Source organism: Amycolatopsis sp. MJM2582 (assembly GCF_000754115.1).
GTDB lineage: Bacteria > Actinomycetota > Actinomycetes > Mycobacteriales > Pseudonocardiaceae > Amycolatopsis > Amycolatopsis japonica.
Genome location: NZ_JPLW01000001.1, coordinates 1,502,655 through 1,559,211, shown reverse-complemented (window position 1 = coordinate 1,559,211; position 56,557 = coordinate 1,502,655). Strand labels below are relative to the sequence as shown.

Annotated in this window: 54 protein-coding genes (2 of these 54 only partly in view); 31 read left to right on the top strand and 23 right to left on the bottom strand. The window is 68.5% G+C overall.

The features are described 5' to 3' along the window. Positions 1 to 435, bottom strand: the 5' end (the start) of a protein-coding gene (locus tag ED92_RS07640) for an adenylosuccinate synthase (RefSeq protein ID WP_037334603.1). 852 nt of this gene lie to the left of the window's left edge; 435 of the gene's 1,287 nt are visible here — the first part of the coding sequence; it begins with the start codon at positions 433 to 435; its stop codon lies off the left edge, out of view. A 54-nt stretch (positions 436 to 489) separates the two neighbouring features. Between ED92_RS07640 and ED92_RS07635 the strand changes: the two genes are divergently transcribed. The 8 genes from ED92_RS07635 (at position 490) to ED92_RS07600 (ending at position 9,288) form a co-directional block, all read left to right on the top strand. After that, positions 490 to 1,170 carry a hypothetical protein gene (locus ED92_RS07635; RefSeq protein WP_369797380.1) on the top strand — a complete coding sequence of 227 codons (681 nt, stop codon included), beginning with the start codon at positions 490 to 492 and terminating at the stop codon, positions 1,168 to 1,170. 185 nt (positions 1,171 to 1,355) lie between these two features. Continuing rightward, entirely contained in the window at positions 1,356 to 1,994 is a 639-nt protein-coding gene (locus ED92_RS07630) for a DUF1524 domain-containing protein (RefSeq protein WP_037334601.1), read from the top strand. Positions 1,995 to 2,200: 206 nt separating this feature from the next. Beyond that, positions 2,201 to 3,808: an ABC transporter substrate-binding protein gene (locus ED92_RS07625; RefSeq protein ID WP_037334600.1), complete on the top strand. Its 1,608-nt coding sequence runs from the start codon at positions 2,201 to 2,203 to the stop codon at positions 3,806 to 3,808. Further along, a complete protein-coding gene (locus ED92_RS07620) occupies positions 3,805 to 4,755 on the top strand; it encodes an ABC transporter permease (protein WP_016338083.1) in 951 nt (316 codons plus the stop codon). Before ED92_RS07625 ends, ED92_RS07620 begins: the two co-directional genes overlap by 4 nt. Continuing rightward, a complete protein-coding gene (locus ED92_RS07615; RefSeq protein ID WP_037334599.1) occupies positions 4,748 to 5,563 on the top strand; it encodes an ABC transporter permease in 816 nt (271 codons plus the stop codon). Before ED92_RS07620 ends, ED92_RS07615 begins: the two co-directional genes overlap by 8 nt. Further along, a complete protein-coding gene (locus tag ED92_RS07610) occupies positions 5,560 to 7,137 on the top strand; it encodes an ABC transporter ATP-binding protein (RefSeq protein WP_037334598.1) in 1,578 nt (525 codons plus the stop codon). Before ED92_RS07615 ends, ED92_RS07610 begins: the two co-directional genes overlap by 4 nt. Further along, positions 7,134 to 8,171 carry an LLM class flavin-dependent oxidoreductase gene (locus ED92_RS07605; protein ID WP_037334597.1) on the top strand — a complete coding sequence of 346 codons (1,038 nt, stop codon included), beginning with the start codon at positions 7,134 to 7,136 and terminating at the stop codon, positions 8,169 to 8,171. Before ED92_RS07610 ends, ED92_RS07605 begins: the two co-directional genes overlap by 4 nt. A gap of 13 nt (positions 8,172 to 8,184) precedes the next feature. Beyond that, positions 8,185 to 9,288: a glycosyltransferase gene (locus ED92_RS07600; RefSeq protein ID WP_037334596.1), complete on the top strand. Its 1,104-nt coding sequence runs from the start codon at positions 8,185 to 8,187 to the stop codon at positions 9,286 to 9,288. On the opposite strand, the gene ED92_RS07595 is transcribed toward ED92_RS07600, so the two are convergent. Beyond that, positions 9,285 to 11,177: an FAD/NAD(P)-binding domain-containing protein gene (locus ED92_RS07595; RefSeq protein ID WP_037334595.1), complete on the bottom strand. Its 1,893-nt coding sequence runs from the start codon at positions 11,175 to 11,177 to the stop codon at positions 9,285 to 9,287. The genes ED92_RS07600 and ED92_RS07595 overlap by 4 nt on opposite strands. A 123-nt stretch (positions 11,178 to 11,300) precedes the next feature. Between ED92_RS07595 and ED92_RS07590 the strand changes: the two genes are divergently transcribed. From ED92_RS07590 to ED92_RS07580, 3 genes are all read left to right on the top strand, one after another. Beyond that, entirely contained in the window at positions 11,301 to 12,431 is a 1,131-nt protein-coding gene (locus ED92_RS07590) for an LLM class flavin-dependent oxidoreductase (RefSeq protein WP_037334594.1), read from the top strand. Between the two features lie 439 nt (positions 12,432 to 12,870). Continuing rightward, entirely contained in the window at positions 12,871 to 14,124 is a 1,254-nt protein-coding gene (locus ED92_RS07585) for an MFS transporter (RefSeq protein WP_037334593.1), read from the top strand. 202 nt (positions 14,125 to 14,326) lie between these two features. Beyond that, positions 14,327 to 15,637, top strand: a complete 1,311-nt coding sequence (locus tag ED92_RS07580; protein WP_037334592.1) for a GGDEF domain-containing protein — start codon at positions 14,327 to 14,329, stop codon at positions 15,635 to 15,637. Here the strand turns inward: ED92_RS07580 and ED92_RS07575 are convergent. Continuing rightward, complete coding sequence (locus tag ED92_RS07575; protein WP_081975716.1) at positions 15,634 to 16,215, bottom strand: TetR/AcrR family transcriptional regulator; 582 nt, start codon at positions 16,213 to 16,215, stop codon at positions 15,634 to 15,636. The genes ED92_RS07580 and ED92_RS07575 overlap by 4 nt on opposite strands. Positions 16,216 to 16,349: 134 nt before the next feature. On the opposite strand from ED92_RS07575, the gene ED92_RS07570 reads away from it, so the two are divergent. Next, a complete protein-coding gene (locus ED92_RS07570) occupies positions 16,350 to 17,576 on the top strand; it encodes a lipase family protein (protein ID WP_037334588.1) in 1,227 nt (408 codons plus the stop codon). Between the two features lie 179 nt (positions 17,577 to 17,755). Here ED92_RS07570 and ED92_RS07565 read toward each other — a convergent pair whose 3' ends face one another. Next, positions 17,756 to 18,163 carry a DUF3151 domain-containing protein gene (locus ED92_RS07565; protein ID WP_037334586.1) on the bottom strand — a complete coding sequence of 136 codons (408 nt, stop codon included), beginning with the start codon at positions 18,161 to 18,163 and terminating at the stop codon, positions 17,756 to 17,758. Positions 18,164 to 18,558: 395 nt separating this feature from the next. Here ED92_RS07565 and ED92_RS07560 point away from each other — a divergent pair, with 395 nt between their 5' ends. Then, on the top strand, positions 18,559 to 19,764 hold the full coding sequence (locus ED92_RS07560; protein ID WP_037334584.1) for a hypothetical protein: 1,206 nt from the start codon (positions 18,559 to 18,561) through the stop codon (positions 19,762 to 19,764). A 3-nt stretch (positions 19,765 to 19,767) separates the two neighbouring features. Here ED92_RS07560 and ED92_RS07555 read toward each other — a convergent pair whose 3' ends face one another. From ED92_RS07555 to ED92_RS07545, 3 genes are all read right to left on the bottom strand, one after another. Further along, a complete protein-coding gene (locus tag ED92_RS07555) occupies positions 19,768 to 21,045 on the bottom strand; it encodes an ATP-binding protein (protein WP_052120310.1) in 1,278 nt (425 codons plus the stop codon). Positions 21,046 to 21,270: 225 nt separating this feature from the next. Beyond that, positions 21,271 to 22,299: a class II fructose-bisphosphate aldolase gene (fbaA, locus tag ED92_RS07550; RefSeq protein WP_037334580.1), complete on the bottom strand. Its 1,029-nt coding sequence runs from the start codon at positions 22,297 to 22,299 to the stop codon at positions 21,271 to 21,273. 83 nt (positions 22,300 to 22,382) lie between these two features. Beyond that, positions 22,383 to 23,204: an LLM class F420-dependent oxidoreductase gene (locus ED92_RS07545; protein ID WP_037334577.1), complete on the bottom strand. Its 822-nt coding sequence runs from the start codon at positions 23,202 to 23,204 to the stop codon at positions 22,383 to 22,385. A 50-nt stretch (positions 23,205 to 23,254) separates the two neighbouring features. Here ED92_RS07545 and ED92_RS07540 point away from each other — a divergent pair, with 50 nt between their 5' ends. The 6 genes from ED92_RS07540 to ED92_RS07515 all read left to right on the top strand — a co-directional run bounded on the left by ED92_RS07540 (position 23,255) and on the right by ED92_RS07515 (position 29,096). Next, positions 23,255 to 24,166 carry an aldo/keto reductase gene (locus ED92_RS07540; RefSeq protein ID WP_037334575.1) on the top strand — a complete coding sequence of 304 codons (912 nt, stop codon included), beginning with the start codon at positions 23,255 to 23,257 and terminating at the stop codon, positions 24,164 to 24,166. Between the two features lie 149 nt (positions 24,167 to 24,315). Continuing rightward, entirely contained in the window at positions 24,316 to 25,206 is an 891-nt protein-coding gene (locus tag ED92_RS07535; protein WP_037334573.1) for an SDR family oxidoreductase, read from the top strand. A 3-nt stretch (positions 25,207 to 25,209) separates the two neighbouring features. Continuing rightward, the gene (locus ED92_RS07530; protein ID WP_037334571.1) at positions 25,210 to 25,683 is read left to right on the top strand and encodes a pyridoxamine 5'-phosphate oxidase family protein; all 474 of its coding nucleotides are present in this window, start codon (positions 25,210 to 25,212) and stop codon (positions 25,681 to 25,683) included. 79 nt (positions 25,684 to 25,762) lie between these two features. Next, entirely contained in the window at positions 25,763 to 27,232 is a 1,470-nt protein-coding gene (locus ED92_RS07525; protein WP_037334569.1) for an NAD(P)/FAD-dependent oxidoreductase, read from the top strand. Further along, a complete protein-coding gene (locus tag ED92_RS07520) occupies positions 27,229 to 28,095 on the top strand; it encodes a metal-dependent hydrolase (RefSeq protein WP_037334567.1) in 867 nt (288 codons plus the stop codon). The genes ED92_RS07525 and ED92_RS07520 overlap by 4 nt, the downstream gene beginning before the upstream one ends. Next, positions 28,095 to 29,096: an oxidoreductase gene (locus ED92_RS07515; protein ID WP_037334565.1), complete on the top strand. Its 1,002-nt coding sequence runs from the start codon at positions 28,095 to 28,097 to the stop codon at positions 29,094 to 29,096. The genes ED92_RS07520 and ED92_RS07515 overlap by 1 nt, the downstream gene beginning before the upstream one ends. Positions 29,097 to 29,100: 4 nt before the next feature. Here ED92_RS07515 and ED92_RS07510 read toward each other — a convergent pair whose 3' ends face one another. Next, positions 29,101 to 29,385 carry a YciI family protein gene (locus ED92_RS07510; protein ID WP_037336197.1) on the bottom strand — a complete coding sequence of 95 codons (285 nt, stop codon included), beginning with the start codon at positions 29,383 to 29,385 and terminating at the stop codon, positions 29,101 to 29,103. A gap of 141 nt (positions 29,386 to 29,526) precedes the next feature. On the opposite strand from ED92_RS07510, the gene ED92_RS07505 reads away from it, so the two are divergent. The 4 genes from ED92_RS07505 (at position 29,527) to ED92_RS07490 (ending at position 32,553) form a co-directional block, all read left to right on the top strand. Then, a complete protein-coding gene (locus tag ED92_RS07505) occupies positions 29,527 to 30,102 on the top strand; it encodes a SigE family RNA polymerase sigma factor (protein ID WP_007032484.1) in 576 nt (191 codons plus the stop codon). A 91-nt stretch (positions 30,103 to 30,193) separates the two neighbouring features. Beyond that, positions 30,194 to 31,378, top strand: a complete 1,185-nt coding sequence (nagA, locus tag ED92_RS07500) for an N-acetylglucosamine-6-phosphate deacetylase (protein ID WP_037334563.1) — start codon at positions 30,194 to 30,196, stop codon at positions 31,376 to 31,378. 18 nt (positions 31,379 to 31,396) lie between these two features. Continuing rightward, complete coding sequence (locus ED92_RS07495; protein WP_037334561.1) at positions 31,397 to 31,777, top strand: hypothetical protein; 381 nt, start codon at positions 31,397 to 31,399, stop codon at positions 31,775 to 31,777. A gap of 53 nt (positions 31,778 to 31,830) precedes the next feature. Next, entirely contained in the window at positions 31,831 to 32,553 is a 723-nt protein-coding gene (locus ED92_RS07490; RefSeq protein ID WP_037334559.1) for a DedA family protein, read from the top strand. 66 nt (positions 32,554 to 32,619) lie between these two features. On the opposite strand, the gene ED92_RS07485 is transcribed toward ED92_RS07490, so the two are convergent. Both ED92_RS07485 and ED92_RS07480 read right to left on the bottom strand, forming a co-directional pair. Further along, positions 32,620 to 34,008 (bottom strand): FAD-binding oxidoreductase, encoded by a 1,389-nt coding sequence (locus tag ED92_RS07485; protein ID WP_037334557.1) that lies wholly within the window; start codon positions 34,006 to 34,008, stop codon positions 32,620 to 32,622. A gap of 19 nt (positions 34,009 to 34,027) precedes the next feature. After that, positions 34,028 to 35,512 (bottom strand): MFS transporter, encoded by a 1,485-nt coding sequence (locus tag ED92_RS07480; RefSeq protein ID WP_037334555.1) that lies wholly within the window; start codon positions 35,510 to 35,512, stop codon positions 34,028 to 34,030. Between the two features lie 88 nt (positions 35,513 to 35,600). Here ED92_RS07480 and ED92_RS07475 point away from each other — a divergent pair, with 88 nt between their 5' ends. Then, positions 35,601 to 36,128, top strand: a complete 528-nt coding sequence (locus tag ED92_RS07475) for a TetR/AcrR family transcriptional regulator (protein ID WP_037334553.1) — start codon at positions 35,601 to 35,603, stop codon at positions 36,126 to 36,128. Positions 36,129 to 36,198: 70 nt separating this feature from the next. Here the strand turns inward: ED92_RS07475 and ED92_RS07470 are convergent, their stop codons facing one another. Continuing rightward, the gene (locus ED92_RS07470) at positions 36,199 to 36,621 is read right to left on the bottom strand and encodes a PPOX class F420-dependent oxidoreductase (protein WP_037334551.1); all 423 of its coding nucleotides are present in this window, start codon (positions 36,619 to 36,621) and stop codon (positions 36,199 to 36,201) included. A gap of 192 nt (positions 36,622 to 36,813) precedes the next feature. Between ED92_RS07470 and ED92_RS07465 the strand changes: the two genes are divergently transcribed. From ED92_RS07465 to ED92_RS07455, 3 genes are all read left to right on the top strand, one after another. Then, on the top strand, positions 36,814 to 37,332 hold the full coding sequence (locus ED92_RS07465) for a MarR family winged helix-turn-helix transcriptional regulator (protein WP_037336196.1): 519 nt from the start codon (positions 36,814 to 36,816) through the stop codon (positions 37,330 to 37,332). A 4-nt stretch (positions 37,333 to 37,336) separates the two neighbouring features. After that, on the top strand, positions 37,337 to 39,598 hold the full coding sequence (locus ED92_RS07460; RefSeq protein WP_037334549.1) for an MFS transporter: 2,262 nt from the start codon (positions 37,337 to 37,339) through the stop codon (positions 39,596 to 39,598). Positions 39,599 to 39,749: 151 nt separating this feature from the next. Beyond that, positions 39,750 to 40,418, top strand: coding sequence for a DedA family protein (locus tag ED92_RS07455; protein ID WP_037334547.1), 669 nt, complete (start codon positions 39,750 to 39,752; stop codon positions 40,416 to 40,418). On the opposite strand, the gene ED92_RS07450 is transcribed toward ED92_RS07455, so the two are convergent. The 7 genes from ED92_RS07450 to ED92_RS07420 form a co-directional block, all read right to left on the bottom strand. Further along, positions 40,415 to 40,828 (bottom strand): VOC family protein, encoded by a 414-nt coding sequence (locus ED92_RS07450; protein ID WP_005160702.1) that lies wholly within the window; start codon positions 40,826 to 40,828, stop codon positions 40,415 to 40,417. The genes ED92_RS07455 and ED92_RS07450 overlap by 4 nt on opposite strands. Positions 40,829 to 41,013: 185 nt before the next feature. Next, positions 41,014 to 41,760, bottom strand: coding sequence for an SDR family oxidoreductase (locus tag ED92_RS07445; RefSeq protein ID WP_037334545.1), 747 nt, complete (start codon positions 41,758 to 41,760; stop codon positions 41,014 to 41,016). Positions 41,761 to 41,767: 7 nt separating this feature from the next. Further along, positions 41,768 to 42,415, bottom strand: a complete 648-nt coding sequence (locus ED92_RS07440) for a nucleoside/nucleotide kinase family protein (RefSeq protein ID WP_016338118.1) — start codon at positions 42,413 to 42,415, stop codon at positions 41,768 to 41,770. Beyond that, complete coding sequence (locus ED92_RS07435) at positions 42,412 to 43,287, bottom strand: PfkB family carbohydrate kinase (RefSeq protein ID WP_037336195.1); 876 nt, start codon at positions 43,285 to 43,287, stop codon at positions 42,412 to 42,414. The genes ED92_RS07440 and ED92_RS07435 overlap by 4 nt, the downstream gene beginning before the upstream one ends. A gap of 2 nt (positions 43,288 to 43,289) precedes the next feature. After that, positions 43,290 to 44,096, bottom strand: a complete 807-nt coding sequence (locus ED92_RS07430; RefSeq protein WP_037334543.1) for an ATP-binding cassette domain-containing protein — start codon at positions 44,094 to 44,096, stop codon at positions 43,290 to 43,292. Next, positions 44,093 to 45,082, bottom strand: a complete 990-nt coding sequence (locus tag ED92_RS07425) for an ABC transporter permease (RefSeq protein WP_037334541.1) — start codon at positions 45,080 to 45,082, stop codon at positions 44,093 to 44,095. The genes ED92_RS07430 and ED92_RS07425 overlap by 4 nt, the downstream gene beginning before the upstream one ends. Continuing rightward, positions 45,079 to 46,095 (bottom strand): substrate-binding domain-containing protein, encoded by a 1,017-nt coding sequence (locus ED92_RS07420; RefSeq protein WP_037334539.1) that lies wholly within the window; start codon positions 46,093 to 46,095, stop codon positions 45,079 to 45,081. Before ED92_RS07420 ends, ED92_RS07425 begins: the two co-directional genes overlap by 4 nt. A 114-nt stretch (positions 46,096 to 46,209) precedes the next feature. On the opposite strand from ED92_RS07420, the gene ED92_RS07415 reads away from it, so the two are divergent. The 3 genes from ED92_RS07415 to ED92_RS07405 all read left to right on the top strand — a co-directional run bounded on the left by ED92_RS07415 (position 46,210) and on the right by ED92_RS07405 (position 48,783). Further along, positions 46,210 to 47,244 carry a LacI family DNA-binding transcriptional regulator gene (locus ED92_RS07415; RefSeq protein WP_037334537.1) on the top strand — a complete coding sequence of 345 codons (1,035 nt, stop codon included), beginning with the start codon at positions 46,210 to 46,212 and terminating at the stop codon, positions 47,242 to 47,244. 88 nt (positions 47,245 to 47,332) lie between these two features. Continuing rightward, the gene (locus ED92_RS07410) at positions 47,333 to 48,202 is read left to right on the top strand and encodes a LacI family DNA-binding transcriptional regulator (RefSeq protein WP_037334535.1); all 870 of its coding nucleotides are present in this window, start codon (positions 47,333 to 47,335) and stop codon (positions 48,200 to 48,202) included. A gap of 47 nt (positions 48,203 to 48,249) precedes the next feature. Then, positions 48,250 to 48,783, top strand: coding sequence for a GNAT family N-acetyltransferase (locus ED92_RS07405; RefSeq protein WP_037334533.1), 534 nt, complete (start codon positions 48,250 to 48,252; stop codon positions 48,781 to 48,783). A 13-nt stretch (positions 48,784 to 48,796) separates the two neighbouring features. On the opposite strand, the gene ED92_RS07400 is transcribed toward ED92_RS07405, so the two are convergent. Continuing rightward, positions 48,797 to 49,813 carry a glycoside hydrolase family 76 protein gene (locus tag ED92_RS07400; RefSeq protein WP_037334531.1) on the bottom strand — a complete coding sequence of 339 codons (1,017 nt, stop codon included), beginning with the start codon at positions 49,811 to 49,813 and terminating at the stop codon, positions 48,797 to 48,799. Between the two features lie 73 nt (positions 49,814 to 49,886). Here ED92_RS07400 and ED92_RS07395 point away from each other — a divergent pair, with 73 nt between their 5' ends. Then, positions 49,887 to 52,022 (top strand): molybdopterin oxidoreductase family protein, encoded by a 2,136-nt coding sequence (locus ED92_RS07395; protein ID WP_037334529.1) that lies wholly within the window; start codon positions 49,887 to 49,889, stop codon positions 52,020 to 52,022. A 70-nt stretch (positions 52,023 to 52,092) separates the two neighbouring features. On the opposite strand, the gene ED92_RS07390 is transcribed toward ED92_RS07395, so the two are convergent. From ED92_RS07390 to ED92_RS07375, 4 genes are all read right to left on the bottom strand, one after another. After that, positions 52,093 to 52,746 (bottom strand): TrmH family RNA methyltransferase, encoded by a 654-nt coding sequence (locus ED92_RS07390; protein ID WP_037334527.1) that lies wholly within the window; start codon positions 52,744 to 52,746, stop codon positions 52,093 to 52,095. Positions 52,747 to 52,926: 180 nt separating this feature from the next. After that, positions 52,927 to 53,319: a DUF2784 domain-containing protein gene (locus tag ED92_RS07385; protein WP_037334525.1), complete on the bottom strand. Its 393-nt coding sequence runs from the start codon at positions 53,317 to 53,319 to the stop codon at positions 52,927 to 52,929. Between the two features lie 118 nt (positions 53,320 to 53,437). After that, positions 53,438 to 54,001 (bottom strand): orotate phosphoribosyltransferase, encoded by a 564-nt coding sequence (gene pyrE, locus ED92_RS07380; RefSeq protein ID WP_016338130.1) that lies wholly within the window; start codon positions 53,999 to 54,001, stop codon positions 53,438 to 53,440. Between the two features lie 46 nt (positions 54,002 to 54,047). Next, positions 54,048 to 56,557, bottom strand: partial view of an FtsX-like permease family protein gene (locus ED92_RS07375; protein ID WP_037336193.1) — the 3' portion only. It continues 25 nt past the right edge of the window; 2,510 of the gene's 2,535 nt are visible here — the last part of the coding sequence; the start codon falls outside the window, past its right edge; its stop codon occupies positions 54,048 to 54,050.

Genomic DNA, 56,557 nt, shown 5'->3' with positions numbered 1-56,557 from the left:
GCCGACGCGGGCGATCTTGTCCTGGTAGCAGGGGCCGATGCCGCGGCCGGTGGTGCCGATCTTGCGGCTGCCGAGGTAACGCTCGGTGACCTTATCGATCGCCACGTGGTACGGCATGATCAAGTGCGCGTCGGCGGAGATCAGCAGCTTGCTGGTGTCGACGTCGCGTTCTTCCAGCCCGGCGAGTTCGTCGAGCAGCACGCCCGGGTCGATGACGACGCCGTTGCCGATGACGTTGGTGACGCCCGGCGTGAGGATTCCGGACGGGATGAGGTGGAGGGCGAAGTTCTGCCCGTCGGGAAGGACTACGGTGTGGCCCGCGTTGTTACCGCCTTGGTAACGCACGATCCACTGGACGCGGTCGCCGAGCAGGTCGGTGGCCTTGCCCTTGCCCTCGTCCCCCCATTGGGCCCCGATCAGCACGATGGCCGGCATGTGACACTCCAGGTGTTCGGCGACTTGTGGTTTGGCGCTGGTAAATGCCGGTGCATGAGCGTAACGGAGGGCCTTCGGGTGCGCGGAATAGTGGTGGTCTGTCCGGCGGGCGAGCCCACACTCCCGGAGATCGACGACGTCGAAATGGTGCACGTCCCGAGCCGCCCCGGCAAGGCGGATATCGACCCCTTGCTGGGGGAACACGATCACCTCGTGGTCGCGGGCACCGATGCCGACCTGGCGGCGGTCGCACTGCGGCTGTTACGAAAAGAACAGCTCTCGGGCGTGTCGCTCGGCTTCGTGCCTTCCTCGCCGGACTCCGACGTCGCCCGCATCTGGAGCCTGCCGACGCAGCCGCTGCGCGCCCTCTCGCTCGCGTTGCGCGGCGAGGTCGACCCGGTGCCGCTGATCCGCGACGACACCGGCGGCGTGCTGGTCGGACGCGGGGTGATCGGGATGATCCGCGGGGTGGCCTACTGCGACGAGCACACCGTCCTTCGGGGGCCCGCGCGCTCGATCGAGGTCGAGCCGGACACGAGCGGCCCTGGGCTGATGGTCCGGGTGACCAAGGGGACACTGTTCAAGCGGCCTTCGACGCAGTACGCGCGGGCGTTCCAGCTCGGCTGCATCCCGACGCGGCCGAGCAGCGACGGCGTCGCCCATCCGCGGGCCATGAGCCGGTGGACCTGGTACCGGCACACCGAGGATCTCCGGCTGGTCCGCGGGCTGGACTAGGCCGTTCGGCTCAGAACCTTCAGCTGGACTTTCCGAAGATTTTTCGGAGACGGACACCCTGTCCTACCTGCTCGTGACACCCTCCGTTCACGAATAGCCAGCAGAGTGTCATCCGATGGTGTTGCGTGGGTCATATCCGTGTCGCATGGTGACCAGGTCCCCAAACCTGACACGGAGGCAGCAATATGCCAACTGCGCTTGCTGTTCGTCGCTCCTTCACCGTTCTCGCCGTCTCGGCGATCGTCTCCGCGGGCGTGGTGGGTGTCGCCGAAGCGACACCCCCGGGCATCCCGTCGGCGGACACCGCCAAGTCCCAGCTCGCCTCGCTGACCGTCAAGCCGGACGGTTCGTCGACCGGGTACAGCCGCGACAAGTTCCCGCACTGGTCCGACCAGGGCAACAGCTGCAACACGCGCGAGGTCGTGCTGAAGCGGGACGGCACGAACGTTCAGCAGGACAGCAGTTGCGCCGCCGTCTCCGGCAGCTGGTTCAGCCCGTACGACGGGGCGACCTGGACCGCGGCGTCCGATGTGGACATCGACCACGTGGTCCCGCTGGCCGCCGCGTGGCGCACCGGGGCGTCTTCGTGGACCACCGCGCAGCGGCAGGCGTTCGCGAACGACCTCAGCGCGCCGCAGCTGATCGCCGTCACGGACAACGTCAACCAGGAGAAGGGCGACAAGTCGCCGGACGCCTGGAAGCCGCCGACGGTCGGCTACTGGTGCACCTACGCGAAGATGTGGACCACGGTGAAGTACAAGTACAAGCTGAGCATCAAGTCGGCGGAGAAGACCGCGCTGACGGACATGCTCAACCGCTGCTGAACCGGTTTTCCCGTGAAGGCCCCCTTCCCTCGGCTCAGCCGAGGGAAGGGGGCCTTCACGCGCATCGCGCGCTGTCAAGCGGGATCATGGGACGTTTCGCGGGCTGGGAGCCGGGTTCAGCATGTGGGCGGGCCTCAAGGCCGTGATTAGCGTGATTCGGGTAGGCGCAAGAGAAAGCGCCCCCGTTCCCCGCTGGAGGCCACCCGGTGTCCCGTACCGCCGCCACTTCCTTGCTCGCCCTCACCGCGATCGTCGTCACTGCTTGCTCCTCCGCGGGTGGTGCGACGGGCGCCGACGCCGGGCCGCCCAAACCCGGTGGCACGCTGCGCCTCGGGATCTCGTCGAGCCCGGACTGCATCGACCCGCAACAGGTCGGCACCAACGCTTCGCTCAACGTCGGCCGTCAGCTGGTCGATTCGCTGACCGACCAGGACCCGGCCACCGGCGAGATCAAGCCGTGGCTGGCCGAAAAATGGGAGAGCAACGCGGATTCGACCGCGTTCACCTTCCATCTGCGCGACGGCGCGACCTTCTCCGACGGGAGTCCCGTCGACGCCGCCGCGGTCAAGACGAGCTTCGACGCGATCAAGGCGCTCGGCCCGAAAGCGCAGCTCGGCTCCGGCTATCTGGCCGTGTACAAGGGGACGACGGTCGTCGACCCGAAGACCGTGAAGATCGAGTTCTCCGTTCCCAGCGCACAGTTCCTGCAGGCCAGCTCGACGATGTCGCTCGGTGTCCTCGCGCCCGCCGCGTACCGGAAGACCGCCGACCAGCGTTGCCAGGGTGACGGCCTGATCGGCTCCGGGCCGTTCGTTTTCGAGAGCCTGAAGCAGAATCAAGAGATCGTCCTCGCGAAACGCAAGGGCTACAACTGGGGTTCGTCGCTGTTCAAGCACCAGGGCGAGGCATACCTCGACAAGATCGCCTACAAGATCGTTCCGGAACCCGGTGTACGCACCGGAAGTCTCGCGTCCGGCCAGCTCGACGCCATCACCGACGTCCAGCCGGTCGACGAACCGCAGTTCACCGCCAACGGTTTCACCGAGCCAACGCGCCCGAACCCCGGCATCGTGTTCAACCTGCACGCCAACGTCACCAAGGGTGTGCTCACCGACGAAAAGGTCCGCCAGGCGGTGGTCAAGGGCATCAACCGGCCCGAGGTCACGAACACCGTGCTGACCCCGAACTACAAACCCGCCACCAGCGTCCTCGGCTCGGCGACACCGTTCTACACCGACCTTTCCCCGCTGCTCACCTACGATCCGGCCGGCGCCACGGCGCTGCTGGAGAGCTCGGGCTGGCTCCCCGGCCCCGACGGGATCCGCACCAAGAACGGGCAGCGGCTGACCGCGAAGGTCGTCTTCTCCCTGGTGTTCAACCAGAACAAGAGCGTGCTCGAACTCGTGCAGCAGCAGTTGCGCAAGATCGGCTTCGACCTTCAGATCGAGCAGCGCACGACGGCCGAGAGCGTGCAGATCACGCAGAGCGGGAACTACGAGTACCTCTGGTACAACACCACCCGCGCCGATCCGGACATCCTGCGCAACCTGTTCTCCACCAAGGCCAACAACCGCAGCAAACTGCCCGCGGGCAATCCGGTCGACGCGCCGCTCGACGCGCAGTCGTCCACTGTGGACCCGGCGAAACGGAAGCCCGCGGCCGAGGAGGCGCAGCGCGCGATCATCGAGCACGGCTACTCGGCGCCGGTGTTCGAGCTGACCCAGGTGCTGGCGCACGGGCCGAACGCGCACGGCGTCGGTTTCGAGGCGTCGTCCCGGCTTCAGCTGTTCGACGCCTGGGTGTCCGGCTCGTGACGCGGTATCTGCTGCGGCGGATCCTGCAGGCGGTCTTCGTGCTGTGGGCCGCGTTCACCGTGTCCTTCGTGATCCTCTACCTCCTGCCGGGCGACGCGGTCAGCGCGAAGCTCGGCGGGGGTGAGGCCGGTCTTTCGGTGACGCCGGAACAACTCGCCGCGGCGAAGGCGGAGTACGGACTCGACGACCCCTTGCCGCTGCAGTACGGCAAGCGGCTGCTCGCGGCACTCCAGGGAGACTTCGGACGCTCGATCGCCACGGGGGACGACGCCACGAACATGGTCGTCTCCGCCCTGCCGCCGACGCTGGCGGTGACCGGCTTCGCCCTGGTGCTCGCGATCCTGTTCGGCGGCGGGATCGCGTTCGCCGGCACCCTCACGCGGCATCGGTGGCTGGGCAACCTTCTGCTCGCGTTGCCGCCGCTGGGGATCTCGCTGCCGCCGTTCTGGGTCGGGCTGCTGCTGATCCAGTTCTTCTCCTTCCAGCTCAGGCTGTTGCCCGCGCTGGGTTCGAACGGCTTCGAGTCGCTGATCCTGCCCGCGATCACCCTCGCCATCCCGACCGGCGCGATCATCGGGCAGGTGCTGGCGAAAAGCCTCCGCACGCAGCTCGCCGAGCCGTACGCCGAGATCGCGCTGGCGAAAGGGGCGAGCCGGTCGAGAGTCCACTTCGGACATCTCCTGCGCAACGCGGCGGTGCCCACGCTCACCATCGCCGGCGTGGTCGCGGGAAACCTGATCGCGGGTTCGGTGATCACCGAGACCGTGTTCTCCCGCGACGGCCTCGGCCGCGTGACGTCGTCGGCGGTCACCGCGCAGGACATCCCGGTGGTGCAGGCGGTGATCGTGCTCGCGGCGCTGGTGTTCGTGGTGATCAACCTGCTCGTCGATCTCGTCTATCCCCTGCTCGACCCGCGGATCCGACACCGGGAGACGGCCGATGCCTGACGTTCTCGTGCGCACCGGGCGCAAGCCGGGCCTGATCCTCGCGATCGCCGTGCTGGCCTTCGTCCTGCTGTCGGCGGTCGCACCCGGCCTCTTCACCGGACAGGACCCGCTCGCCGGCGTCCCCGCCGAGAAGATGCAGGGGCCGTCGCTCGGCCATCTCTTCGGTACCGACGAAACCGGGCGCGACATCTTCGCCCGTGTCGTCCACGGCGCCGCGCTTTCTTTGCAGGCGACCGTGATCGCCGTCGTGGTCGCGCTGGTCGCCGGATCCGCGCTCGGCCTGGTCGCCGGGTTCCGTGGCGGCGCCCTCGATTCGGCGATCATGCGCTGCGTCGACGTCCTGCTGGCGATCCCGTCGATTCTCCTGTCGCTGGCGCTGGTCACCGCGCTCGGCTTCGGGACGACCAATATCGCGATCGCGGTCGGGGTCGCGAACCTCGCGCAGTTCGCCCGGCTGATGCGGGCCGAAGTGCTGCGGGTCCGCAATGGCGTGTTCGTCGAGGCGGCCAGGGCGGGCGGTGTGCGCTGGACCGGCGTGCTCGGGCGGCACGTGCTGCCCAACGCGCTCGGCCCGGTGCTCGCGCTCGCGACGCTCACCTTCGGCACGGCGGTGCTGGAGGTGTCGGCGCTGAGCTTCCTCGGCTACGGCGCCACCCCGCCGACCCCGGAGTGGGGCTCGCTGGTGGCGGGCGGCCGCGGCTTCCTCGCCACCGCCTGGTGGATGACGACCTTCCCCGGACTCACCGTCGCGGCCGTCGTGCTGTCCGCGAACCGGCTGTCCAGAGCGATCGAAGGAGACGTGCGGTGAGCGAACTGCTGACCATCCGCGACCTCGCGGTTTCCTACAAATCCGTGACCGCTGTGGACGGCGTCTCGCTTTCCGTCCACAAGGGACAGATCGTCGCGGTGGTCGGCGAGTCCGGCTCCGGCAAGAGCACGACGGCGCACGCGGCGATCGGCCTGCTGCCGCGCGGCGGGCGGATCGACCGCGGCGAGATCACCTTCGACGGCCGTGACCTCACGAAACTCTCCGACCGCGCTTGGCGTTCGGTGCGGGGCCGCGAGATCGCGCTGGTCCCGCAGGATCCGACCGTGTCGCTCAATCCCGTGCACCGGATCGGTGATCAGGTCGCGGAAGTGCTGCTGATCCACGGTCTCGCCGACAAACGCGGCGCCGGTACGGAGGCGGTGAAGCTGCTGCGCAAGGCCGGGATCGCCGATCCGGAAACGCGGGCGCGGCAGTATCCGCACGAGCTGTCCGGCGGGCTCCGGCAGCGCGCGCTGATCGCGGCCGCACTCGCCGGACGGCCGAAATTGATCATCGCCGACGAGCCGACCAGCGCGCTCGACGTCACCGTGCAGCGGCAGATCCTCGACCACCTCGAAGAACTCGCCGCCGAAGCGGGCACCGCCGTCCTGCTGATCACCCACGACCTCGGTGTCGCGTCGGATCGCGCGTCACGGATCGTCGTGCTGTCACAGGGAAGTGTCGTCGAGGAAGGCACGACCGGCGAGATCCTCGCCGCGCCCTCGGAGAAGTACACGCGGGATCTGCTGGCCGCCGCGCCCAGTCTGTCCGACACCCCGCTGAGGGAGCCGAAACCGCCGTCGTCCGATGCCCTGGTGTCGGTCCGTGGCCTCGGGAAGACCTTCGGGACCGTCCGGGCGGTCGACGGCGTTTCGTTCGACATCGCCCGTGGCCGGACGCTCGCCTTGGTCGGCGAATCCGGTTCCGGCAAGTCGACCACCGCGCGGATGATCCTGCGGCTGGAGACGCCGACCGACGGGGTCGTCGAGTTCGACGGCCAGGACATCACGGCGCTGCGCGGTGAGGAGCTGCGGCGGCTGCGGCGCCGGTTCCAGCTGGTGTACCAGAACCCGTACGCGTCGCTGAATCCGAAGTTCAGCATCGAGGACGTCATCACCGAGCCGCTGCGGGCGTTCGGCGTCGGCACGAAGGCGGAACGCCGGGCGCGGGCGGCCGAGCTGGTCGACCAAGTCGCCCTGCCGACTTCGGTGTTGAGGCGCAAACCCGCCGAATTGTCCGGCGGGCAGCGGCAACGAGCGGCCATCGCGCGGGCACTCGCCCTGCGCCCGGAGCTGATCGTCGCCGACGAACCCGTGTCCGCGCTGGACGTCTCGGTGCAGGCGCAGATCCTGCGGCTGCTCGCCGACCTGCAGGACGAACTCGGCCTGACGTACCTGTTCATCTCGCACGACCTCGCCGTGGTCCGGCAGATCGCGGACACCGTCGGCGTGCTGCGCGGCGGCGAACTCGTGGAACTCGGCCCGGCGAGGGACGTCCTCGAACGGCCGAGCGCGGACTACACCCGGGAGCTGCTCGCCGCCATCCCCGGCCGCAAACCCTTGGAGACACGATGAAGTTCGGGCTCTTCTCCCTGGTCGCCAACCATCCCGACCCGGTGACCGGCGCGACGCCGACCCAGCACGAACGCCTGCGCCGGGTCGTCGACGAGGCGATCTTCGCGGAGGAACTGGGCTTCGACGCTTACGGCGTCGGCGAGCGGCACGGCGAACCGTTCCTTTCCTCGGCTCCGCCGGTGATCCTCGCGGCGGTCGCGGAACGCACGGAACGGGTCCGGTTGCTGACCACCTTGACCGTGATCAGCGTGCTCGACCCGGTGCGCGTCGCCGAGGACTACGCGACGCTCGACCAGCTTTCCGGCGGCCGGCTGGAACTCATGATCGGGAAGGGCAACGATCCGCGGCACTTCCCGCTGTTCGGCCTCGAAGAAGACCGGCAATGGGAGTACCAGGCGGAGAAGTTCGCCCTGCTGCGCCACCTGTTCCTGGAGGAGGGCGTGACGTGGGAGGGCGAGTTCCGCACGCCGCTGACCGACGTCACGACGCAACCGCGCCCGTTCCACGCCCGGCCGCGGATCTGGCACGGGAGCGCGTCGAGCACCGAATCGACCGAGCTGGCGGCGAAGTTCGGCGATCCGCTGTTCACCGCGAACGGTTTCCACCCCAAGAAGAAGTACGCCGATCTGATCGACCACTACCGGCGGCGCTGGGCGGAGTACGGCCACGATCCGGCGGACGCGCTCGTCGGTTCCGGCGCGGGCGGGCTGTACGTGGCCAAGACCTCGCAGGAGGCGCTGGACGGGTACCGGCCGTACTTCGAGGCGCTGATGAAGACGCCCGCGTATCAGCACAACAAGTCGGAGTTCACCACGCTGGAGGACAAGATCGCCGGCGGTTCCGCGCTCGTCGGCAGCCCGGAACAGGTGATCGACAAGATCGGCGACTACCACGCGTCGTTCGGGCACGAGGTGCAGGCGGTGTCGGTCGACGGCTTGGAGGCCGGGGAGGCGCGGGACGTCCTGGAGCTCTTCGCCGCCGACGTCGTCCCGATCGTGCGGAAAGAACTGCCCTCACGCGTCTGGGAAAGCTAGTAGCTTCGAGAAGGTGCGCATCCTCTTCACGTGCCGCCCCGCCTACGGCCACCTGTACCCGTTGATGCCCTTGGCGATCGCCGCCCGCGCAGCCGGGCACGAGGTGCTCTTCGGGACCGGCGAAGCGTTCGTGGACAAGGTCCGCGGACTCGGTTTCGACGCGCACAAGGTCGGGATCTCGATCCAGGACGCCGTCGACCAGGCCGAAGGGGACGCGCTCGAGGCCATCTTCACCGCCTTCGCCGACATCCTGCCGCAGGCGACGATCGCCGACCTGACCCCGCTGCTCCCCACGCTCCGGCCGGATCTGGTCGTCTACGAGATGAGCGACGTCGGCGCGGCGGCCGCCGCCCACCGGGCCGGGATCCCGGTGGTGTCCCACGTGATCGGGCGGTCGATGCCCGCCGAGCTGATGGCCGCCGCCGCGCACCGGTTCGCGCCGCTGTGGGACGGCAACCCGCCTGCCGACCTCATGCTGGGCGACGCCGGGATCGACGTGTGGCCGGATGTCGTCCGCGACCCGGTGGCGAGCTCGCTGCCGACGGTCTTCCGGCTCCGGCCGGTGCCGTGGAACGAACCGGGCACGGTGCCGTCGTGGCTAGACAAACGCGACCGACCCCTCGTCTACCTGACGCTGGGCACCGTGGCCTTCGGCGCCACCGGCGTACTGCGCGCGGCGATCGACGGCCTCGCGCGGCTGCCGGTGGACGTACTGGTCGCCCGCGGTCCCGGTGACCCCGGCGAGTTCGGCGATCTGCCGCCGAACGTCCACGTGACCGGTTTCGTGCCGCAGTCCGAAGTCCTTCCGCGCGCGGATCTGGTGGTGCACCACGGCGGAACCGGGACCGTGCTCGGCGCGCTTTCGGCCGGCCTGCCGCAACTGGTGCTGCCGCAGGGCGCGGACCAGTTCGTCAACGCCGAAATGCTGGAGACGGCCAATGCCGGACGGGCGCTGACCGGCGACGAGGTGACCGCGGACGCCGTCGAGGAGAGGGCCAAGACCCTCCTCGACGACGCCCGCGTGCGCGAGGTGGCGGCCAGGGCCCGTCACGAGATCGCCGCCATGCCCGCGCCGTCGGAGGTCGTCCGGCGGCTGGAGGAGTTCGCCGCTCGTTAAGTGACCGACCGCAAGATCTCCCGCGCGACGACGTCGTTCTGCCGGAACGGGAGCGCGTTGGTCCTCGGCCGGGTGAACGCCCCTGCCGACCGCGCCGACGTATGCGGCCCGAGCGCGAACCGGCGCGGATGCGGCCGGCCCTCGCCGTCGAGCATCCGGCCGTCGGAGACGCGGATGTGGATACGGCCGGCGAGCAGCCTGTCGCCGGTGACCGGGTCGAGGACGGCTTCCTCGCCGAGCGCTCCGCTGTCGCGCAACTGTCGCAAAAGGACATCGGACGCCCTGGAGACGCTCGGCTCGGGGAGCCGTGCCTCGACCAGGGTCCGAGCCTCGGTCTCACCGGGGAAGCTCGCACCTGAAGCGACGAAGGCCCTGCGCTCCTCGTCGGCCGACACCCGCATTTCGGCACCCAAGAAGGAAACGAGACCTGCTTCCTGGAGCGCTAGCAGTTCTTCGAGCCTTCGCGGGGGCGGTCCGCTGGCGAAGTAGGAGAAGAAGCCGAGGAACCAGCCGTCCAAATCGGACAGTTGCGACGCCGCGTCGAGCCGTCCGGTCTGCACCAGCGCCGGAAGCTGCCCCATCACGGAAAGCAGCGCCATGAACGCACCCAGATCCGCGCTGTACTCGGGGTCCGCCCGGCGGCTCAAGTCCGCTTCGACGTACTCGCGCAGTTCCTTGCCGTACTCCTCGGCGGTGCCGAACTCGGCTCCCGCCATCGGCCGGTCGAGCCTGCCGAGGTCGAGCCGGTCGTCCGGCGCCGGAACCGCCCGCGCCACCAGCGCGTCGAGCTCGCCGGGCGCGGCGTCCGCGAAAGCGTCGGCGAAGACCGCGAAATCCATCCGCACCCGCTCGGGGTGGGCGGTGAAAAGTTCGCTGTAGTAGGCCCACGCGATCTCCTTCGAGATCAGTGGCCAGACGTCGCGGCGGAAGTCGATCGGTCCGGGCACGTCGCAGAGCTTCCCGATCGCGTAGGCATCGAAGAATTTGGGCAACTGCAACGGTTTGCCGCGCAGCCGGTAGCCGATTTTCGAGTGGTACGGCACGCCACGGCGTGAACCGATGTGCAATACCGGCTCGGCGCCGCTGGGGTGGTATTTCAGCCCGCCGCACGCCTGCTCTTCGAACCGGCCGCCGCGGCCTTCGGTCAGCAGCAGCATCAGATCGACGAACGCGAGGCCGAATCCGCGCACCAGCACGGTTTCCCCTGGCCGAATCGCCGAATAGTCGACGTCGGCGGTGTAGCCTGCCGGGTAGTAGGCGAGGTCGTGCCGGGCGGCGAAATCGGCGAGTGCGGTTTCGCGTTCGTCCGGTTCGGCGTCGAGATGCCCGACGGTGAACAGGACCGCGTCCACGGCGAGGGGCTCCGCCCGGTCCTCCAGCCAGAGCGACTGCGGATCGCCGTCTTCCAGCCGCACCGCACGCGTCCGGTGCTCGACGACTTCGATCTCGGGCGGGAGCCCGGCGCGGACCTCGCGGTGGAACCAGGCGAGGTACGCGCTCTGCAGCCGTCGCGTGGGGAAGTGGTCGCTTTGCAGCGCCTCGAGTTCGGCGCGCAGGCTTTCGTCGACTTCCGCGTCGAGCGCGCCCTCGCGAACCAACCGCGCCCACTCGATCAGCGAAGGCCCGGGGCGGATCGGCCCGTCGATCTCCACGGTGTCGTCGGTGAACACGGTGACGTCCTCGGGCATGGAGTTCATCCGCAGCAACGGTGACTGCTCATGACGCCAGACCCGCCCGGCCCCGGCGGGAAAGGGATCGACGAGATGCACCACCAGCCGCCGCCCGCCGAGGAGCTCGGCGGCGTTGGCACCGAGCCGTTCGAGCACGCCCACCCCACGTGGACCGGCGCCGACCACCGCGAGCACGTAGGGAAGGTCTGCGGTACTCACGAAGCCGAAGCTACGCCGGGATTCCGGGGCGTGTGCGGGTTCTCAAGGAGCGGAACCCGTTGCCACGGCGTGGAACCGGCGCGTACTCGTCGAACAGGGGGACACGGACGAGAGGGACGGACGATGCCGGTCGAATTCCTGGGTATCGGAGGCACCAACGACGGTTCGGAGACACATCCGCGATCGGGTGGCGTCTTCGACAAGGACTACACACTGCGGCTCGCGCGGGCACACGAGGAATTCGGCTGGGACCGGGTGCTGTTCGCGTACGGCTCCAGCGGGCCGGACCCGGCGCAGGCGGCCGCGTACGTCGCGGCGAAGCTCGACAAGCTCCAGATCCTGCTGGCACACCGGCCGAACGTCTCGTACCCGACCTTCGCGGCGAAGACGTTCGCCACGCTGGACCAGCTCTCGGACGGGAAGCTCACGGTCCACTTCATCACCGGCGGCAGCGACCACGAGCAGCAGCGCGAAGGCGACTACCTGACGAAGGACGAGCGCTACTCACGCACGCGCGAGTACATCCAGATCGTGAAGCGGGCTTGGACGTCCGAAGAACCCTTCGACCACGAGGGCGAGCACTACCGCTTCGCTGACTTCGTTCTCGACGTCCGGCCTGTGCAGCAGCCGCGCCCCGGCGTCTCGTTCGGTGGCTCGTCTCCGGCGGCGTACGCGGCGGGCGGGGCCGAAGCGGACATCTTCTGCCTCTGGGGCGAGCCCCTCGCGCAAACGGCCGAGCAGATCGAGTCCGTCAAGGCCGCGGCGAAGGCCGCCGGGCGGACCGACGTCCCGCGCATCCAGGTCGCCTTCCGCCCGATCATCGCGCCGACCGAGGAACTCGCCTGGGAGAAGGCGCACCGCACGGTCGACGCGATCAAGGCCCGGACGAGCGGCGGTCAGCAACTGACCCGGCGGCATTCGCTCACGAATCCGGAGAACACCGGCTCGCAGCGGCTCCTCGCGGTCGCCGCCGAGGGCGAACGGTTCGACCGGGCGCTGTGGACCCCGACGGCGGCCGCGACCGGCGGCGCGGGCAACTCCAACGCCCTGGTCGGCACGCCCGAAACCGTCGCGCAGGCCCTGCTCGACTACTACGACCTCGGCGTCGACATCCTCTCCGCCCGCGGCTACGACATGCTCGGCGACACGATCGACTTCGGCCGTCACGTCATCCCGATCGTGCGCGAAGAGGTCGCCAAACGCGACGCGGCGAAGGCGGCTTCGGCGCGCGAGGTACTCGCCGTCGACGGCTGAACCGTTCACTACACCGAATGGCGGACGGCGTCATCCATTCGGCGCACGACGCCGACTGCCGTCGATTGTCCCGGTCGTCGCGGAGCGGAGTCGAAACACGTTCGCCCGCAGGCGCCCCGGGGACCACTCGCGGACCACCGTCGCGACGCGGCATCCCCGCCCCGGGTGACGCCGTCCTGTCCGCTTTTTCCCGGCGAAGAGCCCGAATCGACCCAAAAGCGCTGGCCTGGGCGTTGATACCGGTCAACGGGACATCTTCGCGGGCGAAAGTCCATCCACGAAAAAGATCTCCAACTCCAGAAACCCGGCGAAAGAACCTAGCCAATCACCAACAGTCAGGAGACACTTACGTGAACGAATGACGCTTCGTGACGAGCTCGTGACCGCGTTACTCTCGGTCACGAGTTTCTCGCGTAATAAGGACCCTATTGGGGGCAGCATGGCTTCGGCCGGACGGGTCACTTACCGAGAGGTGTTCGGTGTAGCCGAGTTCCGTTCGCTCTGGTTCGCCGAACTGTTTTCGATCTTCGGTGATCAACTCGCCAGGGTCGCCCTGTCCGTCCTCGTCTTCACCGAAACCCGCTCCGCGACCCTGACCGGTCTCACCTACGCGCTGACCTACGCCCCTTCGCTGCTCGGCGGCATCTTCCTCACCGGCTTCGCGGATCGGTTCCCCCGGCGGACCGTCATGGTGGTCGTCGACCTCTTACGGGCCCTGCTGATCGCGCTGGTCGCGGTGCCGGTGCTGCCGTTCTGGGTCCTGTGCGTGCTCGTCGGCGGCGTCTCGCTGCTGAACCCGCCGTTCAAGGCGGCCCAGCTGGCCCTGCTGCCGCAGATCCTCGAAGGCGACCGGTTCGTCGTCGGCATGGCGATCCGCAGCATGACCGTCCAATCGGCGCAGCTGGCCGGATTCGCCGGCGGCGGGCTCCTGCTGACCGCGCTCGAACCCCATATCGCCCTCGCGCTGGACGCGGTCACCTTCGTGATCTCGGCGCTGTTCGTCCGGTTCGGACTGAAATCGCGGCCGGCCGCGGCGTCCGGGGAGAAGCGCAAATCGTTCTTCGCGTCGATCGGTTCGGGCGGCAAGATCGTCTTCGCCAGCGCCGGGTTGCGCTCGTTGCTGCTGTTCACCTGGCTGATGGGCCTGCTGCCGGTGTACGAGGGCATCGCGGCGCCCTACGTCGCCTCGTCGGGCGGCGGCCCCGAGGTCATCGGCCTGTTGCTGGCCGCCGATCCGATCGGCAGCGTGATCGGGGCGTTCATCTACTCACGGTGGGTGCCGGCACACGTCAGACCGAAACTGATCGGGCCGCTTTCGGCGTTGACCGCGCTCCCGCTGCTGCTGTGCTTCCTGCAGCCGGGACCGCTGTCGTCGATCGTGTTGTTCGTGCTCTGCGGCGGCTTCGGCACGGTGGCGCTGATGCAGGCGACCGCGTCACTGACGCTGGCCGTGCCGGACGAGAGCCGGGCACAGGTGATGGGGCTGTCGAACACCGGATTGACCACGACGATGGGGGTGAGTCCCCTGATCGGCGGCATCCTGGCGGACCAGGTGGGCCCTCAGTCGACCGTCGGCGTCTTCGGCCTTGCGGGATTGATACTGACCGTCCCGCTCGCGTTGAGCTGGTTCCGGACCCTCAGCCGCGACCCGGAACGGTGGCAGGAAAAAGACGCCGCACGCGCAGAACATTGAGCTGTTCCACGCGCCGGCCCGATCGCGCGGACGTCTGGCGCGCGCCCCAGTTCACTGATCCCTACCGGCCATCGCTGGCACCTTTCCCTCGACCTCTCAGAGAAAAGTACACACCTAGGGAGCTTGTCGACAGCCCGCAAGTCGGTAGAAGCTGTCCGTAAGTAGGGGGTTTCGGAGAATGACGCAAGAGTCAGGGGGAAAGATGATCACATCGGAGGAACGCGCTGGACATCGTTCGGCTCTCACGGTAGCGACGTGGGAGCTGTGGAAGAGGCCCAAGCACTGGATCGCCTACACCGGGCTGTCCGTCGCGACGATGCTGGCACTGACGGGGGTCTTCGCCGCATCCATCGCCATCACGTCTTCGCAGGTCCTGCTGTGTTCCCTGCTCGCAGGGCTCGCCATCGCGCACACCGAGGCGACCCGCCGGATCGAGCGCCAGCGGCGCAGCATGAGCGTCACCCCGCATATCAACATGACCTCGGTCTGGGTCCTGCCGGGCGCGATCCTGCTTCCGCCGCAGTTGACCGCGCTTCTCGTAACCGTGATCTATCTTCACCTCGGATACCGCAGCTGGGCGGGCCTTCGCACGGTCAACCCTCACCGAACTGTGGCGAACGCCACATCGATGACGCTGACCGCGTTCGCCGCCTGGGCGGCCGTGCAGATCGTCGGCGCCGACACGGCGTCGGTGACGTCGATCTGTGCCGCGAGCCTCGCCTTCTTCCTGATGAACGCCGTCTTCACCGGCACCGGCCTGTACTTCGCGGCGCCCAAGAAGGCGACCGTCCAGACGCTCCTCGGCTCTTGGGACGACAACATCCTCGAAGCCTCGACGGTCTGCATCGGCGCGCTCGTGCTCGCCGTCCTGCCGCATCAGCCGGTGCTCGTGCTGCTCGTCTTCCTGCCGCTGTACCTGCTGCAGCGTTCGGTGCTGATCAAGCAGCTGGAGGAGCTCGCCACCACCGACCAGAAGACCCAGCTGCTCAACGCCACGACCTGGCAGCAGGGCGCCGTCCGCGAGGTCTCCCGCGCGGAGCGCGAGAACGGCCAGTTCGGCGCGCTGATGATCGACCTCGACCACTTCAAGAGCATCAACGACACGTACGGCCACCTGGCGGGCGACGACGTGCTCAAGGGGGTCGCGGCGCTGGTCAAGGCCGAAACGCGGACGCAGGACCTCGCGGGCCGCTTCGGCGGTGAGGAGTTCGTCGTACTCCTGACCTCGTCTTCGAAGCAGGAGTCCGTCGCGGTCGCCGAGCGGATCCGGCAGCGGATCAGCGAAATGGTCATCAAGACCCAGGACAACGAGGGCAACGCCGTGGTCATCGAGCAGCGGACGGCGTCGGTCGGCGTCGCGACGTTCCCGCTCGACGGCCGGACGATCGACGAGGTCATGGCCTCGGCCGACGCCTCCGTCTACGCGGCCAAACGCAACGGCCGCAACCGCGTCGTCTCGTCACCGGATCTGGCGTCGGTCACCGAAGAAGCCATGGAGGCCGTCGCGGCTTAGCGCAGTCTTTCCATCACGTCGGCGGCCGCGGTCCGGAGCCGGACGACGCCGCCGACGGTGAATTCGGTGAGCAGGTCGATGAGCGCGTCCGCGTCGGGCGGCTCACCGTCCCAGCTCGCCTGGACGAGCGCCTCGGTCATCGCGAAGAACAGCGTGACCAGCGCCTTGTCCGCGCGGCCGGAGTCGACGCCGTGGCGTGCCCAGCGCTGACGGCTCGCCTCGGTGTAGACGGTCGCGAGCCGTTCACGAAGCCGGGTGAGGGCCGGATCGCCCATGCGCTCCGCTTCGCGCAGTACGGGGAACGCGTCGGGATTCGCCGCGACGAAGGCGAACATGTTGGCGTAGTTGGCGCGGGCCCATGACCGGAGCTCGGGCTGCGAGAGGTCGAGGGCGGGCGCGCCGATCGCCTCGAAGGCGCGTTCCTCGATGTCCGCCACGACCTGGGCGAACAACGTCGTGCGATCACCGAACTGCTCGTAGACGGCCTGACGGGACACCCCCGCGCGCCGGGCGATCTGCTCGATCGTCGCGGCCTGCGCGCCGTGCACCGCGAAGACGCCGGCCGCCGAACCCAGCACCCGCGCGCGTTGCTCGCCGATCGGGAGTTTGCGGGGTCTCCCTCGCGGCGCCGGACTTGACATTGTGCGCCACCTCACTGACTCTCTTTTTCGACACGTCTGTCGAAAATGTTTGTGCTCAACGAGGAGCAAGCATGCGTCCAGGATCCCGGCGCGGTGTGTCCGCCGCCGTCTCAGCGGCCACCATCGCGGCCCTGCTGACCTTCGGGGCACAGCAGGCCGGCGCCGCCCCGTCCTTCTACGATCCCCCGTCGCCACTGCCCGCGGGTGCTCCCGGCGACATCATCCGGCACGAGCCGTCCACCTTCTACGTCGATCCCGTGAAACTCATCAAGGCCGACGCGGACGTTCAGCGCATCATGTACCGCAGCACCGACACCCACGGCCGGGCCAACGCCGTGACCGGCACCGTCCTCACCCCCAAGAAGGCGTGGACCGGCGCGGGCGAACGGCCGGTCATCGGCTACGCGGCCGGGACACAGGGCGTCGGCGACCAGTGCGCGCCGTCGAAAGCCCTCTCGGCGGGCATGGAGTACGAAGGCCCCTTCATCGCCGGGCTGCTGCTTCGCGGCTACGGCGTCGTCGTCACCGACTACGAGGGCCTCGGCACTCCCGGCGTCCACACGTACGTCAACCGCGTCGCCGAGGGCAACGCCGTCCTCGACTCGATCCGCGCGGCGCAGCGCCTGCCCGAAGCGAACCTGCCGGACAACGGCCCGGTCGCGACCGCGGGCTACTCGCAGGGCGGCGGGGCGTCGGCGTCGGCCGCCGAACTGCAGCCCTCGTACGCGCCCGAACTCAAGCTGAAGGGCTCGTACGCGGGCGCCGTCCCGGCCGACCTGGCCGAAGTCGGCAAGAACATCGACGGGCACTACGCGTTCGGGTTCCTCGGCTTCACGATGGTCAGCATGGACGCGGCGTACCCGGAGCTGAACATCCCGTCCCTGCTGAACGCGAAGGGCGCCGAAGCGTTCGAGAAGGTCAAGCAGGAGTGCACTGTGGACGCGATCTTCGCGCACGCGTTCACGCAGTCGAAGGACCTGACGAAGGACGGTCGGCCGCTGACGGCTTACCTCGGCGAAGAGCCGTACAAGACGCGAGTCGGCGAGCAGCTCATCGGTGCGCGTAAGCCGGGCGCGCCGACGCTGGTCGTCCACAGTGCTCTCGACGACATCGTCCCCTACGCGCAGGGACGGACCATGGCGCGCTCGTGGTGCGCGAAGGGTGCGAAGGTGCAGTTCTCGACTTCGCTGGTTCCGACGCACGTGGGCGGGGCGATCCGGGCGTTCCCGGAGGCCTTCGCTTGGCTTGAGGGACGCTTCGCGGGACTGCCGGCCTTCGGGAACTGCGGCCTCTTCTAGCGCTGCCGAGTGTCATGAAAGGGCCGTTCAGGACATCTTTTGTCCTGAACGGCCCTTTCATGACACGTCACTTGAGGCCGCACTCGGGTGTTCCGGCTTCGATCACGTGAGCGCGGCCGATCGGTCCAGGTGGTCGTGAGTGGCGATTCGGGTTAGAACCCGAATCGCCACTCACGACGTCACTTGAGGCCGGTGGCTTCCGCGGCGGCGGGGTCCGAGTCGCTCAGGAACGTCTTGCAGCGGTCGTACTCCTCGGTCTCGCCGATCTTGCCGGCGGCCTTGCCGAGGACGGCGAGGGAACGCAGAAAACCCTGGTTCGGACGGTGCGACCACGGCACCGGCCCGTGTCCCTTCCAGCCCGCGCGGCGAAGCTGGTCGAGACCGCGGTGGTAACCGGTGCGGGCGTACGCGTAAGCGGCGACGGTCTCGCCCGCGTCGAGCGCCTTCTCGGCGAGGGCGGCCCACGCCTCGCTGTAGTCGGGGTGCTCGGCGGCGACGGCGGCCGGATCGGTCCCGGCATCCAGCGCCGCCTGCGCGGCGGTGTGCTCGGGGAGATGCGTCGGCTGGGGGCCGAGGAGGTTCGTCATACGGGCCATTGTGCCGACCCGTCTCCCCAAGGGCGCCCCGCGCCCGACGGAGACTTCACATCGCGCGCCCTCTGTCGGCCGAAGGCCACGAAAGTTCGATGAAGGGGCGCATCTCGGAGCACGCGACCGTCGCCGGACAAAGGCGCCCCTTCGGCGAGCTTTCGTCAGCGCGCGATCAGCAGCGCTGTGATCAGAAGAACAGGCTCCCGAGAATGCCCCCACCGGCCAGCACCAGAGCGGCGACGAGGACCGCCGCGACGAGTCGTTTCGGCATCATGGCGGCACACCTTGCCCTGTTTCGCACGCCGGTCGCAAATCCACCACCCCTACGGGTGAACCCCGATTTTCGACCCCAAATGCCCATCCCGTGATCTGGAGCAGGGAAGATGGCCCGCATGACAAAGGCGACAGAAGTGACCGGGGACCTTTCGCCGGGTGTCATCCCCCGCAGCCCGATCGCGAAGACGAGGCTGTTCTTCAAGCTCCATTGGCACCGCGGCGCGCCGGGACAGGCGACGCCGGACTGGGTGCTGAACTTCTGCTACTCGATGTGGCTGGCCGCGTTCGCCTTCAAACTGGTGGGCTCGTCCTGGGACATGTCGTGGCATTTCATGTGGCTGCGTGACGACCTCGCCCCGCCGCACCTGATCAACACCGTCGGCACGGTGATCATCATGGTGCTGGTGGCGATCCACAGCTACACCGGCATGGGCGCCGACCGGCGTTCGCTGCGGCTGATGCAGATCGGGCTCGTGGTGTTCCTCATCGCGGCGCCGCTGGACGTCATCAACCACCGCGTCAACGGTCTCGACCTGACCGCGTGGAGCCCGTCGCACATGATGCTCTACATCGGAACGGGCATCATGCAGGCCGGTGTGATCATGGGCTGGCTCAAGTACGCCAAGCCCGGCCGTCTGCGCACCGGTGTCCTGATCGGACTGTGGGCCTTCTTCCTCGAGAACACGTTCTTCCCGAACGGTCAGCAGGAGTACGGCATCCTCGGCCTGCGCGCCTGGGAACGCGGCACGCCCGAGGCGGAGCCCGAGCTGCTGAACTTCGCCGCCAACCAGATCGGGCATCCGGTCGACCGGGTCGCCGTCGAGTACTTCACGATGCCGATCGACGACTGGGTGTACCCGCTGTGGGGCATCGGCGTGATGGCGCTGATCTTCGCGCTGGCGCGGCACACGACCGGTTTCCGCTGGGCGGGTACGACGGTCGCCGCCGCGTACCTCGCGTACCGGCTGGTGATGTGGCCGCTGCTGCTCGGGATGGGCTTCCCGGTCTCGGTCGTGCCGTTCTATCTGCTGGCCGTCGGGCTCGCCGTCGACCTGGCGTTCCGCATCGGGCGGGGGCATCCGATGCTGACGGCGGGCGCGGGCGCGCTGCTGGTGACCGCCTTCGGCTACGGGATGTTGTGGGTGCAGTCGCAGTTCCGGCCGTGGATCCTCGGTGACGCGCACACGGAGTCCGCGCCGCCGGTGGCCTACTGGACGGCCGCGGTCTGCCTGGTCGGGGTCGGCGTGCTGTGGGCCGCCGCCGGGCCGGGGACGCGGGCGATGAACTCGGTGCTGGAGAAGCGTCGCGCACGCGCCGCCTAAGTCTCACGTCGCTGGATCGTGCCCGGCCCGCCACAAGGAATCGAGCGGGAGCGCCATCAGCCGATCACCGAAGCTGATGGCGCCCTGGCTCCCCGTGTGCAAGACGATTCCTTGCGTGAACTGATCACCGAGAAGGTCTCTCAACTGGGCGAGGCCGCGGAAATCCGCCGCGGTCACGGTGTCTCGCGCCTTCGCTTCGATGCCGACAACCTGCCCGTCGTCCCGTTCCATGACCACGTCGACCTCCGCGCCACCGCTCACTCGCCAGTGGTGCAGCCGAACCTCGGCTTCGCTCCACGTCGCTTGCTTGGCCAGTTCATTGACGATGAAGGTCTCGACAAGGGGGCCACGGGTCGGCGCCACGGGCTTCGCCAGGGATTCCGGTGACACGCCCAGCAAAGAAGCGGCGAGTCCCGTGTCGGTGAGGTGCAACTTGGCGTGTTTCACCGCCCGGGACGTCAGATTTCGCGACCACGCCGGGAGCCGGTGGACCAGGAACACCGCTTCGAGCAACTCGACGTACTTGTTCACCGTGGTGCGGTGAAGGCCTGTCCTGGTCGACGTGTTCACGCTGTTGTGCTCTTGCGCTGTGATGGAGGCCAGGTAAGCCAGCAAGGCCGTCATCGCGCTGGGTTCATTGACCCTGGACATCTCCCGGATGTCGCGCTCCGCGATGGCCTGCACATCGGCACGGAACCAGGCTTTACGCGCACGCGCGCCGCCGAGAAGCGCGGGTTCGGGAAAACCTCCGCGACAGATCCGCTCGAAGTAGTCCGCGCGATCGACGCTCGCGGGACCGAGGCCGAGCAAACGGCCGGGTTCGTCGAAAGCGACATCGATGAACCGCTCGAACCGCCCCTCGAACTCCCCCTGCGAGAACGGCCACACATCGACGACGACGCCCCTGCCCGCCAGGGACTCCGAAAGACTGGGAGTCGCCAGGAACCTGGTGGACCCGGCCAGGACGTAGCGTCCTGGCCCGTTCTCCGCGTCGACCTCCGCCTTGATCGCTCTGATCAGCGGGTCCCCTGCCCGTTGCACCTCATCGATGAGCCTGGGCTCCGGGCCGGTACCGGCGAATCCGACGGGGTCCTCGATGGCCGCTTGCAGAAGTTGCTCGTCGTCGAGGTTGAACGAGGTACCACCGTGCCGCCGGTGCAGATGCCTGAGCATGGTCGTCTTACCGGCCTGACGCGGGCCGTTGAGGATCACGACGCGAAAGCTCGCCAGGTACTCCTCTGCGACGGCACAACTGGCGCGTACCAGGTCCGATTCGGCCATAGCTCCTCGAATGCCGGAGGTCGTGTACATCTCACAGTACCCTCGACCGACATTTCACGACCAGGTGAACCGACATTCCACAGCGCAAGTGACCGACATTTTGCCGATCTTGAAACCGCTGGCCTCAGCCACGCTCCGAGTACGTGAAGGCCCCCTTCCTTGCGTCTAACGCAAGGAAGGGGGCCTTCACGTACTTCCGCATTCAGAGGACGAAATGCGGGAAGGTCAGAGCTTCTTGCCGGCCGAGCCCAGCGACTGAGCGGCCTCGACGACGCGCGCGGCCATGCCGGCCTCGGCGGCCTTCAGGTAGCTACGCGGGTCGTAGACCTTCTTGTTGCCGACCTCGCCGTCGATCTTCAGGACGCCGTCGTAGTTCTTGAAGAAGTGGTCCGCGATGGGCCGGGTGAAGGCGTACTGCGTGTCGGTGTCGACGTTCATCTTCACGACGCCGTAGGACACCGCCTCGCGGATCTCCTCCGGCAGCGAGCCGGAACCGCCGTGGAAGACCAGCTCGAACGGCTTCGAGCCCGCCGGGAGGCCGAGCTTCTTCGCCGCCGCCTCCTGGCCGCCCTTGAGCACGTCCGGGCGCAGCTTCACGTTGCCGGGCTTGTAGACGCCGTGCACGTTGCCGAAGGTCGCGGCCAGCAGGTAGCGGCCGTTCTCGCCGGAACCCAGCGCGTCGATCGTCTTCAGGAAGTCGCCCTCGGCGGTGTACAGCTTCTCGTTGATCTCGGCCTCGACGCCGTCTTCTTCGCCGCCGACGACGCCGATCTCGACCTCGAGGATGATGTTCGCGGCCGCGGCCTTGGCGAGCAGCTCCTGCGCGATCTCGAGGTTCTCGTCGAGGTCGATCGCGGAACCGTCCCACATGTGGCTCTGGAACAGCGGGTTCTGGCCGTTCTTGACCCGCTCCGCGGAGATCTCGATCAGCGGGCGGACGAAGCCGTCGAGCTTGTCCTTCGGGCAGTGGTCGGTGTGCAGCGCGACGTTCACGTCGTACTTGGCGGCGACGACCTGGGCGAACTCGGCGAGCGCGACCGAACCGGTCACCATGTCCTTGACCTTCTGGCCGGACGCGAACTCCGCGCCGCCGGTGGAGAACTGGATGATCCCGTCGCTCTCCGCCTCGGCGAACCCGCGGATGGCGGCGTTCAGGGTCTCCGACGAGGTCACGTTGATGGCCGGGTAGGCGAATTCGTTCGCCTTCGCCCGGTCGAGCATCTCCGCGTAGACCTCGGGGGTGGCGATGGGCATCGTTTACTCCTCCTCGAAGCAGGCTGGTGCACCTCTCGGCCGCATCGTACGAGGTCGGCCGGGAGGTGCCTACAGCCGTCGCGTCAGAGGAGGACCGCGGCGAGCGCCCGGTAGACCGGCAGGGGGTCGGAGTTCAGTACCTGGATGTTGACGTGGTCCGCCCCGGCCTCGATATGCGCGGTGACGCCGCGGGCGACCGTCTCGGCGTCGCCGTGGACGGCCAGCGCGTCGATCAGCTTGTCGCTGCCCTCGCCCGCCAGGTCCTCGTCGGTGAAACCGAGTTTCCGCAGGGAGTTCGTGTAGTTGACGAGACCGAGGTAGAACTTGACGCTCGGCCGTCCGATCTCGCGGGCCTTCGCCGGATCGGCCTCGAGGACGATCTTCTGCTCCGGCGCGAGCAGCGGTCCTTCGCCGAGGATCTCGCGTGCCTGACGGGTGTGCTCGGGCGTCATCAGGTACGGGTGGGCTCCCGCTGTGCGGTCTCCTGCGAGTTTGATCACCTTCGGGCCGAGAGCGGCGAGAACGCGGCCTTCGACCGGCACCCCGGCGGCGTCGAGAGCGTCGAGGTACTCGACCAGCGCCGTGTACGGCTTCTTGAACTCGGCGGTGTGCTCGCGGTGCCCGGCCCCGATCCCGAGCAGGAAGCGGCCCGGGTGCTTCGCCTCGATGCGCTTGTACGACTCGGCGACCGTGGCCGCGTCGTCCTTCCAGATGTTGACGATGCCGGTGGCCACCTTGATCGTCTTCGTGGCGTCGAGCAGCTCCTCCGCCTTCACGAGGTCGCCGTCCGGTGAGCCGCCCAGCCAGATCGCGCCGTAGCCGAGTTCTTCCAGCTCACGGGCGATCTCCGGGGTGAAGACGGATTCGTGCTGCCAGATGCCGATCCTGCCGAGTTCGATTCCCATGTTCCGAGCCAACACCACGGGCGGGCGATGTCTTCCCTTATGTTCGAACCATGGCGAAACTCGGGAACACCGACCTCGACGTCCGTGGGATCAACCTCGGCGGCAACGTCTTCGGCTGGACCGCGGACGAGGAGCAGTCCTTCGCCGTCCTCGACGCCTACACGGCGGCGGGCGGCAACTTCATCGACACCGCCGACCTGTACTCCCAAGGCGGTTCCGAGACGATCATCGGCGACTGGCTGGCCAAACGCGGGCGCCGTGACGACGTCGTCATCGCGACCAAGACCGGCATGTGGGAGCAGCGCAAGGGGCTGTCGGCGGCGAACATCGCGGCGGCGGCCGAAGACTCGCTGCGACGGCTTCGCACCGATCACATCGACCTCTACTACGCGCACATCGACGATCCGGACACCCCGGTCGAGGAGACGGTGCGGGCCTTCGACGCGCTCGTTCGCTCGGGCAAGGTGCGCTACGTCGCGGCGTCGAACTACTCCGCCGAGCGACTGAGCGAAGCACTGTCCATTTCGGACCGCGAGGGGCTGGCGAAGTACGTCGCGCTGCAGCCGCACTACAACCTCGTCGAGCGGGACTACGAGCAGGACCTGGCGCCGACGGTCGAGCGCGAAGGCCTGACCACGCTGCCGTATTTCTCGCTGGCCAAGGGTTTCCTCGCCGGGAAGTACCGGTCGAAGGACGACCTCGGGGACAGCCCGCGCGCCGCCCGCGCATCGTCCTATTTGGACGAACGGGGCGAGCGGGTGCTCGCGGCGCTCGACGAGGTCGCGGCCTCGCGCGGCGTCCCGGTCGCCGCGGTTTCCCTTGCCTGGCTGTTCGCACAGCCGACCGTCACCGCGCCCATCGCGAGCGCCCGCTCGGTCGAGCAGCTGAACGACCTCCTTCCCGCCGTCGACCTCGCGCTGACCACCGAGGAGGTCGACGCCCTTACCGCCGCCTCGCGCTGACCCCTCCCGCGTTTCGTCCTCTGAACGCGGTAGTTGGCACCACGAACTACCGCATTCAGAGGACGAAACGCGGACTTACTTGCGGGTAGCTTACTCCGGGTAGGTTGAGGTACCGTCCGAAAGCCTTAGGGCTCGGACGAGGAGGCAACGTGGCCAAGAACAGCGTGAACGGCAAGGTCGTCCTGATCACCGGCGCCGCGAGGGGCATCGGCGCGGGACTCGCCGAGCGCCTGGCCGCGCAGGGCGCGAAGGTCGCCCTGGTCGGCATCGAAGCCAAGGAACAGCAGGCGGTCGCCGACAAGATCGGCCCCAGCGCGCACGCGTGGGAAGCCGACGTCACCAGCTGGGACGACCTCGAACGCGCCACCGCGGGCGTCGTCGAGCACTTCGGCGGGATCGACATCGTCATCGCGAACGCCGGCATCGCGACCTCCGGTTTCGTCCGGTCGGTGGATCCGGCCGCCTTCGAGAAGGTCATCGAGGTCGACCTCCTGGGCGTTTGGCGCACCTTCCGCGTCACCCTTCCGCATGTCATCGACCGCAAGGGCTACCTGCTCGCGATCTCCTCGCTGGCCGCGATCACCCACGCGCCCGGCATGGCGAACTACGCCGCCGCGAAGGCGGGCGTCGAGGCGTTCTGCAACAGCTTCCGCGCCGAAGTCGCCCACCTCGGCGTGAAGGTCGGTGTCGCGCACCCCACCTGGATCCGCACCGACCTCGTCGAGAGCGCCGACCAGCACCCGGTCTTCGGCAAGCTCCGCGCCGGCATGCCCGGCCTGCTCGGCAAGACCTACCCGCTGTCCGTCGCGCTCGACCACCTGCAGGCCGGGGTCAACAAACGCGCCCGCACCGTGCACGTTCCCCGCTGGGTCGGCGGCCTGAAGCTGATCCGCGCGTTCCTGCCGCCGATCATCGAGATCGGCGCGAAGGGCCGGATCAAGAAGGCCGACGCCGCCGCGCTCATGGACATCAAAGAGCGCGGGGCGTACGAATCTTCAGTGACCGGCCAGGCAGGCCGGGCCGCCACACGAAAGGGCTGACGTATGTCCCGTCGCGACCAGATCCGCATGTCACCGGACGAACTCGCCGCCTACCTCGACGAGCAGAAGGTCATCAACGTCGCGACGATCGGCCCGAACGGCCGCCCGCATCTGGCGCCGCTCTGGTACTACCCGTACGAGTCCGGCGTCGCGACCTGGACCTACGGCACGTCCCAGAAGGCGAAGAACCTGGAGCGAGACCCCCGTGCCACCGTGCTCATCGAGGACGGCGAGAGCTACGAGAAGCTGCGCGGGGTCTCCCTCGAAGCCGACGTCGAGGTCATCACCGATACGGCCGTGGTCACCCGGATGGGTATCAGCCTCATGCAGCGGTACGCGGGCGCGAAGCCCGGGGACCCGGTGCCCGACGAGCTGTCCGGCTTCATCGGCAAGCAGGCCCCGAAGCGGATCGGGCTGATTTTCCGGCCCACCAAGATCGTCAGCTGGGACCACACGAAACTCGGTGGCACGTACTGACGGGTAGGTAGTACTAGCAAGTAACTGTTACTTCAGGTAACGTCATCTGCGCAAGAAAGCCTCGACGTGGAGGGCGCAGATGACCGAGCGATTCAAGGTCGTGATCGTGGGCACCGGATTCTCCGGGCTCGGCCAGGCCATCCAGCTCGAAAAGGCCGGGATCTCCGACTACGTGATCCTGGAGAAGGCGGACGAAGTCGGCGGTACGTGGCGCGACAACTCGTACCCCGGCTGCGCCTGCGACGTGCAGTCCCACATGTACTCGTTCTCCTACGAGCAGAACCCGGACTGGTCGCGGTCGTTCTCGCCCGCCCCCGAGATCTTCCAGTACCTGAAGGACGTCACCGACAAGTACCGGCTGCGGCGCAAGATCCGCTTCGGGGTCGAGCTCACCGGCGCCACCTGGGACGACACCGCACGCCGCTGGCACGTGCACACCAAGTCGGGTGAGTTCGAGGCCCAGTTCCTGGTCTCCGGCGTCGGCGGCCTGCACATCCCGCAGGTGCCCCAGCTCCCCGGGATCGAGAAGTTCAAGGGCCAGACCTGGCATTCGGCGCAGTGGAACCACGAGTACGACCTGCGCGGCAAGAAGGTCGCCGTGGTCGGCACCGGCGCGAGCGCGATCCAGTTCGTCCCGAAGATCGCGCCCGAGGTCGACGAGCTGACGCTGTTCCAGCGCACGCCGCCGTGGATCATGCCGAAGCCCGACCACGCCATGCCGGGCTGGGCCAAGACCGCCTTCCGTCGGATCCCCGGCGTGCAACGGCTTTACCGCAACGCGCTGTACTGGTTCCTCGAAGTGCGCGCCGTCGGCTTCAACGGTCACCCCGCGATCATGAAGGCCGGCGAGGTGATCGCGAAGCGCCACATCGGCAAGGCCATCAAGGATCCGAAGCTGCGCAAGAAGGTCACCCCGGACTACACCATGGGCTGCAAGCGGGTGCTGATCTCCAACGACTACTACCCGGCGATCAATCGATCCAATGTGGACGTCAACACCGAAGGCGTGCGAGAGGTCAAGGCGCACAGCATCGTCGATGGGAACGGCGTCGAGCACGAGGTCGACGCGATCATCTACGGCACCGGTTTCAAGGTCACGGATGCCTTGGAATACCTGGACATCACCGGGATCGACGGCCGCGACCTCGCCAAGGAATGGGCCACCGAGGGGATGCGCACGCACAAGGGCATCAACGTCGCCGGTTTCCCCAACCTGTTCTTCCTCCTCGGCCCGAACACCGCGCTGGGCCACAACTCCGTGGTCTTCATGATCGAGTCGCAGGCGCGGTACGTCGTCGACGCGATCAAGCTCGCCGACTCGCGGGGCGCCGCCGCGCTCGACGTCCGCCCCGGCGTGCAGGAGAAGTTCCAGCGCGAGATCCAGGACAAACTCGTCAAGGGCGTGTGGACCCAGGGCGGCTGCAAGAGCTGGTACCTCGACGCGAAGGGCGTCAACCGCACGATCTGGCCGGGCTTCACCTGGCGCTACTGGCTCGACACCCGCAAGGTCGACGCCAGCGACTACGAACTCAGCGGGAGGTCGTCGTGACCGACCACGAGCAGATCGTCCTGCACGCCCGCGACGTCGAGTTCGACTGGGCGTCGCTGCCGATGCACTGGATCCCCGGCGAACCGCAGGCGACGCACACGATCAACGTGCTGCACCTGGCGCTGCCGGAGGGGGAACGCTGGTTCGTCGAGGTGTTCAAGCAGGCCGTCCCGCTGATCCGCGATGAGCGGCTCAAGGAGGACGTCCTCGGCTTCATCGGCCAGGAGGCCATGCACGCCGAGGCGCACGACGGCGCGGCGGAACACCTCGAAGCCGCGGGCGTCCACGTGCGACCGTACATCGCGCAGATGGAGTGGATGTTCCGCCGTCTGCTCGGCGACCGTGAGCTTTCCGCCAAGCGGCGCGAAGAGTGGCTGATCGAACGGCTCGCCGTCATCGCCGCGATCGAGCACTACACCGCGTTCCTCGGCCAGTGGATCCTCGATGCCGAAGCGCTCGACAAGGCGGGCGCCGATCCGACGATGCTGGATCTCCTGCGCTGGCACGGCGCCGAAGAGGTCGAGCACCGCTCGGTCGCCTTCGATCTGTTCATGCACCTCGACGGCCGCTACGCGCGCCGCGTGCGCAGCATGCTCGTGGTGACACCGGTGCTCGCGTGGGTCTTCTTGCGGGGCACCAGGTTCCTCATGAAGAACGACCCGACCCGGCCGGGCAAGGCGAGTTTCCGGACCTATCTGCGCGTGGCGAAGCTCGGGCTTCTGCCTTCGGGCAAGCAGCTGCGGCGCGAGATCCGGCCGTACTTCCGGAAGTCCTACCACCCCACCGAAACCGGCAACACCGATCAGGCCGTCGCGTACCTCGCGAGCTCTCCGGCCGCGCTGGCCGCCGACGAACCCCGGTGATGACACCGCCGAGGCCGCTGCGGCTCGACGGCAGCGGGCGCACCGACCGCGCGATGGCGTCGCTGACCGGTGTCGTCGCGCTGTACCGCAGGCTCAGCGGGGTGAGCGGCCGTCGCCGTCCGCCTGTGGTCGCCGTCGACCGTGACCTCCCGCTGGTCGTCGACGACCTCCGCGCCCAGGCGGACGGCGTCGCCGTCCTGCGGCTGGTGCACGAACGCGGCGAGCCGCTGCCCCGGTGGCGGCCCGGCGCGCATGTCGATCTCTCGCCGCTGCCGGGTCTGGTCCGGCAGTACTCCCTGTGCGGTGACCCGGACGACCGCTCGGCCTACCGCGTCGGAGTCCGGTTGCTCGGCGAGGGATCGACGGCGATGCACGCGCTGAAGAAGGGCGCGCGGATCACCGGGCGCGGCCCGCGCAACGCCTTCCCGTTCGTCGAGAGCCCGGCGTATCTGTTCATCGCGGGCGGTATCGGGATCACGCCGATCCTGCCGATGGTGCGGCAGGCGGCCGCTTCGGGCGCGGATTGGCGACTGGTCTACACCGGTCGCGACGAGGCTTCGATGCCGTTCCTGGAGGAATTGTCCGAATTCGAGGACCGGGTGTGGATCCGGCCGGACACGGACTACGGGATCCCCGCATCGGGCGCGGAATTGCTCGAAGGGGCACCGAAGAGTGCCCCGATCTACTGCTGCGGCCCGGTTCCGATGATCGTGAGCGTCCGGACGGACGCGGCGCTGCGCGACTCGGGACCCGTGTTCTTCGAACGGTTCTCGACGCCGCCGATCGTCGGCGGCAAGCCGTTCCGCGTCGAACTCGCGCGCAGCGGCGTGACGCTGGACGTGCCCGCCGACCGGTCGACCCTCGACGTCCTGCGCGAGACCGTGCCCGGCATCGCTTATTCGTGCCGGCAGGGGTTTTGCGGGACGTGCGAGCTGCCGACGGTGACCGGCGACCGCGTCCGGGTCTGCGTCGAACGCGAGCCGGTCACCCTCGATCTCTGACCCGTCAGTCTTCCTTCGGGATCCAGGCGCCGATCACCGGCTTGAACTCGCGCACGGTCCGCTTCGCCACGACCCCTTCGAGGTGGTACGGATCCTGGTCGATGATCTCCATCAACGCCGCCTCGTCGGCCGCCTGGTACATCGAGATGCCTCCGGAGCCGTCGCCCAGCGGGCCGCCGAGCGCGACGACGCCCTGGTCCGCGAGGTCGGTGAGGAACTTCCGGTGCCGGGGACGCACGTCCGCCAGCTTCTCCTGCACGTACGTGATCTCCACCAGGAACCAGGCCATCGACATCTCCAAGGTCGTTCCGACAGACGCCTCCCAGCTTCTCAGGATCCGATCAGGCAGGACCGTCACCCCACCCGATACGCTGATCGAGCGCCATGCACAGGTTGTGCTTCAAAGGGGTAAATGAACAGGTAGGGGTACATGCTCGAGGGCAATGCGGAACGCAGTGTCGAGGCGACCCTCGGCCACTTGCGCACCATGGACGGACCGGTCACGCCACCGCCGCCTGCGGCACCGCTGACCCTTGAGGATCTCTATCGCCAGCACCGGATGCGGCTCGTCCGGCTGGCCATCCTGCTCGTGGACGAACCGGCGACCGCCGAAGACGTCGTCCAGGAGGCCTTCACCGGGCTGCACCGCAACTGGGGGCGCCTGCGCGACGCCGCCGCGGCCGTCGGCTACCTGCGCACCGCCGTGGTCAACGGCTCACGCAGCGTGCTGCGCCGCCGCAAGACCGCGCGCGAGTACGTCGCGCCGCACGCCGTCAACGCGCGTTCGGCCGAAAGCCTCGCCATGCTGTCGAGTGAACATCAGGCCGTTGTGAGCGCTTTGTCCAAACTGCCCCCTCGCCAGCGCGAGGTTTTGGTCCTCCGTTACTACGGTGGGCTGAGTGAGGCCGAAATCTCGGAGGCCGCCGGGATTTCGAAAGGTACCGTTAAGTCAACCGCCAGCCGGGCGCTCGAAGCACTGCAGAAAGCGATGCAGTCACCGAACTGATGCCCGGCCTTCATCTCGACCGCTGGGTTGTGCCGCCATGCTTGGTCCAGACCAATATATGCTGGGGGGCGTGAGAGGCGCCGGAGATTTCGTGATCGTGGGCGGCCGGGTCGTCGCCCCGGACCGTGTACTCGACGACGGCTGGCTGGCTATCGCCGGCGGCCAGATCGTCCAAGTCGGTTCCGGGACACCCCCGGACATCGACCGCGTGGATGTGGACGGGTGCCTGGTCGTCCCGGGCTTCGTCGACACGCACTGCCACGGCGGTGGGGGCGGATCGTTCTCCAGTGCGAACCCCGAGGAGCTGTTCCGCGCGGTCCGCGCGCACCGGCGGCACGGGACCACGACGATGCTCGGCAGTCTGGTCTCGGACCCCATCCCGGTGCTCAGGGACCAGATCGCGGCCCTGCGTGAGCTGGTCCAAGAGGGTGAACTTGCCGGAATTCACCTTGAAGGACCCTTCATCTCGAAGGCGCGGTGCGGGGCGCACGACCCGGCGACGCTGATCGAGCCGGACACGGCGACGGTCAACGCCTTGCTCGCCGCCGGCCGCGGCGACATCCGGATGGTCACCCTCGCCCCCGAACTGCACGGCGGGATCAAGGCCGTCCGGCAACTGGCCGAATCGGGCGTCATCGCCGCCATCGGGCACACCGACGGCGTCGAGGACCAGATCATCCCCGCGATCGACGCGGGCGCCTCCGTCGCGACACACCTCTTCAACGCCATGCGGCCGCTCCACCACCGCGAGCCTGGCCCGATCGGCGCCCTCCTCGACGACGAGCGCATCACCGTCGAGCTGATCTGCGACCTCGTCCACGTGCACCCGACCGTCCTGCGGCTGGCCGCGCACCACGCGGGCAAGGGCCGGACGGTGCTCATCACCGACGCCATGTCGGCCACCGACGCCGCCGACGGCAGCTACATCCTCGGCCGCCTCGAGGTGGACGTCCGCGACGGCGTCGCCACCCTGGCCGGGAACGGTTCGCTGGCGGGCAGCACGCTGACCATGGACGCGGCCTTCCGCAACCTCGTGCGCGGCGCGGGCATCGACCTGCTCGACGCCGTCCGCGCGACCTCCGGCCGCCCCGCCGAACTGCTCGGCATCGCCGACCGGACCGGCTCGCTGCGGGCCGGGCTCGCGGCCGACCTCGTCGTGCTCGACCGCGACCTGCGGCCGGTCAAGGTGCTTCGTCAGGGCGAGTGGGTCGAAGACGACGCTGCGGCTACATTGAGCAGCGCCATCGAAGGCGGTGTGTCGGTCAGCGACGGGTAGCGGCGAAAGGAGTCCCGGATGAGCGAGCCCAAGGACCCGGAGAAGCTCCTAGCCGACGCCCTGCGCGCTCAGGCCGTCTTCGCCCCTTCGGCGGAGCGGATCTCCGAGACGACCACCGACAAACCGGTCGAAACGGACACCGAGAGTAATCTCGGTTCCGCCGGCGAACACGAACTGCCGCTGCAGTACGGCCTGTTGTCCGGCGCTGGCGCGGACTCGCTCGAACGAGAGCGAGTCGCGCTGGAAGACGCGGAAACGGCCAGGTTGGCGGAGCGTCCGACGCCGCCTCCGGCACCTTCGCCGGGCAGCCCGCCGCTGCCCGCGTACTGGGTGTTGCTGCTGGCTGTCCTACTGGGGCTCGCCGCCGGTTCGGTGATCGGTCTGCTCACGCTGATCTGAGCGCGGTCTCCCGCCGGGTCAAGGCACTCTGCGTCACCCTGTACCGTTTTGGTGTGATCCTGGCGCAGAACAACGTGACGACGATGGGCCTCCTGCCGGAGTGGCTGGACCCGCAGCACCTGCTGAGCGGGCTGACCGTTCCGGTCATCACCGTGCTCTGCCTGATCATCTTCATCGAGAGCAGCATCTTCCCGGTGCTGCCCGGTGACTCGCTCCTGTTCACCGCGGGCCTGTTCATCGCGAACGGTTCGATCGAGGCGCCGCTGTGGCTGGTGTGCGTGCTGGTCACCGTCGCCGCGCTGCTCGGCAACGCGGTCGGGTACGGCCTCGGCTGGAAGGTCGGCCCCTGGCTGTTCCGCAAGCCGGATTCGAAGTTCTTCAACCAGAAGTACGTGGATCAGACCCACGCCTTCCTGGAGAAGCACGGGCCGAAGGCGGTCGTGCTGGCGCGGTTCGTGCCGTTCGTGCGGACGTTCATCACCTGGATCGCCGGCATCGGCAAGATGGACCCGAAGAAGTACTTCACCTACACCGTCATCGGCGGCATCCTGTGGGCCGCCGGGATCACCGCGCTCGGCCACCTGCTCGGCGGCGTCGCGTTCATCCGCGACAACGTCGACGCGATCTTCATCCTGATCGTGCTCGTTTCGGTGGTGCCGATCGTGATCGAGTACCTGAAGGCGCGTCGCGAGAAGAAGCACGGGAACACCGCGACCGGCATCGTCGCCGACACCGCCGAGGACGTCACGCAGCAGATCCCGCGCATCCGCGACTGACCCGCTTCCGTGCCATGAACGGTCCGTTCCTTGCGAAATTTGCAAGGAACGGACCGTTCATGGCGTTCAGAGGGAGAACATCGAGCCCGGGTTGAAGAGGTTCCCCGGGTCCAGCGCCCGCTTGATCTGCCGGTGCACAGCGATGCCGACCTCGCCGATCTCCTTGGCCAGCCACTCGCGTTTGATCCGGCCGATGCCGTGCTCGCCGGTGACCGTCCCGCCCAGCGACAGGGCCACGTCGAGGATCGCGTCGAAGGCGACCCGCGCGCGGGCGAACTCCTCCTCGGAATCGGGCGCGTAGACGATCGTCGGGTGCATGTTCCCGTCACCGGCGTGGCCGACGACGGCGATCCGCAGCCCCACCTCTTCGCTGATCCGCTCGCAGCCGGCGATCAGTTCGGCGATCCGCGTACGCGGCACGCAGACGTCGTCGGTCAGCCAGACGCCGTACATTTCCAGCGCGGTGAGCACGACCCGCCGCGCCTGCAGCAGCATCTTGCCCTCTTCGAGATCTTCGGTGGCATAGGCCAGATCCGCGCCGCAGTCGACGCAGATCTGTTCCAGCACCGCGAGTTCCTTCCGCGCGACCTCGCCGCCGGAGTCGGATTGCGCGAGCAGCAAGGCCTTGCAGTCCGAACTCGTGCCGAGGTCGGTCTTGAGGTACGCCTCGGCGGCCTTGATGGACGTCGCGTCCATGATCTCCATCAGCGACGGCACCAGACCTTCGCGCACGACCCGCGCGACGGCCTCGCCCGCGGCCTCCGTGCTGTTGAAGGCGGCGACGAGCGTGGAAGGCAGCTGTGGCAACGGTTTCAGCGCGACGGTCGCCTGCGTGATCACGCCGAGCGTGCCCTCACTGCCGACGAAGAGCCGCGCGAGGTCGTACCCCGCGACGCCCTTCACCGTGCGGCGCCCGGTCTTCAGCACGGAGCCGTCGGCGAGCACGACTTCCAGTCCCAGCACGGAATCCGTGGTGACGCCGTACTTCACGCAGCAGAGTCCACCGGCGTTGGTGGACAGGTTCCCGCCGATGGTGCACCAGTCGTAGCTGGACGGGTCCGGCGGATAGAACAGGCCGTGCTTCTCCACCGCGTTGCGGAAATCGAGGTTCACCACGCCGGGCTGCACGACGGCGAGCCGGTTGCCTTCGTCGATTTCGACGATCTGGTCGAGCTTCGTCAGCACCAGCACGACACAGCCGTCGATCGCGTTCGCGGCGCCGGACAGACCACTGCCGGCGCCGCGGGGCACGATCGGCACCTCGAACTCCGCGCAGGCCTTGACCACGGCCTGCACACCTTCCACGTCGGACGGCAGGACCACCGCGAGCGGCTTGCCGCTGGCCGCCAGCGGCATCATGTCGCGCGAGTAGGCGTCCGTGACATCGGTGTCGGTGAGCACCGCGGCGTCGCCGAGCTGCTCGCGGAGGCGGGTGACCAGGGCATGGTTGTTCATGCCCTCATGGTAAGCCGGATCAGCTCCGCACTGCGGAATTTTTTTTCCGATCTAGCAGAACGAAGGCCTGAACACCTGTATAGACGAGCACGGCCACGCCTGCCCATGCGGTGACGTGCATCCCCTGGGTGAAGGCCTCGCGGGCCGACTCCAGGAGCGCCTGCCCCGCGGCGGGGTCGAGTTGCTGCGCGGTCGCCACCGCGCCACCCAGCGTGTCCCGGGCGGACTCGGCCGTCCCCTCCGGCAGACCGGACCGGTAGACCGCGGTCGCGACACTGCCGAGGATGGCCGTACCGAGCGCGCCACCCAGCTCGAACCCGGTTTCGGAAATCGCCGACGCGGCGCCCGCCCGTTCGGCCGGAGCGGCCGAGATGACCAGGTCGTTCGTCAACGTCTCCGACAGGGCCACACCGCCCCCGAGCAGCGTGAACGCCACGACGACGTACGCGAGCCCACCGCCGGACGACACCTGGGTCAACGCCAGGAAGCCGACCGCCGCGACCAAGAGACCGCCACTGACCAGCAAGGACACCCGGATCCGCTTCGCGAGCCAAGCCGCGAGAAGCGCACCCGCGATCCCGGCGACCGTCGCCGGCAGCATCCACAGCGCGGCGACGACCGGGCTCAGCCCGAGCACCAGCTGCAGATACTGCGGCACCAGGAACAGCAGGCCGACCATGGCGAACACGCCGAGCATGTTCGTCACGACGGAGCCGCTGAAGGCCCGGTTCGAGAACAGCTTCAGGTCGAGCATCGGCTCGTCCAGGCTGTTCTGCCTGCGGACGAACACGACACCGAGGCCGAGCCCGATCACGACGCTGACGGCGGCCTTCACCGTGAAGCCGTGTTCGGCGACCAGCTTGATGCCGTAGACCACCGGCAGCATCGCGGCCAGCGACAGCAGCGCCGACAGCGGGTCGAACCGGCCCGGCTTCGGGTCACGCGCCTCCGGCAGCACGAACGGTCCGACGATCAGCAGCACCAGCATCACCGGGACGTTGATGAGGAACACCGAACCCCACCAGAAGTGCTCCAGCAGCCAGCCGCCGAGCACCGGCCCGAGCGCCATCCCGCCGGAGAACCCGGCGCTCCACACCGCGATGGCGATTCGCCGCTGTTTGGCGTCGACGAAGATGCTGCGGATCAGCGACAGCGTCGACGGCATCAGCGTCGCACCACCGACGCCGAGCAGCGCCCTGGCGATGATCAGCATGAACGCGCTGGTCGAGAAGGCCGCGAGCACCGACGCGGCACCGAACGCCGCGGCACCCATGAGCAGCAGCTTGCGACGGCCGATGCGGTCGCCGAGCGTGCCCATCAGGACCAGCAGGCCCGCCAGCATGAACGAGTAGATGTCGACGATCCACAACTGCTCCGCACCGGTGGGCGCCAGATCCTCGGACAGGAACGGCAGCGCGAACCCGAGCACCGTCATGTCCACGCTGATCAGCAGCACCGGAAGCACCAGTACCGCCAACGCCCACCACTGCTTGCGCCCCGCCATGGCGCACTCTCCTTTAGCTAAACCGTCTGGACGGTACAGTTACCGCCTCGTTCGAAGGTAAACCGTCCAGACGGTATAGTCAACTGATATGGCGAAGCCCACCGCGAAGGAACGCATCCTCGACTCGTACGAGGAGATCCTCATCGAGCAAGGCCCCGGCGGGGTCACCCTCGACGCCGTCGCCGCGCACGCCGGGGTGTCGAAGGGCGGCCTGCTCTATCACTTCGGTTCCAAGGAAGCCCTGGTCGAAGGCCTGATGGAACGTCTGGCCACGCTGTCGGAAGCGGATCTCGAAGAGGCGCGGAAGGCGCCTGAAGGCGTCGTCTCCTGGTATCTGCGGACCGCGATCACCGACGTCACGCAGCAGAAGGCACTGCATCGCACGACCATGGCGACGATCCGGATCATGCTCAACGAGCCCCGGGTCTCCGAGGTCGTGCAGATCTACAACCAGAAGGTCCACGACCTGATCAGCGAGCACGTCGACGACCCGCTGACCGCCGAACTGGTCATCCTGGTGGGCGACGGCCTCTATCTGCGGGCCGCGCTCGGCCGGGACGACGCGAGCCCGCTCCTCGACCGGCTCGACGAGATCAAGGCCCGCATCGCCCGCTGATGCATTTAGTCCTCTGGATGCGGCCCTTGCGCGTGCAACTACCGCATCCAGAGGACTAAATGCGGGGCACCTACATCTGGAGCCCGTAGACGCGCTCGATCGGGATGGTCAGCAGCACCCGCTGGTCGGCGACCATGGCGTCGCGGAACTCGTCCCAGTCCGGATGCTCGCCCCGCGCCCGCCGGTAGTGGTCCACGAGCGCGTCGACGGTCGCGTCGTCACGCGAAGCGGCGGTCGGCGTGAGCACCGCCGGGCCCTCGACGACGACGTAGCCATCGCCGCTCTCGGTCGAAACGTGGAACGTCGCCCGCGGATCACGCTGGAGGTTCTTGGTCTTGGCCCGCGGCGCGGTGATCGAGATCAGGATCGCGCCGGCGTCCGCGTCGTAGAGGTAGTTGACGGTCGACAGCTGGGGCCGCCCGTCTCGTTTGATGGTGGCGAGGGTGCCGAAGTTTCGGGCGGCGAGGATCGCGTAGAGCGCGGAGTCGGTCATGACTCCATCAAAGCAAAAGTGCAGCTCAGGGCGAATCGGACAAACATGCACGAATAAATGTGCTTGCATGCGGCAACTAAAGTGTCATCCGACACACAACATCGTTTTCTCCTTGCGAACCTCCTTTGAGAGGAACATCCTTGCTCTAGACAACTAGTTGCAGTGACCAAGCAACCGGCGAGAGAGACCACCATGACACCCACGACACCCGGCACCAGGTCGAAATCCGACCTCGATCTGGCCGACACCCTCGGGCATGAGCTCGTGCGGCTCGTGCGCCTGGTCAACCGGGCCAAGTCCCAGGTGTCCAAGCAGGGACCGGACGGCATCGAGCGGGCCGCGTACGCGATCCTCTTCTGCCTCATCCACGTCGGCCCCCAGCGGACCAGCAAACTCGCCGAGTTCCTGCACTCCGAGATCTCGACCATCAGCAGGCAGTCGAGTTCCCTCGTCCAGCACGGACTGGTCGAACGCCTGGCCGACCCCGAAGACGGCCGCGCCTGCCTGCTCGCACCGACCGCCGAAGGGCTCCGGGTGTTCGAGGAGAACCGCAAGCAGCGGAACCAGTGGCTCGCCGAGGTGCTCGGCGACTGGTCCGACGACGACCGGAAGACCCTCAACTCGCTGTTCCACCGGCTGAACGACGACCTCGAAAAAACATCTCCACAGTTCGCCGACCCCGCGTCGGCGTCGAAGGCCAAGGGGGCCTGAAGCAATGAGTTCCACCGTAGAAAGTCCACCCTCCGTCTCGGAAGACGGACCCCGGCTCAGTCACCGTCAGATCGTCACGATCCTGATCGGCCTGATGTCGGGCATGTTCCTGGCCGCGCTCGACCAGACGATCGTGGGTACCTCGATCGTCCGGATCGCCAATGACCTCAACGGTTTCGACCTGCAGGCCTGGATCACCACGGCCTACCTGATCACCTCGACGATCGTCACGCCGATCTACGGCAAGCTGTCCGACATCTACGGGCGCAAGCCGTTCTACATCGCGGCGATCTCGATCTTCCTGGTCGGCTCGATCGCTTCGGCGTTCGCGACGTCGATGTACGAACTGGCCGCGTTCCGCGCGATCCAGGGCCTCGGCGCCGGCGGTCTGATGTCGCTGGCGATGACGATCATGGGCGACATCGTGCCGCCGCGGGAACGCGCCCGCTACCAGGGTTACTTCCTCGCCGTGTTCGGTATCTCCACCGTGCTCGGCCCGGTGCTCGGCGGCTTCTTCGCCGACTTCGACAAGCTCGGCAGCGTCTTCGGCTACGACATCGCCGGCTGGCGCTGGGTGTTCCTGATCAACGTGCCGATCGCGATCGTCGCGCTGTTCGTGGTGGCCCGCGTGCTCAACGTGCCGCACCAGCGCCACGACCACAAGATCGACTGGTGGGGCGGGCTCGCGCTCGTCGTCGCCGTGGTGCCGTTCCTGATCGTCGCCGAGCAGGGCAACAAGTGGGGCTGGGGCTCGCAGAACGCGATCATCTGCTACATCATCGGCGGTATCGGCGTGATCGCCTTCGTCTTCATCGAGAAGCTGATGAAGGACGCGGCGCTGATCCCGTTGCGGCTGTTCAAGAACTCGACCTTCACGGTCGCGATCGTCGGCGGCATCATCGTCGGTGTCGCGATGTTCGGCGCGATCATGATGATCCCGCAGTACATGCAGGTGGTCCAGGAGTTCTCGCCGACCGAATCGGGTCTGCTGATGATCCCGCTGATGGCGGGCATCATGAGCGGTTCGATCATCTCGGGCCAGATCACCAGCAAGACCGGGCGCTACAAGGTGTTCCCGGTGGTCGGCACGCTGCTGATCGCGGGCGGCGCGTTCTTCTTCGCGCAGGTCGAGTACAACAGCGCGCTGTGGCACCCGCTGGTCGCGGCCGCGATCATCGGTCTCGGCCTCGGTGCCTGCATGCAGACGCTGATCATCGCGGTGCAGAACGCGGGCCCGCGCAGCGACATGGGCGTCTCGACCGCGTCGGCGACGTTCTTCCGGCAGATCGGTGGTACCGCGGGTGTCGCGGTGTTCCTGACGATCCTGTTCAACGTCCTGCCGGGCAACATCACCAAGGCGTTCGGCGGCAACCCGCCGAGCGGCCCCGGCGCGGCGGCGCTGGGCGACATCCAGTCGAACACGAGCGGTATCGCGGGCCTGCCCGAGGCCATCAAGACCCCGGTGCTGATCGGCTTCACCGAGTCGATCACCACGGTGTTCTACGTGGCGGGTGCGGTCGCGCTGCTGGCGACGCTGGTGCTGATGTTCATGAAGGAGATCCCGCTGCTCGGCGGCTCGGCTCCTTCGGCGGCATCGGCGCTCGAAGGCGGCGAAGCACTCCTCGAAGAGGAAGACGTGCCTGTCGAGACGGCTTCCGAGAAGACCGTGGTGACCGCGCCCGTTGAGCCCGGCAAGCACGCGCTGGCCAACGGGAACGGCGCCTACCGGGCGGGATCCGCGCAGATCAGCGGGCACGTCCGCCGGGACGACGCCACGAACGTCGCGGGGGCGGCGCTGACCCTGATCGACCACAACGGCAATCAGGTGGCCAGGACGCACACCAACGAGAACGGCGTCTACTCGTTCGCCGGCATCGTGGGCGGGCGGTACACGATCGTCGCCAGCGGCCGCTGGTTCCGGCCGGTCGCGGCGACGCTGACCGCCACCGGCTCCGGGATGCTGCGCCACGACGTCGAACTGGTCAGCACGATCCTGCTGAGCGGGGTCGCGCGTACCGACGGCGACCGGGTGGTGCCGGACGCGCGGATCACCGTGCTCGACTCCTCGGGCGGCGTCGCCGCCGTGGCGAGGACCGACGCGGAGGGCAACTACACGGTCAGCGACCTGCCCGCCGGGACCTACACGGTGATCGCCAGCGGCTACCCGCCGGCGACCAGCCGGGTGGAGCTGCTGGGCGGTGACCAGGCCGAACACGACGTCCGGCTGAGCTACGACCAGGCGCTCGACGAGCTCGTCGAGCACTAGTCACCAACGCAATGAAAGGTCCTTTCCTCGCGAAATTTGCGAGGAAAGGACCTTTCATTGCACTCGGGGAAGGCATCACCGGGACAGTCAGGACACCCCGATTCCACCGTTCGGTGAAGTGCGGTTCGCCGAGTACACGTAGGCTCGCGTCGTGAGTGAGGTGTACACCGAGGCCGCGGGCATCGGGGTGAGCTGGCTCGACACCGCCGGGCCGGTGCTCGTCTGGGTGATCGTGCTGAGCTTCATCTTCGTGGAGTGCGCGCTGATCATCGGGCTGTTCCTGCCCGGCGACTCCCTGCTGTTCGCGGCCGGAGTCGTCCTCGCGCAGCACGGCTCCGACCTGAACGCGTGGCTGCTCTCGGCCGCCGCGCTGCTCGTCGCGATCCTCGGCAACCAGGTGGGTTATTACATCGGCCGGGGCACGGGCACGAAACTGATCGCCCGCCGCGGCGGCAAGGTGCTGAACCGGCACAACCTCGACCGCGCCAGGGCGTTCCTGGATCGCAAGGGTTTCTTCGCCATCGTCGCCGCGCGCTGGATCCCGTGGATCCGCACGCTGGCGCCGCTCATCGCGGGGACCGCGCGGATGGATCCGCGGCGTTTCGCCCTCGCGACCGCGCTCGGCGGGCTGCTCTGGGTGCCGACCTTGGTCCTGCTCGGCTACTACGGCGCCGGCCTGCTCGACCAGCTGCCGTGGGTCAAGACGGCGGCCTTGTGGATCAGCATCGCGTTCTTCGTGGTGGGTACGGCCTACGGCTTCATCCGCTACCGCCAGGAGATGCGGCGCCCCGCCGAAGAGCCGGAACAGAGCACCACCTAAACCTCGGGGTCAGCCCAGATCTCCAGCTGGATCCCATCGGGGTCGCGGAACACGATGACCGACGAGCCTTCCAAGGTCCGCGATCCCTTCGACGGCGAATAGACGACGCCGTATTCCGAGAGCCGCGCTTCCCATTCGGCCAGTTCCGACCGCGACGAGACCTTGAACGCCACGTGGTCCAGACCTGTCCGTCGTTCGTCGAACCGCGGCCGCTCGGTGTCCTGGTGCTCGACGAGCACCACGGCGAAACCTTCGCTCGGCGACCTGAGCACGACCTTCCGCAGGCCCGTCTCCGGGTCTTCGCGCCGCGTGAACTCCTCGAGTTCGAGCACACGGGCGTACCAGGGCACGCTCCGGTCCACATCGGTCACGGTGAGTGCCAGGTGGTGCACAGACATGAGCTTGGACATCGGGGATGACCGTCCTGATCAAGAAGCTTGGGGGCGCCACCAGGGTGACACAGGCGCCTCGGGCCACGAGGTGATCCGCCGACTTCCCACATGAATCGTGATATCCGCCGGGAAAGCGTGTTGAAAAGTGGCTGAACCGCACGCGGACCCGATATCGCCCCGTGACCGGTCCGTGGCCCCGGGTGTCAACGTCCTCCGCCGACGGTCAGCACCGTCCCGGTGGTGTACGACGCCGCCGGGGAAAGCAGCCACAGCACGGCTTCCGCGACTTCGCCGGGTTCACCCGCCCGTCCCATCGGGATGGTGGGGGCGATCCGGTCCATGCGGTCGGGCATCCCCGCCGCGGCGTGCAATCCGGTGTGGATCATGCCCGGCGCGACGGCGTTGACCCGGATGGCCTCTTTCGCGACTTCTTGCGCGACGCCGTAGGTCATCGTTTCCACCGCCGCCTTGGTGCCCGCGTAATGGACCCATTCCCCGGGTGAACCGGTTTTCGCGGCGGTCGAAGACAGCGTGACGATCGAGCCGCCCGCACCGCCGTACCGGGTGGACATCCGGCGGATGCCCTCGCGGACGCACAGGAAGACTCCCGTGACGTTGACGTCGACCACGCGGCGGACGACATCGACCTCGTACTCGTCGAAGCGGCCGGGGGTGTTGCCGGTGATGGCCGCGTTCGCGACCACCCCGGCGAGTGGGCCGAGCGCGACGGCGGCGTCGAACAGGGCCACCACGTCGTCTTCGGACGCGACGTCACCGCGCTGGGTGATCGCCTGGACGCCGTGCTTCCGGACGCGCGAAGCGACGTCTTCGGCCGCTTCGGCGTCGCCCGCGTAGTTGACGACGACGTCGTATCCGCGCGCGGCGGCCAGTTCGCAGACCGCCGCGCCGATGCCCTTGCTTCCGCCGGTGACGACGAGAACCCCAGTCATGACCGGATCATATGGCGAAGTTGACCAGCGGCAGGTTCTCGAGGACCAGGTCGGCCCGGCCACTGGTGGACGCGATCAGGTCGGCGTTGCGCTGGTCGGAACCGAGCGCGCGGCGACGCGCTTCGACCAGCGAACGGCCGTAGCGGCGGTGCCGCGAGACGAGCCGCTCGATGCGCTCGGGTTCGTCCGGCGCGAGGAACCACGACTCGGCGAGGATCGGCTTCACGCCACTCCACGGGTCGTCCTGCATGAGCAGGTAGTTGCCCTCGGTGATGACCAGCGGGACGTCCGGCGTGACCGCGACGGCACCGGCGATCGGCTCCTCGATCTCCCGGCGGAACTCGGGCGCGTACACGGTCTCGCGGCCTTCGGCGAGCCTGCGCAGCAGGTGCACGTACCCGGCGGCGTCGAAGGTGTCCGGCGCGCCCTTGCGCTCCACCCGCCCGAGCCGCTGCAGTTCGACCTGCGCCAGGTGGAACCCGTCCATCCCGACCACGGCCGCCCGCGTGCCCAGCGCCTTCGCCAGGCCCCAGGCCAGCGTCGTCTTGCCGGACGCGGGGGCGCCGACGATGCCGAGCACACTGCGCTGTCCCGGCTTCGCCAGCGTCTGAGCCCTGCTCAACAGGTCCTCGAACACCGGAGGCATGGCACTCATGGCTGTCCTTCTCCCATCTTCGCGACCGCGGCCGTCCACGACCTCGGTCCTTCATGCCGCACCCGTTCGGCGGCCACCTCGTTGGCGAACCCGATCCAGCCCGGGACATCCCCTGTGCCCCTGGCGACCGCGTACGCGAAAGCTCCGTGCCAGACGTCGCCCGCGCCCAGCGTGTCACGCGCCCGCGCGCCGGGAACGGGAACTGCACCGGATCCGTCCGTCGTCGACCAGCGGACCGGTTCGGGCCCGGCGGTCGTGACGACCACCGGCACGCCGTGCTCGCGGGGATCGTCCCCGCGGTACAGCGACGAGCACGCGGCGACGTCGACCAGCGGGAGGAGTTCGGGGAAGACCGGCTTCCAGCTCCCGGCGTCGAGCACCACCGGCACCTTCCGGTCCTTCGCCCAGCGCGCGACCGCCAGCGCGACCTCCGGATGGTGCCCGTCCAGGAGCACACACCCCGGCATTTCGTCCTCTGAATGCGGTAGTTGCGCATGCAAGGACCGCATCGAGAGGACGAAACGCGAGGAGGCGTGGGCGTTGCGCGAGACGACGGTGCGTTCCCCGTCGGAGTCACGGACGACGATGGCGCTGATCGCGGGTGGATCGGGTCGTTCGGGATCGAGGTCGACCAGGTCGACGCCGTGCGCCTCGAGGTCGGCGCGGGCGAGTGCCGCCAGCGGATGCGCACCGGCGACCGTCAGCAACGTCGCCCCGGCGCCGAGCGCGGCCACGGTCACCGCCGCGTTCGTCGCCGGCCCCCCGGCGGCGACGTCCATCGACAGCGAACGCACCTTCTCGCCCGGCGCCGGGATCTCGGCGACGCGCTGAATCTGGTCGACGGTGCACAGGCCCGCCAGCAGCACTCGCATCACTACAGTCCGGTGTGGACGGCTGAAGCGACCTCTTCGACCTCGCCGTTCTCACCGATCTTCAGCGCACCCGTGAGCAGGCCGACGACCTGGTTCATAGTGTGCGTCTTCGGTGAGACCACCGCGACCCGCTTTCCGAGGCGGTGCACGTGGATGCGGTCGGCGATGTCGAACACGTGCGGCATGTTGTGGCTGATCAGCACCACCGGCAGGCCGCGTTCGCGGATGCGGTTGATCAGGTCGAGCACCTTGCCCGATTCGGCGACGCCGAGCGCCGCGGTGGGCTCGTCCATGATCACCGCCTTGGTGCCGAAGGCCGCCGCCCGCGCGACCGCGACACCCTGGCGCTGCCCGCCGGACAACGTCTCCACCGGCTGCGTGATGGATTTGATGTTGATGCCGAGCTCGTCCAGGATCCTCTGCGCGTCGGCCCGCATGGTCGCGGTGTCCAGCTTCCGGAACAGTTGCCCGAACAGGTCCGTGCGCCGCTTTTCCCGGCCGAGGAACATGTTCGACGCGATGTCGAGCGCGGGGGCGACGGCGAGATCCTGATACACCGTCTCGATCCCGTAGTGCCGAGCGTCCAAAGGGGACTTGAAGTGGACGGTCTGACCGTCCACTTTGATCTCTCCGGAGTCCGGGATCACCGCGCCCGAAAGGGCTTTGATGAGGCTCGACTTCCCGGCACCGTTGTCGCCGACGACGGCGAGCACTTCACCGGGGAACAGCTCGAAGTCGGCGCCGTCGATGGCGGTGACCCGGCCGTAGCGTTTGACCAGTCCCTGAGCGGACAACGTGGGCGTCGTCATGACTGCTGCCTCCTCGCGAACCGATCGACGCAGACCGCGCCGATGAGCAGGGCGCCGGTGGCGACGTCCTGGTAGAGCGCGTCCACCCCGAGCTGGGTCAGCCCGGACCGCAGGACCGCGACGACCAGCGCGCCCATCATCGTGCCGAGTACCGAACCCCGGCCACCGAACAGGCTCGCGCCGCCGAGCACCACCGCGGTGATGGAGTCGAGGTTGCCGAGCTGGAAGGCGTTCGGGTCGGCGTTCGGCACGCGGCCGAGCGCCTGCCAGGCGGCGATCCCGACGATCACCCCGGCGACGATGTACACCGAAAGGATCGTCCGGTTGACCTTGATCCCGGACAGCCGCGCGGATTCCGGCGCGTTGCCGACCGCGTAGACGTGCTTGCCCCACGGCGTCCGCGTGAGCGCGTACCAAAGTCCCAGGTACATCAGCAAGGCGAGCGTCATGCCGTAGGTGATCGGGATGCCGCCGAAGAGGTACCGGCGGGTGCCGAGCCATTTGAGCAGTTCGTCGGCGACCGGGACGGCCTGCCCGCTCGCGAACAGTTTCGCGGCCGCGGTGAGCACGGTCAGCAGGCCGAGCGTGACGATGAACGGCGGCAGTTTGATCCGGGTGACCAGCGAACCGGTGACCATCCCGATCACCACGGTCGCCACGATTCCCAGCAGCAGTGCCCAGATCCCGGAGACGCCGCCGACCACGAGCTTCGCCATGATCAGCGTCGCCAGCACCATCGCGGCCGCGTTGGCCAGGTCGATCCCCGCGGTCAGGATGATCAGCGTCTGCCCGAGCGCGAGCGTGCCGACCACCAGGGACTGTTGTACCACAAGGGAAAGATTGTCGAGGTCGAGGAAGGTGTCCGTCGACAGCGAGAACACCACGATCGCGACGAGCAGGGCCAGCGCGGGCCCGACCGCGGGCGCGCGCAGGAAGAACTCACCGATGGACGGGCGTTCGTTGCCTTTGAGGGTTGCGGTAGTCACTTCGTCCCCCAGCAGTTCTCGAGGCCCCACTTGGTGTCCTGGCTTTCCACGCCGGGGATCGGCTTGTCCGTGATCACCGCGGATCCGGTGTTGACGAACCCGCTCGGCTTCTTCCCGGTCTTGGCGTATTCGACGGCGGCGAGGACGCCCTGCTCGGCCATCTTCTTGGGGAACTGCATGACCGTCGCGGCGTACTGGCCGTCGCGCACGTTCTTGACGCCTTCGCAGCCGCCGTCGATCGAGCCCATCACGATCCGGTCCACCAGACCGCGGGCCTGGAGCGCGGCGTACGTGCCGCGGCCCATCGGCTCGTTCATCGTGTAGACGGCGTTGATGTCGGTGGTGCGCTGCAGCAGGTTCTCGACGCCTTGCTGCGCGAGGCTCTGGTCGCCGTTCGCGGGCGTCTTGCCCTTGATCTCCGGCGACGCGTCGGTGAGCCCGATACCCTTGAGGAATCCGGTGTGCCGCTGGGTGTCCACTGTGGACCCGGCGGTGCCGTCCACCATGAACAGCTTCGGCGGCTTGCCGTTCAGGGCGGCCTTGACGTACGCGCCCTGCTGTCGTCCGGCTTCGAAGTTGTCCGTGGCGAAGGTGGCGTCGACGGCGGTGTCCGGCTCGGTCGCCGTGTCGAGCGCGATGACCAGCACCCCGGCCTTGCGGGCGCGATCGATCGCGTCGAGGACGCCGGTCGAGGAACTCGGCGTGATCAGGATGGTGTTCGCACCCTGCTGCATGAGGTTCTCGATGGCGCGGACCTGACCGTCGTTGTCGCCGTCGAACTGGCCGGCGAGCGCGCTGAACTCCGCGCCGTTGGCCTCGGCGGCGGCCTTGGCGGCCGCTCTCAGCTCCACGAAGTAGGGATTGGTGTCGGTCTTGGTGACCAGGCCGACCTTGGCCTTGCCACCGCCGCCTGCGTTCGAGCCGCCACCCCAGTGGCGTTCGACGGTGCACCCGGCCGAGGTCACCGCGAGCGCGGCGGCCATGGCGAGCGCGGCGAGACTGCGCTGTCTCATGGGGGATGCCCTCCGATTCAAGGCTGTCCGTGATGGACCGGAAGGTAGACAGGGTTATGCTCAGTCGCAAGCGTTTGCGCAAACGCTTGCCAGCTGACTTCACGAGGATTGGTAATGCCGCCGTCTCGCTCGTCCCGTCCCACCCAACGCGACATCGCCGAGCTGGCGGGAGTCTCGATCACCACCGTTTCCCACGTGGTCAACGGGACGAGGGCGGTGGCCGAGGACACCAAGCTGGCGGTGCTGCGCGCGATCGAGCAGACGGGCTACACCGGCGACGCCATCGCCCGCTCGCTGGTGACCGGCGGGACGCGGTCGATCGGCGTCGCGATCTCCCTGATCGCGAACCCGTACTTCGCCGTGCTGATCCAGGCGATCGAACGCGAGGCCGCGCTGGCCGGGTACACGGTCTTGCTCGCGGACACGCACGACACCGTCGACACCGAGCGTGAGACCGTGCGGACGCTGCGTTCGCGCCGGGTCGACGGGCTGCTGATCACACCGTCGCCTGGCGACGGTTCGGTGATCGGCGAGCTCGTCTCGCTCGACGTCCCGACCGTGCTCATCGACCGGCTCTCCACGCGTACCGACGTCGACCAGGTCGGCGCGGAGAACATCCAATCGACGTCGGCGCTGACGGCGCATCTGGCGTCGCTCGGGCATCAGCGGATCGGCATGATCAGCGGCACGGCCGGGCTGAGCACCAGCGAGGAGCGGATCCTCGGGTATCGGCTGGGGCTCGGACGCTCGGGTTTGACCTGGTCGGAGGACCTGGTCGCGTGCGGGCAGTCTTCGCAGGCCGGTGGCGCGCTCGCGCTGAGCACGCTGCTCGCGCTCCCGGAGCCGCCGACCGCGCTCGTGGTCGCCAACGACACCATGATGGTCGGCGTGCTGCACGAGCTGCGGCGCCGCGGCCTGCGCGCGGGTGTCGACCTGCCGGTGGTGGTCTACGACGACGTCGAGTGGGCCGATCTGGTCGATCCGCCGCTGACCACGATGGCCCAGCCGATCGAGGAGATAGGCACACAGGCGGTGCGCCTGTTGCTCGCCCGCATCAACGATCCCGCACGCAAGGCCCAGACGATGCGGATTCCGCCTACGCTCCGCCATCGTGCGTCCTGCGGATGCGCTCTCGTTCACTCACATTGATGATTGTTGGGAGACTTTCCGGTCTCGCCGCCGAGTGACGCTCCGTCAGCCGTTACCGTCATTCAAGCTCGGATGAAGGCGTGGAGCGATGACCGCATTGTCCCCGGCGTTACCCCTGTGGGAGGACACCCCTGTCACCCACCGGTTCGGGGTGGCCATGGCGATGCACGCGAACCCGTATTCGGGTGAACTCGTCCGCGCCATCCGCCGCGCCGCGCGCCGTCACGGCTGCGAGATCACCCTCGCCGACACCGGCGACAGCGTCGCCGAAGAAGCCGCGGTCATCCGCGCGCTGCGGGCGGACCGCGTCGACGGTGTCCTGCTTGTCCCGGCGGCCGGCGACGAAGCGGTGATCAACGGGCTGGTCCGGATGGGCGTGCCGACCGTGCTCGTCGACCGGATGGCCGGACGCAACGACGTCGACCAGGTCGGCTCCGAGAACATCCAGGCCGTGTGCGCGCTCGTGCGGCATCTGGCGGCGCTGCGGCACCGCAAGATCGGCTTCATCTCCGGCGAAGAGGACGTGACCACCTACGAGGAGCGGGCACTGGGCTACCGGCTCGGCCTCGGCCGCTCCGGCCTCCGGTGGACGTCGCAGCTGGTCGCGTGCGGGCGGTCGACGCCCGGCGGGGCGGCCGCCGCGACCGCGAAACTGCTCGACAGCTGGCCGTCGCCGACCGCGCTCGTGGTGGCGAGCGAGGCGATGATGATCGGCGTCCAGTACGAGGCGCACCGGCTCGGCATCCGGATCGGGCGCGACCTCGCGATCGTCGGCTACGGCGACATGGAGTGGGCGGGGCAGGTGACCCCCGCGGTCACCACGATGGCGCAGCCAATCGAGGAGATCGGGCGCAAGGCCGTCGAACTCCTGCTGGCCCGGATCACCGACCCGGAGCGACGGCCTGAATCCGTCCGGCTCGCGCCGCGGTTCATCCACCGGCAGTCGTGCGGCTGCTGAATCACAAGTCGCTGGTGAGAAGCCCGCCGCCGGGTGATGATGGCGGCATGACCGACCTGTGGACCGTGCACACCGCCGACCTCGAAGCAGGCGTGCTGACGTCGGCACGCGCTCTGCTGGACGACGCTTTCGACGGCGATTTCAGTGATCACGACTGGGAAAACGCCCTCGGCGGCATGCACACGCTCGTCTGGGAGTCCGGCGAGCTGATCGGGCACGCGTCGTTGGTCCAGCGGCGGCTCTTGCACGACGGACGGGTCCTCCGCACGGGTTATATCGAGGCGGTCGCCGTCCGGTCGGATCACCGGCGGCGCGGGCATGGCGCCGCGATGATGGACGCGCTCGAGCGGGTCCTGCGGAAGGCGTACGACCTCGGGGCGCTTTCGGCGTCCGACGAGGCACTGGAGTTCTACGCGTCGCGGGGCTGGCTGCTGTGGCGCGGGACTTCGTCGGCCATGACGCCTACGGGCATCGAGGCGACGAAGGAGGAGGACGGGTCGATCCACGTGCTGCCGGTGGGGGTCACGCTGGACCTGGACGGGGAGATCACCTGCGACTGGCGGGCGGGCGACGTCTGGTGACGCGTTTAGTCCTCTAAATGCGGTGTTCCAGGGTGGCCGCGGCTTCGAGCAGCATCCACGCGCTCACCTGGACGGACAGATCGCGTTCGGGAGCGTCGGCGGCGAGGGGTAGCGAAGGCGCCGGAGTCGCCCAGTCGGCACTGAAGAGCGGCCCGTGCGGCGTCTCGGTGGCACCCGACCAGCACGCGTCAGCCGACCGGATGACCAGGTCACGCGCCACGCCGCTCGGCAGCAGCGGCGCCGCGAGCGCCAGATATCGGGCCAGGATCCCGCCGAACAGGCCGCCGTCACCGCCTTCCTGCCCTCTGATCACGCCGTTCGGCGCGACGTGCTCCGCGACCGCGTGGATCGTGTGCTCCACTCTGTCCATTTCGGACAGTTCGAGGCAGGCGCCGAGGTAAACACCTTGGCAGTACGTGAAAATATGCTTCACCAGTTCGCCACTGCCAACACGTAGGCCGTCCCACACCAGCCCGGATTCCGGGTCGACGAGCCGTTCGGTCATCCAATCGGTCAAGCCGTGAGCGTGCTGTGTCGAGCCTTCGCGAGCGTGGAAGATCGCGGCCGGGCCGTTCGCGGGCGCGTTCTTGAAGTCGTCGCCGACGCGCCACCAGATCCCGCCCCCCGCGTCGTCGGTCCAGCCTTCGCGCAGCCGTGAACTGATCGCCTCCAGCCCACCGCGGACGTCCAGCCCTAGGTGCCCCACCCGTTGCAGCGCGAGGCCGAGCCAGGCGATGTCGTCGTAGTAGTCGTTGATCCACTTGCCGAAGTTGCGCAGCCGCACGGACACCACGAACCGGTCGATCAGCTTCAGCCGATCCGGCGACGGCTCCCGCAACTGGGCGTCGACGAGCGTCTCCAGCAGATGCGCCTGCCACCAGTAGTTCCAGTGCCAGTGGACGCGCTGCCCCGCCGAAGGCGGCCAGCCGCTGCGGCCCAGCACGGTCCCCGGCAGCCCCCACACGCGGCGCAGATGCCGGTCGCGGATCGCGCGCTCGGCGGTCGCGGCCCGGTCGGCGAGAGCAGTCATCGGGCCATCATCCCTTGCCCGCCGACATACCGCTCAGTATGTTGGGATGATTCCCGGACCCGCGAGGTGCTTCATGACCACGGCGCACGTGACCTGCCCGCTTTGCGAAGCCACCTGCGGTCTGGAGGTGACGATCGACGAGAAGAGTCTGGTGACCCGGGTTCGAGGCGACAGCGAGGACGTCTTTTCGAAGGGCTACATCTGCCCGAAGGGCGCTTCGCTCGGAGCGCTGCACCACGACCCAGACAGGCTCACCGCGCCGCTGGTCAAACGGGACGGCGAGTTCGTCGAGGTAACCTGGGACGAGGCGTTCGCCGAGATCGACCGGCGGCTGCGGCCGATCATCGACGAGCACGGCCGGAACGCCGTCGCGGTCTACGCCGGCAACCCGACGGTGCACAACGCGGCACTGGTGCTCTACGGCCGCGTGTTCTTCAAAGCCTTGGGCACCAGGAACTTCTACACCGCGACCACGGTCGACCAGATGCCGAAGCACTTTTCCTCCGGCTACCTGTTCGGCGACCCGCAGACCATCCCCGTCGCCGACCTCGACCGCACCGGGCACCTGCTGATCCTGGGCGCGAACCCGTTGGTGTCCAACGGAAGCCTGATGACCGCCCCGGACACGCGCGGAAAGCTGCGCGGGATCCAGAAACGCGGCGGCAAGATCGTCGTCCTCGATCCGCGGCGGACCCGGACCGCGCAGCTCGCCGACGAGCACCATGCGATCCGGCCCGGCACCGACGCGTTGTTCCTGTTCGCGCTGGTCAACGTCCTGTTCGCGGAGAACCGCGTCCGTTCCGGCGAGCACGTCGCCGGTGTCGACGAGGTCCGCGCGCTCGCGGAGCCGTTCACGCCGGAAGCGGTCGCGCCCGCGACCGGGATCGACGCCGCCGAGATCCGCCGTATCGCGCTCGAACTCGCGGACGCCGAACGCGCCGCGGTGTACGGCCGGATGGGCACCACGACCCAGGCGTACGGCACCATCACGAGCTGGCTGGTCGACGTCCTCAACACGCTGACCGGCAACCTCGATCGCGAAGGCGGCGTGATGTTCCCGCTGCCCGCCCTGTGGCGGCCGCGCCGGTCCTCGCCGTTCACCAGCGGCCGCTGGACGAGCCGGGTGCGCGGGTATCCCGAGGTGCTCGGCGAACTACCGGTGGCCACACTCGCGGACGAGATTGAGACGCCGGGCGAAGGCCAGGTGCGGGCGCTGGTGACCATCAGCGGCAACCCGGCGCTGAGCACGCCGAACTCTGCGCGGCTATCGGAAGCGTTGCGGCAGCTGGACTTCATGGTCTCGCTCGACGTGTATCTCAACGAGACCACACGGCACGCCGACGTCATCCTGCCCGGGCCGTCGCCGCTGGAGCGGCCGCATTACGACGTCGCGTTGTACGCGCTCGCCGTACGCAATGTCGCGAACTGGACGCCGCAGACGCTCGAAACGGATATGCCGCAGGAGTGGGTGACCCTGCTGCGGCTGGCCGGGATCGCCGCCGGCCAGGGCCCGGACGTCGACGTCGCCGCCTTCGACACGATGGTCGCGGGCGAAACGGCGCGGCGCACCGGCGTCGATCTGTCGCTGGCCGAAGGTCGTACGGGACCGGCGCGGATGATCGATCTGATGCTGCGCGGCGGACCGTACGGGCTGAGCCTGGCCGACCTCGAAGCCGCCCCGCACGGCATCGACCTCGGCGCGCTGAAGCCGCGGCTGCCCGAGGCGCTCGCCACCGCGAGCGGGAAGGTCGAACTGGCCCCGGAGGCGATCACGAAGGACGTGCCGCGGCTGCGCGCGGAGCTGGACAAGGCGCCCGACGGCGGGCTGCTGCTGATCGGGCGGCGGCATCTGAGCTCGAACAACTCGTGGATGCACAACCTGACGCCGCTGGTGCGCGGCGGGAACCGGTGCACCGTGCAGGTGCATCCGGACGACGCTTCCCGGCTCGGGCTGACCGACGGCGGGCTCGCGTCGGTGACTTCGCGGGCGGGCAAGCTCGAAGCGCCGGTGGAGGTGACGGCCGACGTCCGGCCCGGCGTGGTGAGCATGCCGCACGGCTGGGGGCACGACCTCGACGGAACACGGACGAAGGTCGCCGCCGCGCACGCCGGGGTCAACTCGAACCTGGTCGCCGACGAGACCCTGCTCGATGTGCCGTCCGGGAACGCTGTCCTGAACGGGATCCCGGTGGAGGTGGCCCCCGTCTAGCCCGCGTTTCGTCCTCTGAATGCGGTCCTTGCGCGTGCAACTATCGCATTCAGAGGACGAAATGCGGGGGTCACCAGGCTTGGGTGAGATCGGCGTGCTGCCGGACCCAGGCGTGCATGACGATCCCGGCGGCGACGCCGGCGTTGATCGAGCGGGTCGTGCCGAACTGCGCGATCGAAACGACCAGTGACGCGGTCTTCTGCGCCTCGGCCGACAGCCCCGGCCCTTCCTGGCCGAACAGCAGGACACACTCGCGCGGCAGTTCGGCGGTCTCGACGGGCTGCGAACCGGGCGTGTTGTCGACCGCGACCACGGCGAGCCCTTCCGTCGCGGCGAAGGTCAGCAGGCCGTTGACGTCCTCATGGTGGAGAAGGTGCTGATAGCGATCGGTCACCATGGCGCCGCGCCGGTTCCAGCGCCGCCGCCCGACGATGTGCACCGCCGCCGCGGCGAACGCGTTCGCCGTCCGGACCACGGTGCCGATGTTGTGGTCGTGCTGGAAGTTCTCGATCGCCACGTGGAACGGATGCCGCCGCGAGTCCACATCGGACACGATGGCCTCGCGCCGCCAGTAGCGGTACGGGTCGACGACGTTGCGGCGATCACCGTTGGCCAGGAGTTCCGGGTCGTAACGCTCGTCCGCGGGCCACTCGCCCTCCCACGGACCGACGCCGACCTCTTCCCGCGCCACCCATTCGGTGGGCCCGGCCTCGTTCTCAGTCACCCGGTGATTGTCACCCAGTGGTCGCCATCGGAAGTCCTTCGGGGGTATTCGGCGGATTCAGGTTTCCGCTGGGTGCGCGGCCGCGAGGTCCTCGTACCGGGTCGTACTCGGGCCTCGCGGCCGTGCGCCCAGCGGGAAGCTGGGCCGTCGAGACCCTCGGAGGACTTCCGATGGTGACCACTAACCCATGCTGACGCGGTGCGCCGGTGCGTCCCCGTCGTGGTGGCGGTGACGCCAGCGCTGGTACGCGCCGACGTAGGACACGATCACCGTCGCCATCGCGATCACGACGACCACCGGCAGCGACGAACGCGGGAACACGGTGTCGTAGAGGTAGTAGGCGTTGAAGCCGCCGGGCAGGTCGCCGAGGCCCTGCTGGTGCCGGAAGTAGTTCTCGGCCGCGGTCAGCGGGCAGGGCCAGGGAAAGACGTTGACGAGCACACCCCATGCGGCGAAGAACACATGCACGAAGATCACCTTCGGCCACCGCCACGCCAGGAAACCGCCGAATCCTATGAACAACAGCGCGAAAATATGCACCGCGACTGTCACGTTCGCCAGGAAACCCGCCACCTCAAGCCCCCTTTCACACCCCTACCAGCGACGTTACCCCTCTCGTATTGAGAAACGCTCACGAAAAAACGGGGCATCCTCCGTTCGCACAGAGGATGCCCCGTTCGGGAGACTTTACTCAGGACAGACCGAGATCGTCCTTGTTCAGGATGTAACGGTATTCGAGGCCTTCCTTCTCGATGGCCTCGCGCGCTCCGGTGTCCCGGTCGACGACCGTCGCGACACCGACCACGTTCGCTCCGGCCTCGCGCAGCGCCTCGACGGCGGTGAGGACGCTGCCGCCGGTGGTCGAGGTGTCCTCGACGGCCAGCACGCGCTGCCCCAGCACCTCGACGCCTTCGATCCGGCGCTGCATGCCGTGTTCCTTGACGGCCTTGCGGACGACGAACGCGTCGAGCACGACGCCGTCGGTCGCCGCGGAGTGCAGCATCGCCAGCGCCACCGGGTCCGCGCCGAGGGTCAGGCCACCGGCGGCGACGTAGTCCCAGTCGTGCGTGAGCTGCCGGAGCAGCTTCCCGATGAGCGGCGCGGCCGCGTGATGCAGCGTCGCCCGCCGGAGGTCGATGTAGTAGTCGGCTTCCTTGCCAGAGGACAAGGTCACCTTGCCGTGCACGACGGCGAGTTCGCCGACCAGTCTCGCCAGTTCGAGTTTCGCCGCTTGATCAACACCGGGGTACGCCACGGCCGAGAGTCTTACACACGGCCCGCCGGGTCCTTCGACGGTAGCTCTAGTCACTGCCGGCCGTCGCCGCGTCCACGGCCGGGCCGCGGGTGGCCGCCCAGGCCGGGACCAGGGTCGCCGCCAATGCGAGCGCCGCGGCGAGCCCGATGATGGTCAGGTAGATCAGCGGCGAGCCCATCGGCAGCAGCGAATCGGCCGCGACCAGGCAGAACGGGACGATCGCACCCGCCGAGACGACGGTGCCGAGCACGATCCCGACCAGTGCGACGAGGCCGCCTTCGAACCCGGCCATCCGCAGCACCTGAGCCCTCGTCGAGCCGGTGAGCCGCTGGAGGCCGAACTCACGGCGCCGCCGCACGGTCGCCATCACGAGCGTGTTGGCGACCGAAATCACCGTGTAGGCGATGATCATCCCGACCAGCAGGTAGTTCACCCACGCGCCGACGGCCTGGTCCTTGTCGTGCGCCGCGACGAGCGCCGCCCGGTCCCCGACGGACACCGGCAGTCCGGCCGTCGCCTCGCGGAGCCGCTCGGTGAGCGCCGCCGGATCGACGTCCGGGGCGGCGCGGACCAGCATCTGCGGCGCGAGTCCCGCGGTGGTGTGCGGCGCCAGGAGGTCGGCCGGGAGCAGCAGGCTTTCGAAGCCGGGGCGCTGGCTGGTCACCGCGACGACCTCGACGTCGACGGGCGCGCCGTCGCCGAGCCGAAGGCTGAGCGTGTCGCCGAGGCCGCGGCCGAAGTCCTTCGCGAAGACCTCGGGGAGCGCGACGGTCCGGCCGGTCAGTGCCGTCAGGTCGCCCTGGGTCACCTTGGTGTCGGTCGTGGCGGCCGCGCCGGAAGCGGTGAGGCCGATCGCCGGACGACCCTCGTCGGAGGAGTCGTACGGCTTCTCGAGGAACACGCTGCTGGTGACGTACTCGGACGCGCCGGCGACGCCGGGCACGGCCTGGATCCGCTGGACGAGATCCGGGGACAGCCCGCCCGCGACGGAACCGATCACGGCGTCCGCCCGGACGTCTTCGGTGAAGGCCTGGTTCGCCAGTTCCTGCTGGGTGGTCTGCAGGTAGATGTTCGCGGTCGCGATGCCGACGGCGAGCATGATCGGGGTGACCGCGCCCGCCGCCCGGACGATCCCGGCGCGGGTGTTGAGCACGGCGAGCCGGGCGTCGATGCCGCCGAGCAGGCGCATCGGCCACTGCAGGATCGCCGTCATCACCTTGGCGACGCCGGGCGTGATCATCGCGACGCCGATCGCCCACAGGATCACCGCGGGGCCGGCGGTGCTGGCCGCGATCGGTCCGGTCATCACCGCGACGGTCACGATGGCCAGCGCGGTGCCGCCGCCGAAGCAGAGGGCGGCGACGATGAACCGCGTCGGGGTCAGCCAGCGGCGGGTGACCGCGGCCTCGGCGAGCGCCTCGGTCGGCCGGATTTTCCCGGCCCGGCGGCCCGCGACGAAGGCGGCGATGAACACCGCGAGCATCGCGGCACCCGCGCCGACGACGGCGGGCAGCCAGCCTTGGTAGAACCGCAGGACCGAGGGCACCACGCCGTTTTCGACCAGCTGGCCGAACAGCCATTCGCCCAGGACCGGGCCGAGGACCGCGGCGAGCGCGGTGGCGAGCAGGCCGACGGCCAGCGCTTCGCCGAGCACCATGCGCCGGAGCTGACGCGGGGTCGTGCCGATCGCCCGCATCAACGCGAGTTCCCGCGAACGCTGCTGGGTGGACAGGCTCAGCGTGCTGGCGACGACGAACATCGCGACCATCACCGAAAGCCCACCGGACACCGCGGCGATGACGATCAGGTTGGTCCCGCTCGTCTCGGCCTCGGGGAACTCCGCGACACCGCGGTCGATACCGGTCAGGACGTTCGCCCCGGACGCGGCCTCGGCGACCTTCGCCCGCACCGTTTCGACGTCGGCGCCGGGATCGGTGAAGACGCCGATGACGTCGGCCTTGCCGGGGTGCCCGGAGAGCCGGGCGGCGTCGGCGGCGGAGAAGAACACGGCGGCCTGCGTGATCGAACGCGGCGCACCGGCCACTCCGGCGACGCGGAACGACTCGGTCTTGCCGCGCGCGGCGATCTGCACGACGTCGCCGGGCTTCGCGCCCGACGAGGACTCGACGACGACCTCGCCCGCGACCGGCGCGGCACCCGCGACCAGCGTGTACGGGGTCAGGGCGGCGGAGTCCCAAGCGTGGCCGAGCGCGGGCTTCCCGCCCGCCGCGAGCGGGAAGCTCACTTCGCCGACGACGTCCGAGACGCCGGGGACGGACCGCAGCCGGGAGACCAGGCCGTCGTCGAGGCGGACGCGTTCGGGCAGCCGCGCGTCCTCGAACTTGCGCTTGTCGTCGGGTTCGAGGGAGGCCGGGTCCTCCTTGGGCAGCTCGAAGGTCTGGCCGCCGGTGACGAGGATCGGGGCGGCCGCGAGCCGCTGCGGTTCCGCGTTGCCACGGATCCCCGTCTCCATCAGGCCACCGCAGGAGGCGACGATCAGCGCGCCGAAGAAGACGGCGATGAAGGTGCCGATGAAGCCGCCCTTGCGCAGGCGCA

Excerpts from the sequence above, each read along its gene's own strand:
- ED92_RS07635 (WP_369797380.1), top strand. The coding sequence starts at position 490 with ATGAGCGTAACGGAGGGCCTTCGGGTGCGCGGAATAGTGGTGGTCTGT.
- ED92_RS07630 (WP_037334601.1), top strand. The coding sequence starts at position 1,356 with ATGCCAACTGCGCTTGCTGTTCGTCGCTCCTTCACCGTTCTCGCCGTC.
- ED92_RS07615 (WP_037334599.1), top strand. The coding sequence starts at position 4,748 with ATGCCTGACGTTCTCGTGCGCACCGGGCGCAAGCCGGGCCTGATCCTC.
- ED92_RS07605 (WP_037334597.1), top strand. The coding sequence starts at position 7,134 with ATGAAGTTCGGGCTCTTCTCCCTGGTCGCCAACCATCCCGACCCGGTG.
- ED92_RS07590 (WP_037334594.1), top strand. The coding sequence starts at position 11,301 with ATGCCGGTCGAATTCCTGGGTATCGGAGGCACCAACGACGGTTCGGAG.
- ED92_RS07585 (WP_037334593.1), top strand. The coding sequence starts at position 12,871 with ATGGCTTCGGCCGGACGGGTCACTTACCGAGAGGTGTTCGGTGTAGCC.
- ED92_RS07580 (WP_037334592.1), top strand. The coding sequence starts at position 14,327 with ATGATCACATCGGAGGAACGCGCTGGACATCGTTCGGCTCTCACGGTA.
- ED92_RS07570 (WP_037334588.1), top strand. The coding sequence starts at position 16,350 with ATGCGTCCAGGATCCCGGCGCGGTGTGTCCGCCGCCGTCTCAGCGGCC.
- ED92_RS07565 (WP_037334586.1), bottom strand. The coding sequence starts at position 18,163 with ATGACGAACCTCCTCGGCCCCCAGCCGACGCATCTCCCCGAGCACACC.
- ED92_RS07560 (WP_037334584.1), top strand. The coding sequence starts at position 18,559 with ATGACAAAGGCGACAGAAGTGACCGGGGACCTTTCGCCGGGTGTCATC.
- ED92_RS07555 (WP_052120310.1), bottom strand. The coding sequence starts at position 21,045 with ATGGCCGAATCGGACCTGGTACGCGCCAGTTGTGCCGTCGCAGAGGAG.
- fbaA (WP_037334580.1), bottom strand. The coding sequence starts at position 22,299 with ATGCCCATCGCCACCCCCGAGGTCTACGCGGAGATGCTCGACCGGGCG.
- ED92_RS07545 (WP_037334577.1), bottom strand. The coding sequence starts at position 23,204 with ATGGGAATCGAACTCGGCAGGATCGGCATCTGGCAGCACGAATCCGTC.
- ED92_RS07540 (WP_037334575.1), top strand. The coding sequence starts at position 23,255 with ATGGCGAAACTCGGGAACACCGACCTCGACGTCCGTGGGATCAACCTC.
- ED92_RS07530 (WP_037334571.1), top strand. The coding sequence starts at position 25,210 with ATGTCCCGTCGCGACCAGATCCGCATGTCACCGGACGAACTCGCCGCC.
- ED92_RS07525 (WP_037334569.1), top strand. The coding sequence starts at position 25,763 with ATGACCGAGCGATTCAAGGTCGTGATCGTGGGCACCGGATTCTCCGGG.
- ED92_RS07515 (WP_037334565.1), top strand. The coding sequence starts at position 28,095 with ATGACACCGCCGAGGCCGCTGCGGCTCGACGGCAGCGGGCGCACCGAC.
- ED92_RS07510 (WP_037336197.1), bottom strand. The coding sequence starts at position 29,385 with ATGGCCTGGTTCCTGGTGGAGATCACGTACGTGCAGGAGAAGCTGGCG.
- ED92_RS07505 (WP_007032484.1), top strand. The coding sequence starts at position 29,527 with ATGCTCGAGGGCAATGCGGAACGCAGTGTCGAGGCGACCCTCGGCCAC.
- ED92_RS07495 (WP_037334561.1), top strand. The coding sequence starts at position 31,397 with ATGAGCGAGCCCAAGGACCCGGAGAAGCTCCTAGCCGACGCCCTGCGC.
- ED92_RS07485 (WP_037334557.1), bottom strand. The coding sequence starts at position 34,008 with ATGAACAACCATGCCCTGGTCACCCGCCTCCGCGAGCAGCTCGGCGAC.
- ED92_RS07480 (WP_037334555.1), bottom strand. The coding sequence starts at position 35,512 with ATGGCGGGGCGCAAGCAGTGGTGGGCGTTGGCGGTACTGGTGCTTCCG.
- ED92_RS07475 (WP_037334553.1), top strand. The coding sequence starts at position 35,601 with ATGGCGAAGCCCACCGCGAAGGAACGCATCCTCGACTCGTACGAGGAG.
- ED92_RS07470 (WP_037334551.1), bottom strand. The coding sequence starts at position 36,621 with ATGACCGACTCCGCGCTCTACGCGATCCTCGCCGCCCGAAACTTCGGC.
- ED92_RS07465 (WP_037336196.1), top strand. The coding sequence starts at position 36,814 with ATGACACCCACGACACCCGGCACCAGGTCGAAATCCGACCTCGATCTG.
- ED92_RS07460 (WP_037334549.1), top strand. The coding sequence starts at position 37,337 with ATGAGTTCCACCGTAGAAAGTCCACCCTCCGTCTCGGAAGACGGACCC.
- ED92_RS07450 (WP_005160702.1), bottom strand. The coding sequence starts at position 40,828 with ATGTCCAAGCTCATGTCTGTGCACCACCTGGCACTCACCGTGACCGAT.
- ED92_RS07445 (WP_037334545.1), bottom strand. The coding sequence starts at position 41,760 with ATGACTGGGGTTCTCGTCGTCACCGGCGGAAGCAAGGGCATCGGCGCG.
- ED92_RS07440 (WP_016338118.1), bottom strand. The coding sequence starts at position 42,415 with ATGAGTGCCATGCCTCCGGTGTTCGAGGACCTGTTGAGCAGGGCTCAG.
- ED92_RS07435 (WP_037336195.1), bottom strand. The coding sequence starts at position 43,287 with ATGCGAGTGCTGCTGGCGGGCCTGTGCACCGTCGACCAGATTCAGCGC.
- ED92_RS07430 (WP_037334543.1), bottom strand. The coding sequence starts at position 44,096 with ATGACGACGCCCACGTTGTCCGCTCAGGGACTGGTCAAACGCTACGGC.
- ED92_RS07420 (WP_037334539.1), bottom strand. The coding sequence starts at position 46,095 with ATGAGACAGCGCAGTCTCGCCGCGCTCGCCATGGCCGCCGCGCTCGCG.
- ED92_RS07415 (WP_037334537.1), top strand. The coding sequence starts at position 46,210 with ATGCCGCCGTCTCGCTCGTCCCGTCCCACCCAACGCGACATCGCCGAG.
- ED92_RS07410 (WP_037334535.1), top strand. The coding sequence starts at position 47,333 with ATGACCGCATTGTCCCCGGCGTTACCCCTGTGGGAGGACACCCCTGTC.
- ED92_RS07405 (WP_037334533.1), top strand. The coding sequence starts at position 48,250 with ATGACCGACCTGTGGACCGTGCACACCGCCGACCTCGAAGCAGGCGTG.
- ED92_RS07400 (WP_037334531.1), bottom strand. The coding sequence starts at position 49,813 with ATGACTGCTCTCGCCGACCGGGCCGCGACCGCCGAGCGCGCGATCCGC.
- ED92_RS07395 (WP_037334529.1), top strand. The coding sequence starts at position 49,887 with ATGACCACGGCGCACGTGACCTGCCCGCTTTGCGAAGCCACCTGCGGT.